General features: G+C 36.9%; 46 protein-coding genes and 1 riboswitch (2 of these 47 cut by a window edge). Of the genes, 21 read left to right on the top strand and 25 right to left on the bottom strand.

Going from position 1 to position 57671, the window contains the following annotated elements; genetic code table 11:
* Positions 1-436 carry the start of a methyl-accepting chemotaxis protein gene (locus tag IE155_RS09290; protein ID WP_189377969.1) on the bottom strand. The gene continues 1502 nt to the left of window position 1, outside the view, so 436 of the gene's 1938 nt are visible here — the first part of the coding sequence; the start codon lies at positions 434-436; its stop codon lies off the left edge, out of view.
* A gap of 910 nt (positions 437-1346) precedes the next feature.
* On the opposite strand from IE155_RS09290, the gene IE155_RS17965 reads away from it, so the two are divergent.
* Both IE155_RS17965 and IE155_RS09285 read left to right on the top strand, forming a co-directional pair.
* Positions 1347-1523 carry a hypothetical protein gene (locus tag IE155_RS17965; protein ID WP_229817182.1) on the top strand — a complete coding sequence of 59 codons (177 nt, stop codon included), beginning with the start codon at positions 1347-1349 and terminating at the stop codon, positions 1521-1523.
* 24 nt (positions 1524-1547) lie between these two features.
* Positions 1548-2219, top strand: coding sequence for a DMT family transporter (locus IE155_RS09285; protein WP_268245248.1), 672 nt, complete (start codon positions 1548-1550; stop codon positions 2217-2219).
* 193 nt (positions 2220-2412) lie between these two features.
* Here IE155_RS09285 and IE155_RS09280 read toward each other — a convergent pair whose 3' ends face one another.
* The 4 genes from IE155_RS09280 to prlC all read right to left on the bottom strand — a co-directional run bounded on the left by IE155_RS09280 (position 2413) and on the right by prlC (position 7301).
* A complete protein-coding gene (locus IE155_RS09280; RefSeq protein ID WP_189377968.1) occupies positions 2413-3213 on the bottom strand; it encodes a class I SAM-dependent methyltransferase in 801 nt (266 codons plus the stop codon).
* 2 nt (positions 3214-3215) lie between these two features.
* Positions 3216-3905 (bottom strand): DNA-3-methyladenine glycosylase I, encoded by a 690-nt coding sequence (locus IE155_RS09275; RefSeq protein WP_189377967.1) that lies wholly within the window; start codon positions 3903-3905, stop codon positions 3216-3218.
* Between the two features lie 41 nt (positions 3906-3946).
* Complete coding sequence (locus tag IE155_RS09270) at positions 3947-5107, bottom strand: GGDEF domain-containing protein (protein ID WP_189377966.1); 1161 nt, start codon at positions 5105-5107, stop codon at positions 3947-3949.
* A 148-nt stretch (positions 5108-5255) separates the two neighbouring features.
* On the bottom strand, positions 5256-7301 hold the full coding sequence (gene prlC / locus IE155_RS09265; RefSeq protein ID WP_189377965.1) for an oligopeptidase A: 2046 nt from the start codon (positions 7299-7301) through the stop codon (positions 5256-5258).
* A 190-nt stretch (positions 7302-7491) separates the two neighbouring features.
* On the opposite strand from prlC, the gene gorA reads away from it, so the two are divergent.
* The 4 genes from gorA (at position 7492) to polA (ending at position 14779) form a co-directional block, all read left to right on the top strand.
* On the top strand, positions 7492-8844 hold the full coding sequence (gene gorA, locus IE155_RS09260; RefSeq protein WP_189377964.1) for a glutathione-disulfide reductase: 1353 nt from the start codon (positions 7492-7494) through the stop codon (positions 8842-8844).
* Between the two features lie 290 nt (positions 8845-9134).
* Positions 9135-10214 carry a GGDEF domain-containing protein gene (locus IE155_RS09255; RefSeq protein WP_189377963.1) on the top strand — a complete coding sequence of 360 codons (1080 nt, stop codon included), beginning with the start codon at positions 9135-9137 and terminating at the stop codon, positions 10212-10214.
* 130 nt (positions 10215-10344) lie between these two features.
* Complete coding sequence (locus IE155_RS09250) at positions 10345-11607, top strand: sensor histidine kinase (protein WP_189377962.1); 1263 nt, start codon at positions 10345-10347, stop codon at positions 11605-11607.
* A 418-nt stretch (positions 11608-12025) separates the two neighbouring features.
* Positions 12026-14779 (top strand): DNA polymerase I, encoded by a 2754-nt coding sequence (polA, locus tag IE155_RS09245; protein WP_189377961.1) that lies wholly within the window; start codon positions 12026-12028, stop codon positions 14777-14779.
* 260 nt (positions 14780-15039) lie between these two features.
* Here polA and IE155_RS09240 read toward each other — a convergent pair whose 3' ends face one another.
* Both IE155_RS09240 and IE155_RS09235 read right to left on the bottom strand, forming a co-directional pair.
* Complete coding sequence (locus IE155_RS09240) at positions 15040-15237, bottom strand: type II toxin-antitoxin system antitoxin (RefSeq protein WP_373295363.1); 198 nt, start codon at positions 15235-15237, stop codon at positions 15040-15042.
* Positions 15238-15319: 82 nt separating this feature from the next.
* Positions 15320-16186, bottom strand: coding sequence for an SPFH domain-containing protein (locus tag IE155_RS09235; protein WP_189377960.1), 867 nt, complete (start codon positions 16184-16186; stop codon positions 15320-15322).
* Between the two features lie 278 nt (positions 16187-16464).
* Here IE155_RS09235 and IE155_RS09230 point away from each other — a divergent pair, with 278 nt between their 5' ends.
* Both IE155_RS09230 and IE155_RS09225 read left to right on the top strand, forming a co-directional pair.
* A complete protein-coding gene (locus IE155_RS09230) occupies positions 16465-17901 on the top strand; it encodes a tetratricopeptide repeat protein (protein ID WP_189377959.1) in 1437 nt (478 codons plus the stop codon).
* A 104-nt stretch (positions 17902-18005) separates the two neighbouring features.
* Positions 18006-19583 (top strand): methyl-accepting chemotaxis protein, encoded by a 1578-nt coding sequence (locus tag IE155_RS09225; protein WP_189377958.1) that lies wholly within the window; start codon positions 18006-18008, stop codon positions 19581-19583.
* On the opposite strand, the gene IE155_RS09220 is transcribed toward IE155_RS09225, so the two are convergent.
* The 3 genes from IE155_RS09220 to IE155_RS17960 form a co-directional block, all read right to left on the bottom strand.
* The gene (locus IE155_RS09220) at positions 19576-20553 is read right to left on the bottom strand and encodes a tetratricopeptide repeat protein (protein WP_189377957.1); all 978 of its coding nucleotides are present in this window, start codon (positions 20551-20553) and stop codon (positions 19576-19578) included. The two genes, IE155_RS09225 and IE155_RS09220, sit on opposite strands and share 8 nt — an antisense overlap.
* 3 nt (positions 20554-20556) lie before the next feature.
* Positions 20557-22221: a M1 family metallopeptidase gene (locus tag IE155_RS09215; protein WP_189377956.1), complete on the bottom strand. Its 1665-nt coding sequence runs from the start codon at positions 22219-22221 to the stop codon at positions 20557-20559.
* A 210-nt stretch (positions 22222-22431) separates the two neighbouring features.
* Positions 22432-23673: a c-type cytochrome gene (locus IE155_RS17960; protein WP_229817178.1), complete on the bottom strand. Its 1242-nt coding sequence runs from the start codon at positions 23671-23673 to the stop codon at positions 22432-22434.
* Positions 23674-23881: 208 nt separating this feature from the next.
* Between IE155_RS17960 and yihA the strand changes: the two genes are divergently transcribed.
* The 9 genes from yihA (at position 23882) to IE155_RS09160 (ending at position 28462) form a co-directional block, all read left to right on the top strand.
* Positions 23882-24517 carry a ribosome biogenesis GTP-binding protein YihA/YsxC gene (yihA, locus tag IE155_RS09200; protein WP_373295362.1) on the top strand — a complete coding sequence of 212 codons (636 nt, stop codon included), beginning with the start codon at positions 23882-23884 and terminating at the stop codon, positions 24515-24517.
* Between the two features lie 232 nt (positions 24518-24749).
* Positions 24750-25118, top strand: coding sequence for a hypothetical protein (locus tag IE155_RS09195; RefSeq protein ID WP_189377954.1), 369 nt, complete (start codon positions 24750-24752; stop codon positions 25116-25118).
* A 59-nt stretch (positions 25119-25177) separates the two neighbouring features.
* Positions 25178-25588, top strand: a complete 411-nt coding sequence (locus tag IE155_RS09190; protein ID WP_189377953.1) for a GNAT family N-acetyltransferase — start codon at positions 25178-25180, stop codon at positions 25586-25588.
* Between the two features lie 51 nt (positions 25589-25639).
* Positions 25640-26002 (top strand): DUF4870 domain-containing protein, encoded by a 363-nt coding sequence (locus IE155_RS09185; protein WP_189377952.1) that lies wholly within the window; start codon positions 25640-25642, stop codon positions 26000-26002.
* A gap of 47 nt (positions 26003-26049) precedes the next feature.
* On the top strand, positions 26050-26343 hold the full coding sequence (locus IE155_RS09180; RefSeq protein ID WP_189377951.1) for a hypothetical protein: 294 nt from the start codon (positions 26050-26052) through the stop codon (positions 26341-26343).
* A gap of 16 nt (positions 26344-26359) precedes the next feature.
* A complete protein-coding gene (locus IE155_RS09175; RefSeq protein ID WP_189377950.1) occupies positions 26360-26794 on the top strand; it encodes an energy transducer TonB in 435 nt (144 codons plus the stop codon).
* 75 nt (positions 26795-26869) lie between these two features.
* Positions 26870-27127: a hypothetical protein gene (locus tag IE155_RS09170; RefSeq protein ID WP_189377949.1), complete on the top strand. Its 258-nt coding sequence runs from the start codon at positions 26870-26872 to the stop codon at positions 27125-27127.
* A 42-nt stretch (positions 27128-27169) separates the two neighbouring features.
* A complete protein-coding gene (locus IE155_RS09165) occupies positions 27170-27775 on the top strand; it encodes a DUF998 domain-containing protein (protein ID WP_189377948.1) in 606 nt (201 codons plus the stop codon).
* Between the two features lie 144 nt (positions 27776-27919).
* On the top strand, positions 27920-28462 hold the full coding sequence (locus IE155_RS09160) for a DUF2780 domain-containing protein (protein ID WP_189377947.1): 543 nt from the start codon (positions 27920-27922) through the stop codon (positions 28460-28462).
* Positions 28463-28581: 119 nt separating this feature from the next.
* Here IE155_RS09160 and cobO read toward each other — a convergent pair whose 3' ends face one another.
* Genes cobO through IE155_RS09145 form a run of 3 tightly spaced genes read right to left on the bottom strand, consistent with a single transcriptional unit; the run spans position 28582 to position 31240 of the window.
* Positions 28582-29214, bottom strand: coding sequence for a cob(I)yrinic acid a,c-diamide adenosyltransferase (gene cobO, locus IE155_RS09155; protein ID WP_189377946.1), 633 nt, complete (start codon positions 29212-29214; stop codon positions 28582-28584).
* 21 nt (positions 29215-29235) lie between these two features.
* Positions 29236-30609 carry a cobyrinic acid a,c-diamide synthase CobB gene (locus tag IE155_RS09150; RefSeq protein ID WP_189377945.1) on the bottom strand — a complete coding sequence of 458 codons (1374 nt, stop codon included), beginning with the start codon at positions 30607-30609 and terminating at the stop codon, positions 29236-29238.
* A gap of 13 nt (positions 30610-30622) precedes the next feature.
* Positions 30623-31240 carry a hypothetical protein gene (locus IE155_RS09145; RefSeq protein ID WP_189377944.1) on the bottom strand — a complete coding sequence of 206 codons (618 nt, stop codon included), beginning with the start codon at positions 31238-31240 and terminating at the stop codon, positions 30623-30625.
* Between the two features lie 211 nt (positions 31241-31451).
* Positions 31452-31689: riboswitch (cobalamin riboswitch) on the bottom strand.
* A gap of 168 nt (positions 31690-31857) precedes the next feature.
* On the opposite strand from IE155_RS09145, the gene IE155_RS09140 reads away from it, so the two are divergent.
* The 3 genes from IE155_RS09140 to cobD are packed head-to-tail and all read left to right on the top strand — an operon-like array spanning position 31858 to position 34545.
* The gene (locus IE155_RS09140) at positions 31858-32439 is read left to right on the top strand and encodes a histidine phosphatase family protein (RefSeq protein ID WP_189377943.1); all 582 of its coding nucleotides are present in this window, start codon (positions 31858-31860) and stop codon (positions 32437-32439) included.
* 20 nt (positions 32440-32459) lie between these two features.
* On the top strand, positions 32460-33473 hold the full coding sequence (locus IE155_RS09135; protein ID WP_189377942.1) for a cobalamin biosynthesis protein CobD/CbiB: 1014 nt from the start codon (positions 32460-32462) through the stop codon (positions 33471-33473).
* Between the two features lie 28 nt (positions 33474-33501).
* Positions 33502-34545 (top strand): threonine-phosphate decarboxylase CobD, encoded by a 1044-nt coding sequence (gene cobD / locus IE155_RS09130; RefSeq protein ID WP_189377941.1) that lies wholly within the window; start codon positions 33502-33504, stop codon positions 34543-34545.
* Positions 34546-34601: 56 nt separating this feature from the next.
* Here cobD and IE155_RS09125 read toward each other — a convergent pair whose 3' ends face one another.
* The 10 genes from IE155_RS09125 to IE155_RS09080 all read right to left on the bottom strand — a co-directional run bounded on the left by IE155_RS09125 (position 34602) and on the right by IE155_RS09080 (position 47872).
* Positions 34602-36470: a TonB-dependent receptor domain-containing protein gene (locus IE155_RS09125; protein WP_189377940.1), complete on the bottom strand. Its 1869-nt coding sequence runs from the start codon at positions 36468-36470 to the stop codon at positions 34602-34604.
* 364 nt (positions 36471-36834) lie between these two features.
* Positions 36835-37014: a hypothetical protein gene (locus IE155_RS09120; protein ID WP_189377939.1), complete on the bottom strand. Its 180-nt coding sequence runs from the start codon at positions 37012-37014 to the stop codon at positions 36835-36837.
* The gene (locus tag IE155_RS09115; protein ID WP_189377938.1) at positions 37007-38149 is read right to left on the bottom strand and encodes a PepSY-associated TM helix domain-containing protein; all 1143 of its coding nucleotides are present in this window, start codon (positions 38147-38149) and stop codon (positions 37007-37009) included. Before IE155_RS09115 ends, IE155_RS09120 begins: the two co-directional genes overlap by 8 nt.
* A gap of 25 nt (positions 38150-38174) precedes the next feature.
* Positions 38175-40367: a TonB-dependent receptor gene (locus IE155_RS09110; RefSeq protein WP_189377937.1), complete on the bottom strand. Its 2193-nt coding sequence runs from the start codon at positions 40365-40367 to the stop codon at positions 38175-38177.
* A 300-nt stretch (positions 40368-40667) separates the two neighbouring features.
* Positions 40668-41858, bottom strand: coding sequence for a multidrug effflux MFS transporter (locus IE155_RS09105; RefSeq protein ID WP_229817175.1), 1191 nt, complete (start codon positions 41856-41858; stop codon positions 40668-40670).
* Between the two features lie 178 nt (positions 41859-42036).
* Positions 42037-43611, bottom strand: coding sequence for a sodium/sugar symporter (locus IE155_RS09100; protein ID WP_189377936.1), 1575 nt, complete (start codon positions 43609-43611; stop codon positions 42037-42039).
* Between the two features lie 27 nt (positions 43612-43638).
* A complete protein-coding gene (locus IE155_RS09095; protein ID WP_189377935.1) occupies positions 43639-44646 on the bottom strand; it encodes an aldose epimerase family protein in 1008 nt (335 codons plus the stop codon).
* Positions 44639-45667 carry a UDP-glucose 4-epimerase GalE gene (gene galE / locus IE155_RS09090; protein ID WP_189377934.1) on the bottom strand — a complete coding sequence of 343 codons (1029 nt, stop codon included), beginning with the start codon at positions 45665-45667 and terminating at the stop codon, positions 44639-44641. The genes IE155_RS09095 and galE overlap by 8 nt, the downstream gene beginning before the upstream one ends.
* A 19-nt stretch (positions 45668-45686) precedes the next feature.
* Complete coding sequence (gene galK, locus IE155_RS09085; RefSeq protein WP_189377933.1) at positions 45687-46829, bottom strand: galactokinase; 1143 nt, start codon at positions 46827-46829, stop codon at positions 45687-45689.
* Positions 46829-47872 carry a UDP-glucose--hexose-1-phosphate uridylyltransferase gene (locus IE155_RS09080; RefSeq protein ID WP_189377932.1) on the bottom strand — a complete coding sequence of 348 codons (1044 nt, stop codon included), beginning with the start codon at positions 47870-47872 and terminating at the stop codon, positions 46829-46831. Before IE155_RS09080 ends, galK begins: the two co-directional genes overlap by 1 nt.
* 166 nt (positions 47873-48038) lie before the next feature.
* Between IE155_RS09080 and IE155_RS09075 the strand changes: the two genes are divergently transcribed.
* Positions 48039-49073 (top strand): LacI family DNA-binding transcriptional regulator, encoded by a 1035-nt coding sequence (locus IE155_RS09075; RefSeq protein ID WP_189377931.1) that lies wholly within the window; start codon positions 48039-48041, stop codon positions 49071-49073.
* Between the two features lie 86 nt (positions 49074-49159).
* Here the strand turns inward: IE155_RS09075 and IE155_RS09070 are convergent, their stop codons facing one another.
* Entirely contained in the window at positions 49160-53278 is a 4119-nt protein-coding gene (locus IE155_RS09070) for an OmpA family protein (RefSeq protein WP_189377930.1), read from the bottom strand.
* Positions 53271-57671 carry the 3' portion of an SdrD B-like domain-containing protein gene (locus IE155_RS09065; RefSeq protein ID WP_189377929.1) on the bottom strand. 4263 nt of this gene lie beyond the right edge of the window, so 4401 of the gene's 8664 nt are visible here — the last part of the coding sequence; the start codon falls outside the window, past its right edge — the gene reads right to left on this strand; its stop codon occupies positions 53271-53273. The genes IE155_RS09070 and IE155_RS09065 overlap by 8 nt, the downstream gene beginning before the upstream one ends.

The following is a 57671-nucleotide window of genomic DNA, read 5'->3' as shown; positions in this document are numbered from 1 at the left end:
TTTTTTCTATTACGTAACGATTTAACGCACTATTATTTGCCAATAAATCCGCTTCAACATTACGTAATAGTGCTAACGGATCTCCGCTTAATTTTCCCATCGCCCGATATTTACTATTAATATTGAGGTTTAATGATGTAATCTCTTCGTCCATCATATTATGTAACGACTCAACACCAATTTTTTGGCTAAGTAGAGCCATTTCACCCAACTCTTCTTCCGCTTGATTTAATAAGTTTGCAGAACCCGTTTGTAAGTATTGACCAATAGTACGATTAAATTTTATCGTCACTAAAGACTTCAATGCTTGGTAATTGGCATTCTGATCTCGACTGTTGCCAAGTGATTGTGCAACTTGATACATCGTTGCGAGGAAAATAATAGTAAACAAACTTATTGCAATAACAGACAAACGGGAAAAGGTAGAAACACGCACTTAATTACACCTAAACATTAAGGACTTAAATTACGCGGATTCTCCTTGATGCAGATGACAAATAAGTTACAAATACATTGCTGTTTTATGACAAACATGCATATTTATATTAACTATTTAAAAGCGTGGATACTAAGGTCAAAATATACTCGAAAGCATAATAATGAAACATAATAAGATTAAGCTTGAAGTTATTATTTATATTGCTATATTGGCCTTATGAAAACACCTATTTCTTTACGATTTTATAAGCAATTTTTAGGGAGCCTAGCCCTAAAATTCCCGTCTTAAGAGGGCACGCTTAGTTGCCCGTCTGTCAATACAGATAACAGTCAAATTATTCTAATACAACTTTATAAATTTAAACTTTTTATGCCTGGTCTTCGAGTCATCTAAGCATCAAAGTTTATTTATACATATATTTATTTTTAATGTTTTATATTAATAACTTAAGGAGGATATGTGATTTGATTTTTTTATAACTTTTAGTTCGATTTGCAAAATGATACACAATTAATCTGTAATTTATTGTTAGGTAAAGATATGTCTAAAAATAATATGAAAAAACCAATGTTAACATTGAAAGAAAAACGTAAATTAAAAAAAGAAGAAAAAAGTAATAAAATAGAAAAACCTAGAAAAAGAAAAGGTTAAACTTATAGGTGCCGTTAATATCGGCACCTATTTTTCATCTGAACGTTAGTAATTAATAATATTCATTTTAAACTTTATGTAATTTCCAGCCTATTTGATCATAAGTTATGCCAAATAACATGATTAAACTCGCCATAAAAAATTTATATTAATTGTATTATGAGTTGTTAATCATTCAGGTTATCTAAATTCATTTTAATGAGTGAATCAATAGAGCGCTTTCACTCAAAAACTATATGTGATTAAAGGAAGATTTATGTGGATTATCTATGCATTATTAGCAGCAGTTTTTTTTGGTGCTAGAGGAATAATGTATCAATGGACTTCTCAAAAAAATGTTAATCGAAATTTGATGTTATTTGGCGTTTTTTTTGTTGGGTTTGTCATAAGTGCTGTATTAATGAAAATATTCAACCAACAGTGGTACGGATAGCAAGATGTTACTGTTGGACTAGCGCTGGGGTTAGGATCTTATGCTGCAAATGCTTTTTTACATAAAGGCTTTTCGGTGGGAAAAGCTTCACTCATCAGTATATTATCAGGCCTTCCTCCATTATTTGTCGTATTACTCGCATTTTTATTTTGGAATGAAACATTAACTCCTGCACAATTAATTGGTTTTATAATTATCTTTGCAGGCCTTTATACCATTCGTTATTCCAATGATATCTCTTTTAAAAATCTACAGGGCGCTCAATGGGGGCTACTTGCCGCAGTATTCTTTTCATTTAATGATTTACTAGGAAAACAATCTACTCGCCTCGACGCAGATATGTTTGCAACATTAACATCAATGTTTGGTTTTGGCAGCTTACTCTTTGCAATAAGTTGGTTAAGTAAACGTAAAAAAACAATTCAAAACACCGATGATTTGCTTCTTCAATGGTCAGATAGAAAAACATTTATTTGTGGATTGTTTATTGGTTTAACTAACTTAATGGGGATGATAGCCATCATCACTGCTTTTGCTATTGGAACAACAGGTTTGGTTTCGGCAATATCGGCTATGAATATTTTAATTATATTATTATATTCACGCATTTTTTTAAAAGAATCTTTCAGTCGTCAAGAGATATTTGGTTTGACAGCAGCTATAGCTGGCATTCTAATTTTACGTTTAAGTCAATAACATTAAAACACTATAGCTCAAGTACTTCAGGGGAGAAATCATTCACTAATGTACTTTTCCCTTGAGTGGACAGAAGCAAAATAATAAAAGATTGTGATAATACTCAATGTGTTTTCCACGTGTATAAGCCGTAATTTTCTATCGTGATTTAGCTTGGATACTAAAGAGTATCCTCCTGAAAGGGTGAATGCTATTAAAGTAATTTAGGGATCGCTTTATTCACATAAACATCGAAACGATTTTTCTTCATGTTGATACTCATAGACGGCTTTTTATTATCAAGCGGCGGTGCATAACTTGGTCGCTTTACTACCACTCGATAATTAGCCAATGTAAGCGCGGGTGCAAGCAAGGCATCAGCATCTAAGTCTTCACCAACTAACGACTGAAACACTCTCATCTCTTTTTTTACAGCGGCAGATTTTTCACGGTGTGGGTACATAGGATCTAAGTAAATCACATCAGGCGATATAGCCTCTTCCATATTATCAATAGATGAAGCAAACACTAATGAGATACGATTCACAATATCACTCACTTCACTGTTAAGTTGCGCTCGCTCGAGGCCGTTTTCAAGCAATGCGGCGACTACCGGCATACGTTCTATCATAGTCACTTGGCAACCTAGTGAAGCTAACACAAAAGCATCGCGTCCTAAGCCTGCAGTTGCATCAAGTACATGAGGGGTAAAACCATGCTTTAAACCGATGGCTTTTGCAATGTCTTGTCCGCGTCCACCACCAAATTTGCGTCGATGAGCCACAGCCCCTTCAACAAAGTCTACTTTAATGGCGCCAAGTTTAGGCTCATCAAGTTTGACAAGCTCTAGTGTTTGACAATTAACTTGCAGCAGAAACTTTAAGTTTGGTTTATTTGCTGCCGCAGCTACATCACCTAGATAAGAGAACTGCCATTTATTCGCAATTTTCTTGGCTAAGTCGCTATCAACTTTATCAACATAACCAACAGCTATTTTCGCTAAATCAATTAACATAGTTACTCTGCTTGAACATGGTTGTCGCCTGTTGAGAATGCAATTAAACGACTGAGTTGGCTAAGTGATAAATCAGATGCTTGTTGCCACTGATTAAAGCATGCTTGTATCGTATTTAAACTGCCTTTAGTTTGAGTGCCTCCAGAAATAAGGTCATGTGCACGAAAATAAGCTTCAACATCGCGACTAATTATAAAGGTATCTTTACCTAATACGCGCAAGGCATAAGGACCGGTATTACCGCCTAAACGTTGTCCGTTTTTTTTCAAATAATCCCATAAACCAATAATATTATTACTCGGCCATTGAGCAACAAATTCAGCAAAACTATGTGAATTTTGCTGTTCTTCAAAGATCATTTGCGCATTAGCTTTTATGGTTTTTACTTTATTAAAGTTGCGTATGATTCTGGGATCTGCAGCTTTTTTCTCAAGCATTTCTTCTGGCATCATCAGAATTTTTTCAATATCAAAATTAAAGAACGTTTCTTCAAAATCCTGCCATTTATTTTCGACAACACGCCAAACAAAACCTGACTGAAATACTTTTTTAGTGAATGCAGAGAGTAGTCGGTCATCCGTTAATTTAGCAAGAGCCCTGTCGTTGCTACCCTCACCTAATAAAAACTGTAATGCTTGCTCACCACCTTTTCGATCAGCAGCGCGCGTATAAATTTTATCTATAGATTCCATAGTATCCGTTAAATTTTTGAATAAGTAATTTAATTAGTTTGCTAACTCTTAAATGCGACAACTTTATTGCGACCACTACGCTTTGCTTCATAAAGCGCCCCATCAGCATTATTTACGCTATGATCAATTGTGTTATTAACATCAACCTCAGCCACGCCAAAACTAGCGGTAATATGTATTGATTCAACACCAACGTTAATGGGTAATAAATCGATTGATAATCTTAGCCTTTCTGCCACAAGTACTGCACTTTCTAAATTGATTTGCGGCAGCATAATAATAAACTCTTCACCACCAATACGAATAAACACATCTTCCACACGTAAGGCTTCTTTTATATTTTTTGAAAAATCTATTAAAACTTTATCACCAGCAGCATGACCATAGGTATCGTTAATTTTCTTGAACCAGTCAATATCACACACGATAAGAGAAAGCGGTGTATTAGCTCGCTTGGCCATCGACATTAATTGCTGAGAAATATCAGTAAAATAGTTTCGATTTTTGACTCCGGTTAAGCGATCTGTGATTAATTCTTTTCTTAACTTTCCAACCAATGAGTAAATAATACTTAAGGCAAAACCAAAAAACAAAATACAAACAAAACTCAATAATATAATGAAAATCAGTGTAATAGGGGCAAAAAATTGATCTCTAAAAAACACACTTAAACAGAATAAATAAGCAAGATAAAGCAATATAGTGACCAGTAATGAGCAATATAGGACCCGATCACCTATGCGATGCTTTTTAAATTGCTGATGACATTGATGTATCGTTAAACAAAATGGTAGGAATATATTCAACAAGACATAAACAGATCGCAAATAAGCTAATTCAGTTATTTGAGATACAAAATATAATCCAGAAACAAAAACGACACTATGCATAGCAATTAACCAATAATGTTTATTCACTATATTCACATCATAACGACTGTAAATTGCACACATTAACGTATATGAAATCCATAAAATAAACAGATTGCCTAGTAAAATAGACACAATTGCAGGGTGCTCATAGCGAAATAAAATCGCTGTTTGAGAAGCAATAACAAACAATAATAATATCCGAAAAAAATATGTCGATTTTGCTTTATTCGCATTTTCAGGTGTGGGTAAAAAATAGGTAAACGAAAATAGCACCAGACAAACAATTGTCAATGCAGATAAATATGCAAGTGCTATTTGGTATTCGGTCAAAATGAAATTCCTGAACGCTGATTATCAATAATATTTTCTACTACATATAAGCGTAGTTCAACTTATCAACTATTGAAGTTTGATATTAGATAAAAGAATGGGCACATACTTTTTCAAGTATGTGCCCATTACAATAACAATGAATTGACTAGCCAATACCACTGTGTGCTAATAATGCATCAATTTTAGGCTTTCGCCCTCTAAACGCTTTAAATAGTTCACTTGGTTCTTCCGAGCCACCTTTTTCTAATATATTAATTAAAAAGTCGTGCCCAACATTTTCGTTGAAAATACCTTCTTCTTCAAATCGAGAAAAAGCATCGGCCGATAAAACTTCAGCCCACTTGTAGCTGTAATAACCAGCAGCGTACCCACCACCAAAAATATGACCAAAACTATGCTGAAAGCGATTAAATTCCGCTGTTTTAACGACCGCATAGTCTGCGCGTACTTGGTCGATTATTTCTTGTATATAAGTTTCATTATTAGCTTTAGGATCAAAATGCTGATGCATTTTGAAATCGAACAAGCTAAATTCTAATTGACGAAGCATTTGCATTGCCGATTGAAAGTTTTTTGCCGCTAACATTTTGTCCAGCATAACTTTAGGTAACGCTTCGCCTGTTTGATAATGGCCTGAAATAAAAGCTAAAGCCTCTGGCTGCCAGCACCAGTTTTCTAAGAATTGGCTAGGTAATTCAACCGCATCCCATGGCACACCGTCAATACCGGAAACACCACAAGCATCTATTTGCGTTAACATATGATGTATGCCATGACCAAATTCATGAAATAATGTGATCACTTCATCATGAGTAAATAGTGCGGGTTTGTTACCAACAGGGCCATTAAAGTTACATGTTAAATAAGCGACAGGGTACTGAATATCTCCATTAGTTAACTTTCTGCGCCCAGCACAATCATCCATCCACGCACCACCACGTTTCTTAGCTCGTGCATATAAGTCTAAATAAAAACTCCCTCGCAGATTATTGCTATTATCGAAAACTTGATAAAATTTAACATCTTTATGCCATGTATCAATGCCTGAAACTTCTTTGATTGATAGGCCAAATAAACGACGAACCACTTCAAATAAACCATTAACTACTTTATTTTCAGGGAAGTAAGGACGTAATTCTTCATCTGATATGGCATAACGACTTTGTTTTAATTTTTCACTATAAAATGGTAAATCCCATGGCTGCAGGTTTGTTTGATTAAATTCACTTTTAGCAAACTCAATCACTTCATCAAGATCTTTCTGTCCTTGTGCCTTAGATTTAGCACCTAGATCTTCTAAAAAGCCAATCACTTCATCGGTAGTGTTGGCCATTTTCGTTGCTAAAGATTTTTCGGCAAAATTATTAAAGCCCAGTAATTGTGATAATTCATGACGTAACTCTAACAACTCGATCATAATTGAACTGTTATCAAATTCACCTGCATTAGGCCCTTGCTCAGACGCTCGAGTTACGTAACCGCGATACAATTTTTCACGTAGTGCTTGATTATCGCAATACATCATGACTGGTAAGTAGCTTGGAATATCTAAAGTGAATAACCAGCCTTCTTTATCCTGTTCTTTTGCTAAAGCTTGTGCCGCTTCTTTCGCACTTTCAGGTAAACCTGACAATTCAGATTCATCGGTTACAGTCACTTGATAAGCTTGAGTAGCATCAAGTAAGTTATTACCAAAAGATGAGCTAAGTTCTGAAAGTCGTGCAGCTATTTCTCCGTAACGTTTTTTATCTTTTTCATTTAGTGCGATACCCGATAACTTAAAATCTCGAAGCGCATTATCAATCACTTTTTTCTGTGCAGTATCCAACGTTTGGTAATGCTCACTATTTGCTAGTTCTTGGTATGCTAAAAACAACCCTTGGTGCTGCCCAACAAACGTACTATATTCAGATAGAATAGGTAAGCAAGACTCGTATGCATCACGAAGTTCCTCGCTATTAACGACTGAATTCATGTGTGAAACTGGCGACCATAATTTACCTAATTTATCATCAGCATCATCCAAAGGCATAATAAGATTATCCCAAGTAAAACCAGTTTCTCGGCTTAATACCTCTTCAATGGTTTGTTTACAATTAGCTATTGCATGCTCAACCGCAGGTTTAATGTGCTCTGGTTTAATTTTCGAAAATTCAGGTAATAAACTATTTGATAAAAGAGGGTTGCTCATAACGTAGGCTCAATTGTGCATAAATAAGGGTAAATATTTGTCTTTTTATATGGTGTCTTATATTGAAAAATTCAAGTGTTGCTAAAAATATGCTGTATTGTTAGTTTATTTAACTTCAATATGAACTTGATCGATGAACAATCCGTTCTTATCATTACTTTCAATCACATTTAATTACTTAAGGTTCCTCATGACACAACACTTTGATTTTCTCGCTATAGGCGCAGGCAGTGGCGGTATTGCTTCGGCTAATAGAGCCGCTAAATTAGGTAAAAAATCAGCGGTAATAGAAGCTAAAGCCATTGGCGGTACTTGTGTTAATGTTGGCTGCGTACCTAAAAAAGCAATGTGGTATGCTGGGCAAATTGCCGATGCACTGCATTACGCACCGGATTATGGCTTTAATTCACCACTTCAGGGATTTGACTGGCAAAAATTAGTCACCAATAGAGAAGCCTATATAGAGCGTATTCATGCTGCCTATAAAAGAGGCTTTTCAGGAAATGGTGTAACTGTAATTGAAGGTTTCGCTAAGTTCATTGATAAAAATACCGTCGAAGTAAATGGCCAACGTTATAGCGCCGATCATATTTGTATCGCAACAGGTGGCAGACCTAGCATACCTCAAATTGAAGGAGCTGAATTGGGTATTACTTCCGACGGTTTCTTTGCACTTAAACAGCAACCCAAAAGTGTTGCGGTTATTGGTGCAGGTTATATTGCCGTTGAGCTTGCCGGTGTGTTACATGCATTAGGGAGTGAAACGCATTTATTGGTACGTAAAGATAAACCCTTAAGATCATTTGATACCATGTTAACTGACACCCTAGTTGAGCAAATGGCTAAACATGGCCCTAAATTACATTGTCATAGTACACCTAAGCGCATCGAAAAAAATAATGACCAATTAACCATACACCTCGAAAATGGACAAACAATCGGACCGGTTGAAACGGTTATATGGGCGATTGGCCGAGAACCGGCTACTGATAATATCAACCTAAATGCTGCCGGTGTTGAAGTTAATGAGCATGGCTATATTCCAACAGATAAATATCAAAATACCAATATTGAAGGAATATATGCCGTAGGTGATAACACGGGACGTGTTCAATTAACACCTGTTGCGGTTGCCGCAGGACGCCGTCTTTGTGAGCGACTTTTTAATAACAAACCTGAAGAGCATTTAGATTACAGTAATATTGCTACTGTAGTATTTAGCCACCCTGTTATAGGCACAGTAGGCCTAACAGAAGCAGAGGCAATTGACACTTACGGTGAAGAAAACGTAAAGGTATATAATTCACAGTTTACCGCTTTATATCAAGCAATGACCGAAGATTATCGTGATCCTACGCGAATGAAATTAATCTGTGTAGGAAAAGAAGAAAAAATAGTCGGAATACATAGTATTGGCTTTGGTAGTGATGAATTATTACAAGGTTTTGCCGTTGCCATGAAAATGGGCGCAACTAAAGCTGATTTTGATAATACTGTGGCTATACACCCTACCTCAGCCGAAGAATTTGTGACATTAACATAATTAACAAATATCTATTTTCAATTATTGAATAATCTAAAAAAGCGACTACTATAACTTAAGTCACTATAAAATTATGTTTTATAGTGACTTTTTCATTATAAATGTTTGAAAAATGAATATTTAATTGCATTTATGCTTTTTACTTTTAAATATAATTGTACAAAAGTACCATATAGTATACTCTTTATTTTTATTCTAAATTGTTTGAACTAAACTATAGTGTACAGGGAGTTTGTCTATCATATATCTAATTAAAATTGTGAAAACAATCAACCATGGTTTAGTTTCACATGAAAGTTGATCACTTGTCTTCAAAGGAAATTTGGCAAAAACATCTTCAATTAGAAGGTTTACATAACGCACACCAAAAACACAGAGTTTTCTCCTTTATTGCTATGGCTGTTACGGCTATTGTTGTTTTTATAATATTAATTACTGCTAACTTTCGCACTTATCCCATTTTGCTGACAGCAACTTTAACCTTTGCTTTAATAGGAATGTCTGTTGCACTTTTCTTATATTTCAAAACCAAAGATCTGACAAAAACAACCTTGATATCAAGTATTGTCATTTTAATCCTCGTGTTTTTATTAACATATACAGGAGGGAATGAAAATACAGCTTTATACTGGTTAATGTTCTCTCCGCTTGCTGCGTATTCAATATTTGGTATTTATTTTGGTTCAATACTTACGCTAAGTTTAGTCAGTTACATTCTCTTTTTGCTTTATGGGCCAGATATTGGACAAACAATATATGGTGCGACCGAAAAAAGCCGTTTTTTTGCTTCATATTGCGTTGTCATTTTATTCGCTTTTATCAATGAATTTTTTCGTGATAAAAGCTTCGCCACCATCAATAGCATTTCTTTGGAGCAACGAAAAAAAGCCAATAGCGATTCTTTATCAGGTCTACCCAATCGACGTTTTATTGATAGCTTTTTGTTGCCCAAAATCACGACTAAACAAGAAAATTTTTTACCCATGTCCTTAATCATGGCTGATATAGATGAATTTAAAATAATTAATGATACCTATGGTCATGACATTGGCGATGCTGCCATTATTCACGTTGCACAACTTTTTAAGAATCAAATACGAAACTCCGATGTAGTTGCTCGTTACGGTGGTGAAGAATTTTTAATTTTTTTACCGAAAGCAACTCATATAAAAGCCCTAGAAGTTGCTGAAAAAATTAGATGTAGCCTAACAAACTCACCATTAACCATTAACAAACAAATCATCTCGTTTACTTGTAGTTTCGGAGTGGCTGAGGTCAATGATATAGTACCTTTCGACCAAGCACTAAAACAAGCAGATGAAAAGTTATATCAGGCCAAGAATTCAGGAAAAAATAAGGTAGTAGGCTAATATTATGCAAGAAGCTAGTAATATCTATCATCAAAAACATAACCAAAGAAAAAGGCGTATTATTCAAATTTTTTGGCTATGTGAAATTTCCTTTCTCTTAGTAAGCTTTCATCCCTTAAGAAACTTGAATTTGCAAAGTTTAGCTTTACTAATAATATTTGCTTCGTTACTTTACTTTGCCTATCAGCAGGTTCAAAAAAATTACTTAAATCGAGCGGCTAATATTATTATTACCGTTATGAGTACGGTAATTCTCTCATTCTCCTGGCTTAATCAAGGCATTAGAGATGAAGTACTTTTAGTTTTTCCAGCTTTAATTACATTTGCAGTGATAATGGGCTCTCGCAAAGGCCTATATATAATGTTTACTGTCATTATTATCAATTTACTATTAATGGGTTACCTTAACGATGCAGAAATAGTATCTCACTCCGTCAATGGCGTAGGAATAAGCTCAGCAATATTAATAATAATCATTTTCGGTGTTGTATTTTATAGCATTAGAATTTTGGGGGCGGATTTAATTGAAGCTAATAATCAGTTAATGCAGCAACAGCAAGTTTTAGAAATTGAAGTGAAAAATAGAACGAGCGCATTAGAACAAACCATCCAACAATTTGTAAAAGCCAAGAGTGATCTCGTTGAAGCCGATAAAATGGCATCGTTAGGACGTCTTGTAGCAGGTGTTGCACATGAAATTAATACGCCGGTAGGGGTCGCTGTTACCGCAGCGAGTTTAATAAAAGATCGAAATGAACAAATACTAAAAAGCTTCGAGCTAGGCACACTTGCACGTAATCAATTATCTGATTACCTCAATGCAACCAACCAAAGTATGGAGATACTCAATACTAATTTATATCGTGCTTCTAATTTAATCGCTGACTTTAAAGAAGTTGCGGTACTAAAAGAAGATGAGCGACGTACGGTATTTGATCTTCAAACTGAAATAATCAACGCACTCACTTGCATACAGCAAGACTCAGAAAAAGAACATTTTAAAATACACATTGACTGTCCAGACAACATTAACGTTTATCAAGATCCTGAAGTGCTTACACGCATTTTAATTAATTTATATACCAACTCGATTAAACATGGCTTTGAAAGTAAGCAAGAAGGCGATATTACAATTAAAGTAACATTAACACGCGATATCATTCACCTTTCTTATCAAGATACTGGTATTGGTCTATCAGAAAGTGCCATTAAAAAAGTATTTGAGCCTTTTTATACCACTAAGCGTGGACAAGGTGGAACAGGTCTTGGCATGCACATTGTTTTTAACTTAGTAACACAATCTCTCGGTGGAGAAATTCAATACGATAACACGTGTCAAACTGGCGCGAAGTTTGACATCATCTTTAGTAATAATTTAGCAAATACGCCCTAACGCTTGTTTATAAACGCTTATGTTTTTTTGTTATTTATTGTCTCTCTTTTATCCGTAAAAAATTTGAAAAATAGACTAGTAATCGTATAGGAATCTGGTAATCTCTTACGTCTTCGGTAAAAAAGTTTGGATGCATATTATCCAACTACCGAGTATAGTGAATATTTTATCCACATATATAAAAATAAAAATAAAATGTGTCTAAAAGGATTTTTTCTTACCTTTTTCCATTTTAAACAACAACTTAAAGAACACTTATCATTTAAATCAATAAATGGATGAGTCGTTTACCTGTGCTTTTCAACAAAGTTATCCACAGTTCATCTTAATTTAGTCCCGATTAAATAACTTTAGTGCTAGAGTGAATATCCTGATTGTGGCATTCTTAGCAGCAAATTACGAAACAGCGTAGCGCATCATGACAACATCTTCATTATCTCCCTTAATTTTAGTCGACGGTTCTTCTTATTTATTCCGTGCATATCATGTCCCTTATCTACAAGCATTATCCACTGCCGATGGCCGACCTACGGGTGCTATTACGGGTGTGCTTAACATGATAAAAAGCCTTAAAAAAGATTACCCCAATGGAAACATCATTGTTGTTTTTGATGCTAAAGGTAAAACTTTTCGTAATGATATGTACCCAGAATACAAAGCTAATCGTCCACCAATGCCAGACGACTTAAGAACTCAAATCGCGCCCTTGCATGAAATTATTGATGCTATGGGGTTGCCGTTACTAGTAGTAGAAGGAGTGGAAGCTGATGATGTTATTGGCACATTAGCACATCAAGCATCGCAAATAGGTATTGAGACAGTTATATCTACTGGCGATAAAGATATGGCTCAACTTGTCACTCCACATGTTCGATTGATTAATACAATGACTAACGTTGAACTAGATGAAGCTGGAGTTATCGAAAAATTTGGAGTGCGTCCTGATCAAATTATCGACTATTTAGCACTAATGGGCGATAAGGTGGATAACATTCCAGGTGTGGAAAAATGTGGCCCTAAAACAGCAGTAAAATGGCTTCTTGAACACGAAACATTAGAAAATGTCATCGCTAATGCCGACTCTGTTAAAGGAAAAATTGGTGAGAACCTGCGAGCCGCTTTAATTCAGTTACCCTTATCTTATCAATTAGCCACCATTAAACTGGATGTTGACTTAGACTTCACCGTTGAACAACTACAACCCTCTTCGCCAAATATTGAAAAATTAACGGAACTTTATACTCAATTTGAGTTACGACGTCTGCTTGCTGAACTCAACCCAAGTGAATCAAATAAGTCTACAGATACTGTTAACAATTCTAATGATACAACAGAGCAAGACATTACACCTCAAGATATAACTGCCGAGTATGAAATTATATTTGATCAAGACTCTCTTTCACTTTGGTTAGACAAACTAAAAAGTGTTGGAACTTTTGCTTTTGATACTGAAACAACAAGTGTTAATTACTCCAAAGCAAAGCTTGTTGGTGTTTCTTTTGCCGTTGAAGCGGGTAAAGCGGCCTATGTTCCTTTAGCACATGATTATGAAGGAGCCCCTACTCAACTTGAATTAGACGATGTGCTATCTCAATTAAAACCACTACTTGAAAGTACAAGTATTATAAAAATAGGCCAAAATTTGAAATACGACGCCAACGTATTATCACAATACGATATTACAATGGCAGGGATTGGCTTTGATACAATGATAGAGTCTTATTGTTTAAACAGTGTAGCTACTCGTCATAATATGGATGCCTTAGCAGAAAAGTATCTTGGTTATAAGACGGTTCATTTTGAAGATATTGCAGGAAAAGGTGCAAAGCAATTAACATTTAATCAAATAGATATTGATAAAGCAGGACATTATGCTGCAGAAGATGCCGATATTACGTTAAGACTTCATCAGACCATTTATTCACTCCTTTCAAAAAGTCCAAAACAGCTTGCCATTTTTACTGATGTTGAAATGCCATTATTACCTGTCTTAGCTAAAATGGAACAATTGGGCGTATTAATTGATAGTGATCTACTTAATCAACAAAGCAATGACATTGCTCCACGTATACAAGCCTTAGAAATAAAAGCTCATGAAGTGGCAGGTCAAGCGTTTAATTTAGGCTCTCCTAAACAGCTACAACACATTTTGTTTGAAGAACTAAAAATTCCAGTACTTAAAAAAACCCCTAAAGGCGCTCCTTCTACGGCTGTTGATGTACTGGAAAAACTTGAAAAAGAAGGTTATGAATTACCAAGAATAATCCTTGAACATCGTGGTTTATCAAAACTTAAATCTACTTATACAGATAAGTTACCACTAATGGTAGATGCTAATGGCCGAGTACATACAACCTATCAACAGGCAGTTGCAGCCACCGGTCGCTTATCTTCTACCGATCCAAATCTACAAAACATTCCTATTCGTAGTGAAGAAGGCAGAAAAATACGCCATGCATTTATTGCTAGTGAAGGTTACAAAATCGTCGCGATCGATTACTCACAAATAGAGCTGCGTATTATGGCGCACCTATCTAATGATAAAGGTTTGGTTACGGCATTCTCAGAAGGAAAAGACGTTCATAAAGCTACAGCGGCTGAAATATTTGATGTTGAACTAGAGCAAGTAACCAGCGATCAACGCCGTAGCGCTAAAGCTGTTAATTTTGGCTTAATTTATGGAATGTCTGCTTTTGGTTTAGCAGAACAGTTATCGATTGAGCGTTATTTGGCTCAAGAATATATGGACAAATATTTTGAGCGTTACCCGAATGTATTAAATTACATGGAAGATACTCGTCAACAAACTAAAGAACTTGGTTATGTTGAAACGGTATTTGGGCGACGCCTATACCTACCTGATATAAAATCAAAAAATGCTATGCGCAGAAAAGCCGCGGAAAGAGAAGCTATTAACGCACCAATGCAAGGTACTGCCGCTGACATTATTAAAAAGGCCATGCTAGCTGTTAATGACTGGATAGAAACACAAGGTGATAACCGTATTAAAATGACGATGCAAGTACACGATGAATTAGTATTTGAAATACATCAGGACATTTTAACTGAAACCAAAGAAAAGCTCATTCATATTATGAATAACGTTGTTAGTTTAAATGTTCCGCTTATTGCTGAAGCTGGAGTAGGGGATAATTGGGAGCAAGCTCACTAATTGAAGGTATACCCCAATCAAAATGAAAATTTAAAACATAAATGAAATTTTGTTACAAAATAACTTTACTTGAATAATAAAAATACTTTATAATACTTTCGTTCTTAACCGAACACTTGTTGTAATAATTTGTATATTCTAGCTTTCCTCATAGCTAACAAGCCGATATTTAGATATCGGCTTTTTTTATCACTCGAAACTTCACCTTCTACAAAGCACAATCTGTAATTAAATTACCATTTTGTTAGTAAATCACTATTTTAATTATTATGCTCTTCATCAATAGGGTCAGTAATTGGAATTATTGGCTTAGCTTTACTACGCCCAGCTTTTCGAAGAGCGTCACGTAATACATATTCTATTTGCGCATTTAAACTTCGCAGTTCATCATCAGACCACTGCTGCATTGCCGACAATATTTCTTCGTTAATTCGCAGTGGATATGCTTTTTTAGCCAAAATTTATCCCAACTCCATCAATTAAAACAATAACTTGCTATAAATGCCTAATAAAAATTTATAGCAAATAAACGTAGCAACTTTAATATAAACTACCAGCGTTAACTACCGGCTGAGCTGCTTCATCACTACATAGTACCACAAGTAAATTGCTCACCATTGCTGCTTTTCGTTCAGTATCAAGCTCAACAATTTCTCTTTCGGCTAATTGTTGTAATGCCATATCAACCATACCAACAGCACCTTCCACAATAGTTCTTCGAGCAGATATTATTGCCATAGCTTGTTGACGTCTTAACATGGCATTTGCTATTTCTGGCGCATAAGCAAGATGACTAATGCGTGATTCGATAACTTTAACTCCAGCTTTTTCTAGGCGATCTTGTACTTCACCTTTTAACGCTTCAGAGATTTCAATTGGATTACTTCGCAAAGATATATCATCATCTTCATGGTGATCATAAGCGTAGCTTGTTGCTAAATTTCGTAAAGCTGATTCACTTTGAATTGATACAAAATCTTCATAATCATCTACTTGAAATACAGCTTCTGCTGTATCAACAACTTCCCATACAATCACTGCCGCAATTTCAATAGGGTTGCCATTTTTGTCATTGACTTTAAGTCTTCCACTTTCAAAATTTCGAACTCTTACCGATACACGCATTTTAGTATAAAAAGGGTTAGACCAACGAAGGCCAGCTTCATGAACGGTACCCACGTATTTGCCAAACAATTGTAATACTCTTGCCTCTTTTGGATTCACCATATAAAAACCAAACCAGCCGATAAAAATTACAACAAAAAACAAAACACCAAGAATGGCAGTTAATCCAGATTTAGCCATAATTGCATTAGTAATCAAGGCAATAGTTCCTGCTTGTAGCATAAATAACAACATAATTATTGTTATACCATTGGGGGCTTTTATTGTTTTTTCTGCAAACATATTAATTTCCTTAAACAATCAATGTGATATCATTATGATATCAAAAATACAAAAGTCAAGTTTTGATTACCGGCAACTAAGGTATCTATTCATTAGATAAATCCATAAAGCTGATAAGTTATCAGTGCTTGATACTTTAAATAAACGTATACTTATGCAATAAAACAGACTTGATGATAATAAACATATTAATTAGAAATATTGTTTGTATTTCACTTAGTTAACTACTACTTTAAAAAAGAAAACAACACCGTATTACACTAAACTTTAAGGTTAAAATGAAGAATCCCCTATTTCATTATTTAATACTATTGGTTTTATATTTTTCTCCCATTAATGAAATAAAAGCTAAAACAATCTCTCAAAAAGTTTTTTCTCTTTCTCAATACCTGCAACAAACCGTTGAAGGTAGACTGTTGTTGGATATTGCTGATAATGCAGATTATGATCCAGCGCTTTCTAAACAACAGCTTGATGTATTGGCAAAAACAGGAATTAAAGCAAAACATATAGAATACGAAGTTGCACAATACTTAGCCTACATCTCTATTCACAACGCTTTATCAGAGTTTGAACCCGTAACTGAATATCTAAATAAACTACATCAAATAGGAATTAAGTTAGGCAATGAGTGGGTGTTAAGTTTGTACTATCATAAAAAAGCACGCTTAGCCTTAAAGCAAGGACAGTTTTTAAAAGGGTTAGATTATTCATCTCAAGCAATAACTATTGCAGGTAAAATTAACTTTCAAGAATTAACGGCAAGAGCAAAATCAGTACGCGCTATTTTTCATAGCAAACGTGGAGACAGTGTCTTAGCACTAAAAGACTATCAAGACGCATTAACCTTTTTTGAATCAAATAATAATAACGATTTATCAATGAAAGTGTATCTAAATTTAGTCACTCTCTATTTAGATAGACAAGAATATGACAAAGCCCTATTAGCATCAGATAAAGTCGTTACTTTACTAGAGCAACTTCCTCGTAAAAACATTCGGGCAATGGCCGCAAATTATATTAACAGGGCAATCGCCTTAAGTTACTTAGGAAAGAAAGAGCAAGAACTAAATGCCTATAATATTGCGCAAGACTACGCTATAAGATCAAACGACATTGAAACATTAGCGACAATTTACGCGAACCTTTCTGATTATTTTTTAAGGAATAAACACTATCAAAAAGCTGAAAAACAAGCGGAGCATTGCATTGAAGCTTCACAGCGTATTAAAAACATTAACTTAGTAGCAATATGCCAACTTAACCAAGGACTCGCCAGCGTTTTTCTTGATAAAACCAAACTCGGGTTTACCTTGCTAAATACGGCAATAAACACCATCAAAACTAAAGAAATGTACAGTAGTTTATCTGACGGCTATTTGGCAATGGTACATGCTTACCAATATTTAAATGATGATAAAACGGCAAATACTTGGTTAGAAAAATATTATCAAGTATTACTCGAACAAGAAAAAGCCGATAAATTTGCATATTTTTCTCAAGTAGAGCACGACTTTCAAGAAACAGTCGCCGACCGAGAAAATACTTTTATTTCTGTCAAAAAAGACATGCTATCGAATATTTTAACGCAGGATGAACTTGTACAACACCTTATCATTGCCGTTATTGTTATGGGGGTTCTATTATTATTATTTATTGGATTAACACTTTATTATCGTAATAAACTCCAAAATAAACACTATAATTATAAGTAACCAAACACAGGTATTTATTTAAACACCTAACAATAGACTAAAGTGGGATTGTTTCTATGCAGTTTTCCCTTACTGTATAACTTTATTTATAAAGGTAATGCAACATGATCCTAACCAACACACCTTTATTCATCAGAGTACTTATTAATAGCGCTATCGTTGCGTTAGTGTATTTTACTTGCCATATGTTAGCTTTTAACACATTGCTAACCTCTGGGGTTATTTTCTTTTGCGCTATAGTGACGAGCTATCTACTCTTTAATGATACAAATATTAAATCTCTATCTCTTGCACAAAATAGCCCCGTTGAAAACATAGCAACCGCTACCATTGGCAAAAGCATTGACGAACAAACGAGTAAGCTTGCCATTAGCGCAGCTGAAATCAGTTTTTTCTTAGAGCAACTAACTCATGCTATCGAGCAGTCTAGCTTAGACGTAAATAATTTAGCTAATTCTGCAGAATTACTTTCGTCAAATACAAAGCAAATTAACGACAACGCGTTACATGCCTCTGAAAAAGCAGCACTAGCAATGCAAGAAACTACGATAGGTTCCAAGCAATTAGCGAATAACGTTAACACGATTGGGGCGTTAAATCAGGGAGTAATGGATGCCTCAGACAAAATCCAATCATTGTCAAATAAAACGGCAAAAATTCAGAGTATTACCAATGTTATTGATGCTATATCTGCCCAAACTAATTTATTAGCATTAAATGCTGCAATTGAGGCAGCAAGAGCAGGAGAACAAGGAAGAGGTTTTGCTGTAGTAGCTGATGAAGTTAGAGCATTAGCATCAAAAACGGCTGAAGCAACTCGTCAAATAGGTTCTATGCTTACAGAGGTTAATGAAGAGACAGAAGCCACTACGGAAGTTATGCAAACGGTTGTTGAACAAACACATACCATTGTTGAAAGTATTAGCGAGCTTTCCCAAGCTCTTCAACAGGTAAGCCAGCTTATAGCTGACACTTCAAACGCCAGCAATTTGATCAGCAACACACTAAAAGAGCATGACTTAACAACAGAAGAAATATCATCCGCGATTGCAAATTTACATCACTTCTTAGTAAGTAAAAGCGAACAAACTCAAGAGATTTCATTAAAAGCTGATCACCTTTCACAAACCACTGAATCAATTTTCATTAACCTTGCTGAATTTAAAACAAACTCTTTAAACGACATTATGTGCCAAAAAGCAATAAAGACAGCACATGAAATTGGGGCTTTATTCGAGAAAAAAATTAATGACAAAGAAATCAGCACACAAAAACTGTTTGACTTTACCTACCATGAAATAGCTAATACTAACCCCAAAAAATACAACACCTCTTTTGATGCTTTCACTGATAAAGTATTACCCGCAATTCAAGAGAAAATATTAACCGATCACAACGCTGTAATATATGCGGGCGCTGTTGATATTAATGGCTATTTTCCCACTCATAATCAATGTTTTTCGCAACCTTTAACGGGAAATTATGATGTAGACGTTGTGAATAACAGAACTAAACGTTTATTTAATGATGCTACCGGGATTCGCTGTGCTAAAAACACTCAAAAGTTTTTATTACAAACTTATAAGCGTGATACAGGAGAAATAATGCACGATGTTTCTGCACCCATTTACGTGAACGGTCAACATTGGGGTGGATTTAGAATGGGCTTTAAAGCTAATTAACGGCTATTGGCAATCCAGATAACGTTTTTTGTAATTTTGTAATTTTTGGTAAATCACTTTTAGGTAAATAATTTACATTAATTTGATCAAATAATATTTTTGCTTGTTGTGTTTGCAACTGCTGTAATTTTATTTCTATTAAGTACAGCTGTATTTGATTTACTTTGACTTCATCTTTCGCTTTTTTTGAAAACTCTTGAGCTTCATGTAACGTCTTTTCAGCTTTATTATAGTGTCCAAAATGAAGATAAGCTTTCGCCAAATTAAAAAGTACCGTGCCTATCTGCTGCTGATTATTATATTTTTTACTCCATGGTATCGTTTTTAAACAATACTCAAGGGATAATTCATGCAATGACAAATTTCGAGTGACGTGCCCTAAATTTCCATACAACTCCATCATAAAGTGTGCATTTTTACTCTTTTCATATTTTTTCTCTAATGCTTGTAGTGTTTCATAAGCTAAGTCGTCTTCATTTAACCTCATTTGTAAATTTGCTAATTGTATTAACCGCATAGGAGATGGAAACACTTGATTCATTTCAATAAGTTTATTTTTAGCTTTCTGACTATACAGATAGGCTCTATCAATATCTTCTTGAATAAAACTTGTTTTGGCGTAATAAATATAAACAGTAATTTTAAATGAATTAGGTAATTTTTCTTGATCAATCCAAGGAGTTACCGCTTTATTTAATTCAGATATTTTCTGTAAATCAAAAAGGGCGTCAAACTTATGCTGAAGTAAGTCATACCAAATATAAGTATTCGGCGTTGTTCTTTTCAACTCTACTTCCACTAATTCAAGACATTCTACTGCTGAACGCGCACACACTTTATTAACTTGAATAATACTATGATTAACATTTTCCGCTTGTGCATGAACAATACTTGAATAAAAAAATGTAATTACGCAGCAAAGTATACTCTGCGCTATAAAATTACATTTATTTTTCAATAATCTATTCAAACTTTAATGTCCCGTTATATTTAATGTACTGATATAAAAATTAGGATCTACCTTAATTTTAGCGCTCATTTTAGGTAGCTCAATGCTAGTCCATTGATTAGTTGGAGATAACCAAGTCGCTTTACCATCAATAAATAATCTCACCGGCATATTAAAACCATCAACAACATTTCCCCAACGAACTTTCATATTTTTATCAATTACCGCATATTCAAGCATAGGAATGTCGGTATTTCTTAAATATTGGTCAAACACTTTGCTTAAATCTTTTTCCGCTTGCTTAATTATATATTCCTCAACCTGCTGAGTAGTGACAGTTTGATGATAAAATACTTTATTTAGTCCTCTCAGTATTTCTCGCCATTGAATATCGTTATCAACTATTTGACGAATGGTATGTAGCATATTGCTACCTTTATAATACATATCACCAGAGCCCGTTTTATTGGCATTATATTGCCCAATAATAGGACTTTTATTATGGATATTTACTCGTAAGCCTCGAATATATTTATATGCAGTTGCTTTATCAAAATGATATTCAAGGAATAAGCTTTCCGAATAGTTAGTGAAAGATTCGTGTATCCACATATCAGCCACATCAACATTGGTAATATTATTAGCAAACCACTCATGGCCAGTTTCATGCACAATAATAAAGTCGAACAACATGCCTGGTCCCATACCACTTAGATCTCGGCCTAAATAACCGTTTTGATAACCATTACCATACGTTACTGAGCTTTGATGCTCCATTCCTAAATAAGGCGCTTCCACTAATTTATAACTGTCTTGATAAAAAGGATAAGGCCCAAACCAGTACTCTAAAGCTTCAATAGTACGCTTAGCTTCTTTAAATTGAGTTTTGGCTTTTGTTAAATTGTCTTTTAATACCCAGTAGTCCATATCAAGCAAACCATTTTCACCCTGATATTGCTCACCAAAATGAACATAGTCACCAATATTTATATTAATGCCGTAGTTATTAATAGGGTTTTTAACTTGCCAGTGATAGGTTTTAGTTTTGCTTGTTTTATTATGATCGACACTAAACAATCGGCCATTCGAAACATTCACTAAATGTTCTGGAACCTCAACAATAATATCAACGCCTAGATCTGGCTCATCGTAGGCATGATCTTTATTAGGCCACCAAATACTAGCACCTATGCCTTGATTAGATGATGCAATAAAGTCAATATTATTATCGTCTTTGCTCCATGTAATACCACCATCCCATGGCGCCTTTTTAGCGACATGTGGTTTGCCAGAAAAATACAAAACAACTTGGTGTTCTGAGCCAATTTCATGTGTTTCATTCAAAGAAATAAAATAGCTATAACCATCTTTTTCTATGGCCAACTCTTGCTTGTTCTGTAAAGCTTTATGCAACACCATAGGAGCTTGAAGCTCTATTTGTAATCTTTTTTTCTCAGATAACACACGGTAAGTAATTGTATTTATTCCTGAAATGGTTTGCTCTTTAGGGTTTACATTAAGCTGTAAAGTGTAATGACTTACATCCCACCATGCTCGCTCTGGGGTTATTGAACCTCGTAGAATATCTTGTCGAGTTACCGACTCTTTTTGATCAAAAACTTCCGTTGTATTGGCAGGAAAAACTGACATACAGAATAATAAAATTAATACACAATAAAAAATTCTCATACCAGAGCGCCTCAATTAATAATGAGCGGATATTAATAACATAAAACAATCATTTGAAATAGTTTATCGGGATAAAGAGACTATATTTATCGGTTATTAGCACGTTAAACCACAATCTTTATTATTGACTCTATTGGTTATTTATTTTTACGGTAACTCAAAATAAAAAAGCAGCGATAAACGCTGCTTTGTTAAAATCTAAAGCTTAAGTTACCTCATTGCAGAGACATACTCTGAAAGTGCAACAATATCCTCGTCAGATAATTTAACAGCGATATTTCGCATCATGCCATTGGTGTCATTACCACGAGTACTTAAACGAAACTTTTCAAGTTGAGATTTGATATAAGTCGCATTCTGCCCAGCAATTGCAGGGAAACTTGCTTGCCCCATTCCTTTACCATCAATACTATGACAAGCTACACACGCTGTTATTCCACGCTTAGCATCACCAATAAGATAAAGTTTTTGACCAACCTCATTACTTTTACTAGCCGCTGGACGTAATGTTTGTGAAGCGTAATATGCTGCTAAATTTTTCATATCATCTTCAGAAAGAGGCGCTACCATTCCAGCCATTACCGGATCAGCTCGTCCTTCATCACTATTAACTGTTGCTGCTTTAAAATCTTTTAATTGTTTAACTAAATAATGCTCACTTTGACCTGCTAATGAAGGATACATTGGCACAGCTGCGTTACCGTCAGCTCCGTGACATGCAACACATGTTGCAGATAAAGCTTTACCTGCTTCAACATCGCCTGAAAAAGTTTTAACCACAGTAACGGTTTGCATTTCGCTCACATCACCCACTGCGCTTGTATCTTTAAAATAAGCGCCTAAATTTATAATATCAGCTTCACTTAAGTTACTTGCTACTTGGTTCATTGATGCGTTACTACGTGAACCATCTTTAAATGCATGTAATTGTTTTTCTAAGTATTCTGGATGTTGTTTAGCTAAATTAGGATTAATAAGAACGTCACTAGCACCATCTTTACCATGACAGTCTATACATGCGGTTATACTTCTCGCTTTATCACCATGTTCATATAATGCTTTTCCTTTTGCGGCATCAGCAACCAATGCAGGGGCCGTTGTAACAGGAGCAACAGCAACTGTTGACTCATCACTAGTAGCTGCAGCTTTCTTAGCACTTTGGAAATATGCAGCTAAATCGCTCATATCTTGCTCTGACAACCCTGCGGCCATCGGCGCCATTACAGGATCACTTCGCGAACCATCTTTAAAAGCTTTTAATTGCTTAACAATGTAATCGGCATGTTGACCAGCTAAGTTTGGATACATATCTACAGCACTGATACCGTTAGCGCCATGACAAGCTGCACAAACGGCTGCTTTTGTTTTACCTGCTTGTACATCGCCTTCAAACGCATTGGCTTGGGTTAGCATACCTAATCCAATAACGAACGAAAATATGACTTTTTTCATGGAGAGCTCTCTGTTCTTAAGGTTGCTTGTTTTTATGATTAATGAAAACAAAAGTAATAAATAGGTTATTAGCCATGTATTTTACACGATATAGCACAATGTTTAATAGGCTGAGATAAAAAATCATTAAAAAATGTAAGGGAATAGCGACTCATTTACTGAAAAAAGGGATATAATGTGGCCATATTTATGTTTTCGGAAATTAATTTTGTCTACTTCTGTTGTTCATCTAAGCAAAGCCACTTTTACAATTAGTGCACCTGACATTCGTCGTTTGCCTGAAGATACAGGTATTGAGGTTGCATTTGCAGGGCGCTCAAATGCAGGTAAATCAAGCGCATTAAACACATTAACAAATCAGAAAAGTTTAGCACGTATCAGTAAAACACCAGGGAGAACACAGCTAATCAATGTGTTTGAAGTTGGCGAAAATCAACGTTTAATTGATTTACCTGGCTATGGATTTGCAAAAGTACCACTAGAAATGAAAAAAAAGTGGCAAAAGGCTCTAGGTGAGTATCTAGAAAAACGCAAAAGTTTAAAAGGGTTAGTTGTATTAATGGATATTCGTCATCCATTAAAAGATTTAGATCGCGATCTTATTGAGTGGGCGGCAGATAGTAAATTACCTGTGTTAGCGTTATTGACAAAGTCAGACAAACTCTCATCAGGTAAAGCCAGCGCTGAAGTATTAAAGGTGAAGAAAAACCTAAGTGCTTTAAATGCTGATATTCGTGTACAAGCATTTTCATCGTTAAAACGTACTGGATGCGATAGCGCAAATCAAATAATTTGCGATTGGTTAGCCCAGGCTAACAAGATAGAAAGTACGCCTGAAAATTAAGCAAAAAAAACCGATAATTATAAAATCATCGGTTACATAGCTTGGGGAAGCTAGAATATAAAATTATTACAACAGGCGTTCGCTAGGAACAATTGCATTATAGAGTAATTACTTTACAAAAGTAAAGTGTTTACTCTAATTATTTTATTGTGTGTGTAAAAATTAAAATTACAGGAGCAAGTGCAGGCTGTTATCTTTGCTTTATTTTCGCAAACTAAATTTTGGGGTGATTATGATAATACACGGAGATGTATCTTTTATATGGAATGGAGATTTGATTGAAATTACCTCAACAGGCCCTTTTAATGAGCTAGGTCTAAGTCATAGTATTTCTAAGGTTAAAAACTCCATTTTAGATAAAAACATAAAAAGTTGGCGTAGAATGGAGATTTGGGATGATGAAACTCTAGGCTCACCCGAATGCATTGTTTTATCTAAAGAGAAAGCTAAATGGTTTATAGATCATGGTTGTTATGCTTCGGCAATTGTAGTTAGTAATAACCTACAAAAGGCCCTTCTTGATAAAGCAGCATCAGGTAATGTTCACTTTTTTGATGATGTAGCAACTGCAAGAAAATGGCTTGATGAACAAAGCCTATAATAAATAGGCAACCACTATTTTTTGTTTAACCAACGTTTGCTTTAGGAATATATAATACGGTGGATGTTTTTATAGAAAATTCACAACCTGCATTAGAGGAGTTTATTACTTTACGCTCTAAAGTAGGCTGGGGAGAAACCCCTAAAAAACTCGCTCAGATAGCTCTAGAAAATTCTCTTTTCCATGTGGTTGCACGTGATAAGAATCGTCTTGTAGGGATGGCTCGCATCGTTGGAGATGGCGCGCTATTTTTTTATATACAAGATTTAGTAGTAGATCCTGACTATCAATGTAATGGGATTGGTAATTTATTAATGCAAAATATAGAATCTTATATATCTAATGCTGCGTTAAAGGGAGCTACAATTGGGTTACTTTCAGCTTTAGGTAAAGAAGCTTTTTATTCCCGTTTTGGATATATAAAGCGATCAGGTTCTGCGCTGGGACTTGGTATGTGTAAATTTATATAGTGACTATTTTATTACTAATTAATTAGGTGTTTGGAAACAAAGGAGAAAAACATGGAGCAAAATAGAGAAGAATATTGGGGAATGCCCTTAAATACTTATTGTATGTTAATCCATTTAAGTCAGTTAAGCAGTATTATCATTCCTGGGTTAGGATTTATATTACCTATCGTAATGTGGGCAACAAATAAAGATAAAAATGATGCGATTGATCAACATGGAAAAGTCACGGTTAATTGGTTAATTAGCCTTTTCATTTACTCTATAGTTTGCGGTATTTTAGTTTTTATTCTTATTGGGGCATTTGGTTTTATTCTATTGGCAATACTTAATTTTGTATTTGCCATTATCGCGGCTCTAAAGGCGAATAATGGTCAATTATGGGTTTATCCATTGAGTATCAAGTTTCTTAAATAATGAACCTACTGCTAGTGAGAGCCGTTTTAATAGGAGTATTAATGTAAATGAGTTCACCAGAGTTATCTGTAATCATTTTAAACTTTTGCATTGTTTTAGTGGCATACTTTTCTATATACCCCAAATTAGCGGGAAGTAGCTTTGAGAAAATTTCATTTTATGATGTTTTTGCATCGGGCTTTGCATTGTTAGTGGTGGGTTTACATTATTGGGAATCTGGGCAAGCGTTTAATGTTTTACTTTTTAGTACAAATTGGTTTTGGTTTACTCTTATTACTTATGCTGCCATCGAGATACCGATTATGATTTGGTATTTTAAAAAACAAAAAGTCAAAATCTAGACTAAGGAAGGTTAACATGCAATTTCGAGTCGTGAAGTTAATGCTAGGTTTGTTTATCGTTTTATCAGGTCATGCAAGTGCAAATTATGCTGAGGTAAAACTTACTCATATCACTCCCGAAAAGTCTGATGCTCAATGGCTTAGAACTAAACAATTTACACCCAAATACCCAATGGAGCTTGCAATAAAAGGTATTGCAGGTTGCGGTGTCTTTAAAGTAATTGTTGATGAAAATGGGCATACAGATAACGTTGAACTTATTAGTTCAGTGCCTAAGAGGGTTATTTATAAACCGGCGAGAAAAGTTATCAAGCAATGGCAGTGGAAAAATGTTTCCAGTCAACCTAATGCCATTGAAGAAAAGCTTATCCGATTAGATTTTTGTATGGGCGGAGCGACCCAAGCTGAGGCTAAAGCAAAGTGTGAAGAGCAAGCAAAATTAGCTTGCTGATCACACATTATTTTTTAATTATAAAAGGTCGATAAATTTAATGAATTATGATTTTTTTCTTGAAAGAGTAGTCGCATGATGAAATGGCTATATACCTGTGCGTTGAGTTTATTATTTATTGGCTGTAGTAATACACCTAATTATCATAATCCCGCACCAGATACCTGTGATGGAGCACCAGGATGTGCAGCATCAGCTATTTTAAGTGGTATACTGCAAACAGAACCTGCACCTAAGAAGTGCTCACAGATGAGTGGTCACCAAAAGGAAAAATGCGACGCTCAAGTTGAAGCAGTTAAAGCATCAATAAAAAAGCACAGCGAAAGTAAGTAATATAAAAATCTTATTTGTTAGTTGAGCTATTAGGAATTTAATTTGTTCAATAGTATTGCCATTTTATCTGGGCTAATAGCAAGTATTTGGCTTGTTATTGGTGTTTATGTTGCAAGTCTATTTTATGATGGTTATTGCCATTCAAAACAGTTTTGTAGCGAATTAGGAGCAACAGGTAGCCCAACAGAAAAGTTATCACCACTCATTAATAATTACCCGCTTGGCCTTTTATTTTGCTTATTTGGTTGGTATGTAGCTCAGCTACAAAATGTTTCAACATTAGTGAATTTTTCGGGTTGGTTTATTATCATTCACGGTATTGGTACTTGGGTTGCTGGCTATTTCCCTATGGATGCTGATCCATTTACAAAGCATCCTACTTTTAGTTGTCAGGTACATTCATGGGCTGGCTTTATTATGCTGCTGTCTCTAATTATTGCGCCAATATTAACTGCGTTAAGTCCTACATCTAGCATGAATCCATTTTCTTTTCGTTTGGTTTCAGTTTTTTCTGTTATTGGTACTGTTTATTATTTATTTCGTATGGCTAAAGCCGTTAAAGCTCAGGAAAATCCGGGAATACATCAACGATTATCTTATGGGTTTCAACTTGTTTGGTTAAGTAGTTTCTCAATTATATTACTGTGATTATTTACGATAAATGCTGACTTGACTAACTATAAATTGACGAGATTAATTTTGAAATTAACTAAGCCTAGAGATTAAAATGAAAGGTGAATAGATATTAATTACGTTATAATGACTAAAAATTAAATGACAATGGATCTTTTTATGAAAAAACTTATCGTATTATTAACTATTTCCACATTAAGTTGTTCTGTTTTGGCTGAAGAATCAAGTTGGTTTGATAGCTTGAAAAGCTTGGTTGGTTTGGGTGACACTCAAGAGCAAACTGTGACAACGCCAACTGCAAGTGGTTTGGTTGATATGCTAACAAGCTCATTAGATGTAAATGCTAGTCAAGCATCTGGTGGTATGGGCGCTATTTTAAACTATGTTAAAAACAATGTTTCTAACGACCAATTTAGTCAGCTTGCTGAATCAGTACCGGGTATTGAAGGTTTAGTAAGTCAAATGCCTGATATTAGTAAGCTAAGTTCTGGAGAAGGTTTAGGTGGTTTACTTGATAAAGCGTCTGAATATAGCGGTTCGTTAAAGTCGATTAATGATGTGAAAAAGCAGTTTGAAGCTTTAGGGTTAAGCCCTGAAATGATCAGCAGCTTTATTTCAAGTGCTCAAGCTTATTTAGACACTGAAGAAGGCAAACAAGCTAAACAAATTTTAACTGAAGGCTTAAGTAAATTATTAGGCTAAAGCTAAATTAATAATTATCGACTAACTAACATGATAAGGTTAACAAATCATGTTAGTTAGCGGTTTATTTATTTGCATTACACGCATAACTTTTGTGCATTCTATCACCTAAGTCCGCATCACCAATCTAAGCCTTTCTGCGCTTTTACACCAATCGTGAATGCGTGTTTAATCGGTTGTACCTCTGATACCGTATCAGCTAATTCAACCAAACGTCGATGGCACGCACGACCTGTAATTAACACGTGTTGCATTTTTGGGCGGTTGTTAAGTGTTTCAATAATTTCATCGAGATCAATATAGCCATATTTCACCATATAGGTCATTTCATCAAGTAATACGATATCAATAGTCGGGTCACTTAACATCAGCTTACTTTTTTCCCATGCCATTTTGGCGGCGGCAATATCCGTGGCCTTGTCTTGAGTTTCCCACGTAAAACCAGTGCCCATGACATAATGCTGAATGGGAAATTGTTTTAAAATGTTGAGTTCACCACATTCCCACTTCGTACCTTTTATAAACTGCACAATACCGGGTTTAAGGCCGTGTCCTAATGCGCGTAAAATCGTACCGAAACCAGAGGTGCTTTTACCTTTGCCATTGCCGGTAATTACCAACAATACCCCTCGTTCTTCTGTTGCTTTGGCAACACGCTGTGCAACCGCTTCTTTTATTTTTTGTTGACGTTCTCGGTGTTTTTTATCTTTAAGACGTTGTTTTTCTTGCTCGTTAGCCAGTTCTTTATTCATAAAACTCTCTTTTTAGGCATATTAAAAACGGCGATTTTTATTGAAAAGCTTTACGGCTAATTCAGGGTTACTGGGTAAATACCAATGCATATAAGAGGCAATGATATTGCCATGTTGATATACAAATTCCCCTAAGCGTTCGCTAGGGTGGTGTATTGTTTGACTAATAGGCGTTAACGCGATATTTGCACTTGAATAGTGAAAACTATGACCACGCATAATAGTGCTTTCGTTTTCATCTAGGTTAAATATGGGAAGTTCAACAGACTGTGAACCAATAGCGGCTAATTTCTTTTGCATGACGGCACTGCCGGGAATTAAGCCCGCCATTTTAAATGATTGATCTTCTAGGTTGGTTAACTCATCAAGTAAATACAACATGCCTCCACATTCCGCAACTATCGGTTTGTTGGCCGCAGCGAAATTTTTAATACTTTGTATAAAAGTAATATTTTCACTTAATGATTGCGCATAGAGTTCTGGGTATCCACCGGGCAAATACAGGACGTCGGCTTCAGGTAAACCAACATCGGTTAATGCAGAGCAATAAATTATTTCGGCTCCCGCTTGCTTAAGAAATGCGATGTTGGCGGCATAAATAAAACTAAAAGCTTTATCTTTAATAATAGCGATGCGTGTGTCAGCGAGTGCGGTATCTGACAACGTTGCTAAAGAAGTATTAATCGTAGGAAAAAATTCAACTTCAGCAGTAAGTTTTGTAAGTGCTGTTTCTGCTATTAGATCGGCGGCATGGTCAAGTTGCTGGTCAATATCAGCAAGTTCTTGTGCTTGCACTAAGCCTAAATGGCGCTCAGGTAAGGTAATTGCGGCTTCTTTAGGTATTCGGCCATAAAACTTAAATTCTGAGGCTAAGCTGGTTACTAACAATTCTTCATGCCTTTGTGAATTAACCCGATTAGCGATAACTCCTGAAAAAGGTAGATTAGGCCGATGCTTGGCTAAACCATAAGTAACCGCTGCAAATGTTTGCGCCATTGCTGAAGCGTCAATTACTGCAAGTACTGGAATATTGAAATACTCGGCGATGTCGGCACTACTTGGTGTACCGTCAAATAGCCCCATAACACCTTCAATTAAAATAAGATCTGAGGTTAAGGCTGCACGATAAAGCAGTTCTTGGCAGCCTTGTTCACCTACTAGCCATAAATCGAGCTGATAAACTAATTCACCACTGGCTTGGCGTAATATCATAGGGTCGATAAAGTCAGGGCCCACTTTAAATACGGTAACTTTACGGCCTCGATTGCGATGGTATCTTGCTAAGGCTGCCGTAATAGTGGTTTTTCCTGATCCCGATGATGGCGCAGAAATAATTAATGCTGGACATAATACGCCAGTACCCGTTTGATTTTTTGGTTTATCTGTAAAAGGCAATATCTTGTTTTCCTTACTGTTCTGACTGAGTAGTTGCTGTTACATTGGTATTTAAAAATTTACTTATCGTCCAATCAATTACGATGGCTGTTACTACATAAAAAATAGGGTTAGAGAAAGAACGGAAGTAATACTTAGCAACACGAGTTGTGTATTCAGCCCATGATAATTCAGGAAAATTGCCAGAAAATGCATAATAGCTACCATTCGAGATGAAAAATGCAAGCGAACTGGCAATCACTAAAGCGAATGAAACTTTAGCAATGTTAAATAACGTTGACTGTTTTGCCCAATCGACACGAGCATAGTAACCTGCCGCAAACATGACCGCATAACTAAAAGCTAATGCAGGGTATGAAACGGTCAAGCAGCTACCGAACTCTCCTCGAATATAAGATGACGTTAAATCAATGGCGATTGATAAAATATAGAAAAACCAGAAGCTTTTAAGGTTGCGTAAATACATGCCAGCAATGAAAAATACGGCGGTTGAGGCACTGGGTAATTGGCTGAATGTTGAAAAATGATGCCCGCGGGTGGCTATCATTAAAAAGGCTAATAATAGAAATACGCTAACAAGTAGGCTCTGTGGTGAGGTGGGCGTTGTTGGTTGTTTAGTTGCAGATTTCATCGCTGTTGATCTCGTATTAAGTCCATTAAATAAATTAACGGTGTTGGAAATCAAAGCGAGTAAATTAGTTAGCTATTAGTAACGGGTTTATCAATTGAAACAACTGAGTTTGCGCTTACTGTAACGTGAATGTTAATAAAACCAAGCAAATTTACTAGTCTCTGAATCACCGCCCACCGCAGTTGTCGAGTAATATCTTTCGGATTTATGCCAAAGAATATTAATTTAGGCCGGTCTCCGGACTTCTGTTCATCGCATTTGCAACACCTTCCCATGTTGTGACTAATACCTAAATAAGAGATTAGTTTAAACACAGTGGTTTTCGTTGCTGCTCACAGTTACCGTTGCGGGGGCAGTACTGGCATTTCACCAGTTTCACGTTTCATCTTCAATATTAACAAGCTTAAGTTATTGTAAATATTGAAGACACCTAAATCTGCGCTAATAGTACGCCAAGTGGAAATAAGTTACAACTGAGAAAGGTCAGCAAGTTACAGGGCTAAAGATTGAGGTAAGAATTAAAACTCAATATTAACAATTGAACCTATGTATTGATTTGGTTATTCTTCGACACCTTATGTAATCGGCCTGTTTAGTGCAATGAGTAATTTTCTTTAATGCAAACAACTTTATATTTAGCTCGTCATGGTGAAACACAGTGGAATAAGTTACATCGATTTCAAGGGCAACTTGACAGTAAGTTAACCGAACTAGGTGAGCAGCAATCACTTCAACTTGGGGTGACTTTAAGTGAAAATGACATTGATTGTATTATTTCATCTCCACTTGGCAGAGCCGTTGCCACAGCTAAAATTTGCCAACAAGAATTGAATGTGGAAACGGAAATAGAGGTAAATTTAAGTGAACGAGATTTAGGCCAGTGGCAAGGAAAGTCTGTAGAGGCACTCTCTTCGAATGCTATCTATAGCGAAGTATTACAACAATTTACGGATATTGCTCCTGCTGGCGGTGAAAGTGCCCAAGCATGTGGCAAACGTATTTACCAAGCACTGGAAACTATTGCACATAATGCAATAAACAAGCGTGTGTTAGTGATTTTTCATGGCGAAGCCTTACGTTGCTTTTTATTATCACTCGGTCAACAACACACAGAAAACGCCTATCAGTTGTTTGGCAATGGCAGTGTTTTTAAGCTACGGTATCAACATAAAAAAGCCGAATTTCAAGCTGTATTATAAAAATGAGTGTAATGGAAAGTATGGATACAGCTACATGGTTTACTGCGATACCTTATTTTGCTTTAACACTTACCCTTTTATTCGCGATACTGCTAGATAATGTTTTAGGGGAAGCGAAAAAATATCATTATTTAGTGGGGTTCGGTTGGCTTTGTGGTTGGCTTGAAAAGCGATTAAATCCTGAATATGATGCTAAAACATCAACTATCTTACCCGATAGCTTTTCTATTAAAAGTGCCATTTTAGGGGGGGTAGCTTGGACATTGCTCGTTTTGCCGCTCCCCATAATTTACTTCTTTTTATTTAACGACTTAGCTTGGTACTGGCAAGTGCTAGTCGATAGTGTCATTTTATATTTAGCTATTGGGCTTAACAGTCTTAAAGCGCATGCTATGCAAGTATATGCACCACTAAAGTCAGGTGATGTTGAAACGGCACGACATTTTACCGGTTATTTAGTGAGTCGTGATACGCAATCGCTAAGCCCTGATGAAATGTCACGCGCAACGGTAGAGTCTATGTTAGAAAACGGTCATGACTCGGTTATTGCTTCAATTATTTATTATCTAATAGGTGGCGCTTCTTTGGTGATATTACATAGACTCGCCAATACGTTAGATGCCATGTGGGGCTATAAAAATTCACGTTTCTACTCGTTCGGTTATGTCAGTGCGCGATTCGATGATTTATTAGGATTTTTTACTGGTAAATGCTGTTCCTTACTTTATGCCCTTCAAGGGAATGTTATCGAGAGTATCAAAAACGCTTACCTGCAAGGTAATCAATATAAAAGTCATAACGGCGGTTGGGTTATGGCCGCGGGCGCTACAGTGATGAATATTCGTTTAGGTGGCTTAGCAAACTATCATGGTGCGCTTGTAAAGTCAGTGACCTTGGGCAATGGCAAAGCTATCGCTATTGATGATATTCCACGAAGCATCACATTGGTACAACGTGCCACAGCACTACTATTGTTGTTTGTTTTTTGTTCTCAAATATACTTTTTTAACATGAGCTTACTCACTGGACGTTAACCGTTCGGATTAATCAATACGGGGTTTTATGGCACTTCTTCATGGCGGACAATTACAGCAGATGGCGACTCGTTATCAAGTACCGGTTGATGAGTGGCTTGATTTATCAACGGGAATTGCGCCATTAAGTTATCCTATTCCAGCAGTGCCACTGCATTATTGGCAACAATTACCGCAACTTGCCCCTCACTTAAATCTAGCGGCTAGGGATTATTATCAGTGTCAAAATATATTGGTTACTAATGGTAGTCAGTCAATAATAAAAGCACTCCCAAATCTTTGGCGGCAATATAATCAACAATCAAATAAGGTGTATTTACCTGCTAAAGGTTATAAAGAGCATGAACATGCGTGGGCGAGTGCAGGTTATAATATTTGTTATTATCATGATGAATTACCCGCTAAAACCGACTTAAGCGAGCACTGTGTATTGGTGGTGATTAATCCAAATAACCCAACAGGAAAGCTCTTTACACAAACTGAAATCTGTCAATACCAAAAGACAATAAAAGAGATTAATGGCTTAATGGTTGTTGATGAAGCGTTTATGGATGTTATAGAGCCAGACCAATCCATTACGTCTTTTGTGAATAATACGGATCACCATACCTTGGTGCTACGTTCATTTGGAAAATTTTTCGGTTTAGCCGGAATTCGTATTGGTTTTTTAATTACAAGTGACTATTGGCAACGTGCTTTTTCTGAGCATTTAGGCCCGTGGCAAGTGAACGGGCCTGCACAATATATAGCCGAACTTGCATTAAAAGATAAGATTTGGCAACAACAACAACGTGAAAATTTACATCAGTTACGTTTGCAACAAGAAGCATTGCTTAGGGACGTTTTAGGATCAGAAATTATTGCCGAGGTGGTTAGCACTAACTTATTTATTACTCTGAGCTTTAATCAATTAGTGATTGCCAAGTTACTACATGAGCTTTTATGTAAATTAGGCATTTATGTTCGGTTAACTGATGAACAGACGAGCTTAAGGTTTGGTATTACCACTAAGGCTAATTTTCCTCGTTTAGTCGATGCATTATTACAGGCTAAAATTCAGTTAAAAAAATAAGCAAAAAAGCATCACGCTTTTTTGCTTATCAAATAATCATACATACCTAAACTTAATTAAAAGTTTTGGTAATTAAGGCCAATATAAAAAGCACGTTCTTGAGTGTTATAGCCTTTGGCTGTTTGGTAATCTTTATCGAACAAGTTGGTAACACGTGAGGTAACACTTAAGTTACTTGTTACTTCGTAGTTCAAGCCTAAATTAACCAATTGAAAAGCAGGTAAATGAACCGGCCCTTCTACCCCATAAACACTGTCTGTTCTCGCGCCTACAAATTGGTATTGAAGATATAAATCTGCACCAGCAGCTGAGGTGGTAAATTTATAATTAAACTTTTCCTTAGCGCGTCGAATAAGTTGTGCATAGGTTAATTCACCCATTCTATCGCCACTTTGGTATGTACTTGATTGATCTTCAGTGTCGGTATAAGACACGTTCATATCATGTGTACCACCCAAACCTTGATAGTTTGCCGCTAGTTCAACCCCTTTTATTTCTACTTTGGCAAAACTCGCCGCTTTACCTTCTTTTCTGCCGATAAGGTCGTCAATTTTAGAATTATAAAAATTAATACTCGCGTCAATATTGTTGAATGTTGTTTCATAAAACACTTCAAACGTATTTGAGTATTCAGCTTTTAACGTAGGGGTACCATAGCCAGGATAATAAAGACTATTAAAGTTAGGCACTTTAAAGCCGGTACCATAATTAGCCACTAAGCGACTATCAGCATCAAGCTGATAACCTAGGCCTAAATTATAGGTATTTTCAGCGTCGATGTTTTCAACATCATCGTGTCTAATGGTTGCTTCGTAAGTCCAAGCGTTATCGGTATAAAGTGTATGCGCGAAAACACCGGTGGTGTCTCTTTTTTGAATATCGTAGGTTGTTGTACCTTTTGACACATCATCTTGATAGTGATCAACACCTACATTAATTTGTAGTTCATCAGAAAACTGCATGTTGTTGGTAAGTGAATACTGCATACGACGCGTTTCAAAGGTACTTTGCCAAATACCATCACTTAAACTGTCGGCACTATCTCTGTTTTGGCCTACAGAAAAGGTGGTAAAGTTCTTAACACCATTCAAAACACTTTGATAGTTTGCGCGTACTAACCATACATGGTTTCTAATATCTGAACCGTTGTAATAGCCATCGTATTCATTGTCACCTTGATCGCTAGAAAGCAACCAGTCAAAAGTTAAATCTTTGGAGATTTTTTGTTGGCCGCGAATAGCTACAGAGGTAAAGTCGTAACCGTCGTCATCAGTTTCACTGCCTTCTTGAACATCAAAGCCGTCACTGGTTTCTTTACTGATTGAAATACTGCTGTGCCCGTCACCATGGCTAATTCCAGCACCCGCTTTGTATTTTTGATAACTGTCACTACCAAAACTTGCTCCAGCAAAAAATTCGCCTGCTTCAAATTGACGGGTAAAAATTTGTATAACACCACCAATGGCATCTGAGCCCCATAATGCTGCACGAGGACCTTGAACTATCTCAATGCGTTCGATCATTTCAGGAGATAAGGTATTTAAGCTTGCGCCGCCAGATGTGGCAGAGCTGATACGAATACCGTCAATTAATACTAAAACGTGATCTGAATTAGTACCACGCATAAAAATTGAAGAACTTTGACCTCGCCCACCATTGGAAGCTACATCAACACTGGTTACTGTGGTGAATATATCTAATACTGATGTTGGGTTCATTATTTCAATATCGGCGCGAGTAATAACAATTTGGTTAGCTAGAGCATCGCCAATACTCATCGAAGAACGGTTAGCGGTTACTGTATATACTTCAACAGATTCTTCGTCTTTTTCATTCGCAGTTGCCATAAAAGATGTAGCAAATGTTGCCGTGATCGCCAATGATAGTAACGATTTCGTTAGTGTGTTTTTTTGTTTGAATTTCATATGACCTCTTAATGATGCCCTCCGCACCATAGTGATTACTGCGTATTGACGCAGTGGATTAAGAAAGTTCAAGTACTCGGACTTACATAGCTCAATATTATTTAAGTTATTCACTTAACAATTGTTGCTATGATCACCGTTGCGGGGGCAGTGAAGAATTCTAATCTTCTTCCCTTGAACGAACTATATTAAACAACACTGAAAGAAGTTGCAGTGTTATCAGCTTTTTGGGTTTTTCATTATTTACCTAGAATGGTAAAAATGCGCGCGAGATCTTATCACGTCAACACGAGAAACTGTCAAGAAAGAGTCTATTTATTTTTTTAAGAATGATGGGAATAAGCTAACCGCGGTACTATTTGTGCTATCTTTTTTGTTTTAATGCATACCAAGCGGTAACGATGAGAGTAGAAGCAAGCGTTAAACTTGCGAATATATCGATTAAGCCGTCAACTAATAAAGCGGTGATGATACCGGTCAGTGAAAGTATAAACATGAAAATTGGCCACTTAAATATCTGCCAAAGTGAAAGTTGCTTAGCCATTTTGAGTGACTCCATTAGCGATATTCTTTGTTGGTGTATTTCTATTCAGTTTTTTATTTTTTTGAACCCATAAATAAAGCCCGCTGCCTAAAATAATAATGGTTAGCACATCAAGTATTGCCCACAATATTTTAAGGAATAGTCCGCCGTAATCGCCAAAATGTAATGGTCTTGATAAAGATAATGCTTTAGCGTACCAAGGCATTTCACTTAACCCGATAACTTCTCCGCTTACTGCGTCAACTAATACTGGCGTAATAAGCTCTTTCGTTAATGGCGTATTGCCATGTAAGAATATGGCGTAATGTTGATTACTTGAAAAGTTGCTGCCCGGGAAAGCCACAAATTGTAAGGTCATATCAGGTGCCGCTAATTTGGCTTGCTTGACTGCTTCACTTAGAGAGGCAACTGGTTGAGCAATAGTTCCCCCTTGATGTTCAGACAATAGCTGTTTTAAATTGTTATCTCGCCATGTATCTAGAATTGGTTTTTCAAGCGTATTAATAACCCCAGTTAAGCCGACAACCAATACCCAAGCGATAGTGACGATACCAAGTAGGTTGTGATAGTCGAGCCATTTATGACGTGTTGATTTTTGCTTGCGGACTGTGCCAAAACGAAGTTTACGCATATATTGACGATAAATAACCACGCCACTTATCGTTGATAAGATAAATAATATGCCCATAGCCCCCAAAAATAACATGCCGGGTAATTCTAAAAACATATCGGTGTGTAATTGTAGAATGAACTCCATTACCGATTCGCCTACATCTGCCGGCGGCACTAAGTCGCCACTGGTGAGATCATAGGAAGCAAAGTGCATTTTAGTGCCCGGTGCGTCTGCTGTTGGGCCACTTGTCACATTCACAACAGGGCGGACGATGTCGAAGCTCATATAAATAGCTTGTTCACCTTCGCGATTATTAAGGGCTATAGTTAATATTTCGTCGAGTGTAAGTGGCGTTGCATCAGGGGATTTTGGCTGCCAAACATCAGGATTAAGGGCATCGTCTATTTCATCATGAAATATCAGTGGTAGACCAGTTATGCATAGCATCAGCAAAAAAGCGGTACAAATTAAGCTAGTCCATTTATGGATAAGCTCCCATACTTTTACTGTTGATGCGCGCATTTAAATTAATCCTGTTCTGAATCAACTAGAAGTCGAAAGAGACAGATATTGCCACAGAACGCGGTTCACTTAAAATTAAATAATTAGCACCTGGATAACCACCAGTTGAAGACCAATAGTTATTATCGGTTAGGTTGTTAATACGTGCCTTCACATTTAACGAGGTATCACCAATATCGAATGCATATCGTGCACCAATATCTAATCGTGTCCAGCTATCTAATTCTTTAGTATTGGCAGTGTCAATATATTGCTCACTGGTGTAAATGACTCGACTGTCTAAGGTTAAGCCGGGTAAACTAGCGATATCCCACTCGATATTGATATTGGTCTGCAATTCAGGAATACCAATAGGCGTATTGCCTTCATCTGCATTGCCTTGAGTTTTTGCTAACTCAGCATCAACATAAGTACCACCACCGATAATTCGTAAGCCTTCTATAGGTTCACCAAATACTGTTATTTCCATGCCGGTACTTTGTTGTTCACCTGATGCCGAAAATACTTGATTAGTAATGACAGCATTAGGACGATTAAGAGAGAAAATATTAGCAGTTGCGCCTATTTTTCCACCATCGTATTTTAAACCAAGCTCTACTTGTTCTCCGGTAAATGGTTCAAGCACTTCGCCCGCATTACTAACGGGTAAACCGTTACTTACATTAGGCGCAGTAGCTCCAGGTTGAAGGCTTTCAGCATAATTACCGTAAACAGAAAATTGCTCTGACACCTTATATAATAAGGCAAAAACGGGTGTGACTTTACTGTCATCATAAATGCCTGTTTGTACACCACTTGTGGCATCAAAGGATTGTGTTTTAATCGATTGGTGTCTTAAGCCTACCGTGGCTAATACCGTTTCATCGACAAACGACATGGTGTTAGCAATAGCGATACTTTTGTTATTCACTTTTTCAGTAACCGTTGGGTTTTCCATATCGCCACCAAGAAATACATCAGTAACCGGTGGCGTTATTTGTACTGGGTTGTATATGTCTACAGCAAAACCGCCAAAATCAGCAAATGCAAACGCATTTTTAGATTCGGAATCAACGATTGCGCCAGAAAGTACAAGACGGTTAGGGATCCCTGCCAAGGTAAATTCTGTTTTAACACCACCATCTATTGAATAAACCGAGTCATCTCGTACATTGGCAAAATGAATAGCAGTACCGCTACCATCAGCATTTACTTTAGGGTTTGCTAAATCATTGTTTTCATCGCCACTTCTAAAGCCAGCACCTAGCCAAACACTTGAATTGTTGTCGAGGTCATATTCACCACGAACTACACCAAATAACTGTTGCTCATCTGAAAACGTCCAACGTTGGGCGAAATTTGTATCTGCATCAGGCGCTTCAGGAACATCACCAAGAGGGGTAACTTGTGGGCGAGGAGCATCAATATGATTGTCTTGATAACCAATATCCGCTGAAAATCTGGCATTGTCACTGGCATAGTCAATCCCTAAAGACAGCACACTTAGGTTTTGTTTTTGATCGGTAATAGCACCTTCACCATCTCTTAATACGCCATTAACGCGTATGCCCCATTCATTAGCGTCACCAAAGCGAGTACCAACATCTACAGCACCAGAAAGTTGGTTGCTAGCATCATAACCAATAGTGGCGTTTTTTATACCACCGATAGGTGCGCGTTTAGGCACTAAGTTTATTGAACCGCCAACACCACTTCCGCCTGGAGCTGCGCCATTAACAAACGAGTTGGCACCACGTAAAACTTCAACGCGCTCCAATAGTTCAGCTGCGATAAATTGACGGGGTAATATACCGAAAGCACCATTAAGTGTTATATCGTCAGAAAAAACAGGAAAGCCACGTAACATGTAAACTTCTTGGAAATTACCAAAACCTTTAGTAACTCTAACAGTAGGATCATTTTGTAGTATATCGCCAATATTTTGAGCTTGTTGTTCACTAATTAAATTCGAGGTATAGGCGGTACCTGAAAAAGGCGTATCTAAGAAATCAATATTACCGAAAATACCGACACGCCCACCACGAGCAACTTGGCCGCCAGCAAAACGCTTAGTAAGGTCTACTTGCGATGCTTGACCAACAACCTCGATGACTTCGGTCGTTTCCTTGTCTTTTGTGGTTTCTGCATTCTCTGCAAAGGCAGTATTAATGCTAAGCGATAATAATGACATCGGAAAAATTAATTTAAGGGTATTTGATAAAGACATTAACGTGTTCAAGGCTTTTCCTAACTGTATATGAGAATGATTGCTATCATCATTTAGATTGGTGTATTTTACACGTTGCAGTTATATTTTCAAAAAGAAAAGTGTAATTTTCGTCAATTAAAATAAATTCAAGATGTTAAATAAAAATATTAGCGGCAGGGTTTATTTTGTTAAATGGCGGCATTTTTATCGATTTTAGCTACAATAATAACGATTTTATTGGTATTTACATTTTCAATAAAAATCTGTTTACATATTTTTTGGTTGTTCAAAAGTACTATAAAAGTCCGTTTTAACTCTTTGATATTATGATTAATTATTGTCGCTTACTTTACGTATTTTACCACTCCAAATTAATGTTATACATATTAATGAGCAAACGGCTTGCGACAAAATGATAGAAATTAAGCTTTCAGGCATGAGCGTAGACAATGTTGCAATGATTCCCGCAATCGAAAACTGTGTGGCTCCTAATAATGCCGCCGCAGTGCCGCCATTTTTACTAAAAAATTCCATGTAACAGGCTTGAACATTGGGGAAAACGGCCCCCATTGAACCAATAGTTAATACCATCGCCATAACAAATAATGAGAGATCAGCATTGATTAAGGTGAACAAGATTAGCAATAGAATACCTATACCTTGAAGTAATACAAACCAACGTAGTATTTGTTCTGAAGCATAATGCTCCAACAATCGACGATTAGCCAAGTTGAAAATTAACATCAATACGACATTGGCCGAAAAAAATAAGGAGAATACTGTTGGTGTTACGCCAAAGTGGTTTTGATAAATAAAAGAAGCATGGGTGATAAACAGTAACATAACACTAAAAGCAAATGTGCCTGTTAACATAAACCTCATGGCTGGGCGTATTGATAATACGATTTTATAGCGCTGCCATACCGAAATATTTTCTTTGGTTGGTCTTACAGAGCTTTCTTTAAAAATTAATGTTTTTAATAAGATAAGAGCAACTACACTATAAATAGCTAAAAATACAAAGATAGCTTCCCAATGGAAAATGGTAAGTAATAAACTACCAATGTTAGGTGCAACAGCTGGCGCTAATATCATTAATAAACCAATTAAACTAAAAAATTTAGCGGCTTCAACACCTGAAAGCCTATCTCGAACTAATGCAGGTATAGTGACGGTAGCCCAACCGCCACCAAATGCTTGTAATATTCTAAGTATTAAAAATTCAGGTAATGACGTGGAAAAGGCCAGCAAGATACTGGCAATGCCAAAAATAGTAATGCCAGTAAGCATTACCTTGCTTCGCCCTAAATAATCCGATAAAGGGCCGCCACTTAATTGGCCTATGGCAAGTACAAATACATATAAGGAAATACTTAACGAAACCTGATGAACAGACGTGTTCATAGTTTCAGCAATAAAAGGGAAGGCTGGTAGGTAGGTATCTAAAGCAAAAGGTCCTAACGCCATAACAAAAGCTAAAACAGCGGCAATGCCGACATGGCTTTTCTGATTATCTTCCACTTATCACCTGTATATAAATTAACTTTAGGGAGTTAAATAATCTGACTAAATCGTGCTGAACGACTTTGTCGATTTATTCAATTATGCATTTTATAACAGTATACAGTGATTAAGCTTCAGCTGAAAACGAAAGCTCATCCTTGAGCTTCATCTGTAAGACTTTTTAATGGTGTATTTATTACCACCAAGTTGCATAAAGTGCAGCTAAAATAAGTATTACCCCAATAGCTGCAATATTAAATGGCTTGCTAGTGTCAAAACTTACTTCAGTTAAGCTAACGCTACTATCTTCCTTCGGAGCTTGACCTATTATTGAAACTAAATAACACAAGGCTAAACACAATAAGAATACGATACCGACACGGTCCATAAACGGGAGTTCTGGCCATAAAAATTTAAGCAGTAGTGAAAATACCGCCGAGCCTAGTGCCGCTGATAAAGCACCCGCAGAGGTTGCTCGTTTCCAAAACATTCCCATCACAAATATAACCACAATACCAGGGGTGAAAAATCCAGTGAATTCTTGTATGTATTGAAATGCTTGATCAAACTTGCCTAGAAGAGGTTCTGCAACAAATAAAGCGATACATAGCGCAACAAAAGCAGCAATACGACCAATGAATACATAATGCTTTTGGCTCTTGTTGGGTTTTAATTGGCTGTATATATCCATGGTAAAGATAGTCGAAATACTATTGGTCATTGAGGCTAACGAAGAGACAATAGCTGCAACTAAGGCAGCAAATACTAAGCCTTTGATACCGCTTGGCATTAATGCCATCATTGATGGATAGGCTTGATCGGGTGATGTTAAATTAGGGTGTAAAATTACGGCGGCAATACCAGGGAGCACGACAATAACAGGCATTAATAATTTCAGGTAGGCAGCAAAAGCGATACCTTTTTGTGCTTCTTTTAAGTCTTTCGCGGCAAGTGCACGTTGAATAATATATTGATTGAATCCCCAGTAACTTAAGTTCATGATCCACATACCGCCAATGAGTACAGAAATTCCAGGTAAACTCATGTAATGTTCATTTTCTGGTGATAAAATCATATCGAAATGGCTTGGCATTTGTTCGGTTAATACACTAAAGCCGGCAAGAACACCTTGACCATCTGAAACCGCGTCTAACGCTAAGTAACTTAACAATAAGCCGCCTAATACTAATAAAACGACTTGTAATATATCGGTATATGCAACCGCTTTTAAACCGCCGTATAATGAATAAGCCACTGAAAATGTAGCTAGAAACATCATACCAAACATCCAGTCGATACCAGCAACCGTTTCAATGGCAAGTCCTCCTAGCCAAAGCACTGCGGTTAAGTTTACAAAAACATATACCGCTAACCAAAATAAAGCGAGTGTAGTTTTTACTTTATTATCAAAGCGTTGCTCTAAATATTGCGGCATAGTAAATATTTCATTTTTCAGAAATATGGGCAGCATATATTTACCAACAATAATTAAGGTAATAGCCGCCATCCATTCGTAAGAAGCTATGGCAAGCCCCAGCGCATACCCAGAACCTGACATGCCAATAATTTGTTCGGCGGAAATGTTTGAAGCAATTAACGATGCACCAATTGCCCACCACGGTAGGGCTTTACTGGCGAGAAAATAGTCCTCTGTATTTGCCCCCTCTTTTTTCTCACTTCTCGATATCCATAAAGCAAGACATAACAGACCTATAACATAGACAATAAAAACGCCACTATCTAAATTACTCAGCTTATTTGTGAAATCCATACTTCTTTTTACCTTTTTTAGTTATATTTATTGAGTGTTTTCGAATGCATAAATGATATTTTTTTTATACTGTTCATTGGGTTGTAATACACAGTTTGGAAAATGCGAAATATTTACGGCATCTGTATAGTTTTGTGCCTCTAAACATACCCCCTGATATGGATAAAAAGGCTTAGTTAAATAATAGGCGCTATAGAGTTGCAGAGATGGTTGGTCGGTATATAACCGCATTCGCACATTATTTTGTTTGGATATTAACTCTGCTTTTGTCTCTTGAATCGCGGTGCTGTCTAAAACATAGCAATGGTCATAGCAATTAAGACTTTTTAATTCTTGATTGTTACTTGCTAATTGTCTTGGCCCAATTGCTTGCGAACTTCTAAAGTCAAAATCGGTATTAGCAACGGATAAAAAATCACCCGTTGGCATAGCATTTTCATTTCTTTGTAAGTACGCACTAGCGTTGATTTGCAGCAAAAGTGTTTGGCAACTCGCTTCACCTAAATGAAAATATGCGTGGTTTGTTAGGTTTATTGGCGTTGCTTTAGTGGTATTAGCGTTATAGTGAATTTTCAGCTTATTGTCGTCTGTTAGTTCATAAATAACACTCGCTGAAACTTCTCCAGGAAAACCTTGATCACCATCTTCTGATACTAAATGTAAACACACAGACGAATCAGAAAGTTGTTGCTCGTTTATTTGCCAATAACGCATGGAAAAGTTATCAATGCCACCATGTAAACAGTTTTCATCACTGTTAATAGGTAATTGGTAGTCGATGTTATTAAGCGTAAATTTACCTTTGGAAATGCGATTACAAACGCGACCACAAGTTGCACCTAAATAAAAAGGCTCATTTATATAATTTTCAGCGTCATCATAGCCGACAACCATTTCTGTTGGTTGTCCATTTACTGGAAATTTAATGGATTTAATACGGGCGCCATAATTAATTATTTCAACACTCATGCCAAAGCTATTGTGTAAAACAATACTTTTAACTTCATGCGTTGTTAGGTTTTTGGCGTTAGTCATGTGCATAACCATTTGGGTATTTAGATTGCCAGCGAAAAGTGTCTATCATCATCTCTTCCAATGTTTTTTCAGCCTGCCATTGTAATTTTTCACTCGCTTTATCTGCATTAGCCCAAAAAGCGGGCAAATCACCTGCTCGACGTGCTGCAATTTCAAAAGGTATATTCACTGCACTTGCCAACTCAAAAGCCTTAACAATGGAAAAAACGGAAACCGCAACTCCTGTACCTAAATTAAAAGCTTCTATCCCTTTGAATGATTGATTTTTTTCTAGCCACTTTACCGCCGCCACATGCCCTTTGGCTAAATCAACCACATGTAAGTAATCGCGTTCGCAACTACCATCAGCTGTAGGATAGTCACCTCCAAAGATGCTAAGCTTTTCTCTTTTTCCTACCGCAACTTGGGCTACATAGGGAAGTAAGTTGTTAGGGATGCCCTTTGGATCTTCACCTATCTCCCCACTTTCATGGGCACCTATAGGATTAAAGTATCGTAAAGACACACCTCGAAAGCTATTGTTTGCAAAAGCTTGATCTTGCAAGACACGTTCGATCATAACTTTACTTGCCCCGTATGGACTGGCGGGTGTTCCTAGAGACATGGTTTCAACATAAGGAACATTATTTTCTTCACCATAAACGGTTGCAGAAGAGCTAAAAATAAACTCATTTACGTTATATTCTTCCATAACTTCAAGTAAGCAGATGGTGCCATGAATATTACTTTGGTAATAGCTCAACGGCTTGTGCATTGATTCGCCAACTGCCTTTAATGCGGCAAAATGAATAACTGCGTCAATCTTATGCTCAGAAAATATTTGGCGTAATTTTGCTTTATCTTTTATGTCACCCTCAATAAAGTCGACTTCTTTATTTGTGAGGGCTTGAACGCGGGCAATAGATTCTATACTCGAATTTGATAAGTTGTCATAAACGACTACTTGATAACTATTTTCTAAAAGCGATAACACAGTATGAGAGCCTATATAACCTGCCCCACCGGTAACTAATATTTTCATCGTTATGCTCCTTAATGTCTTACCTGAATGCACCTTGGGTGGCATGGCAAATATATATATTAGGTTGAAGTGAATATTGCTGTGGGTACTTTTCGTTGACAACCTGCGTAAGCTTGTCAACCATATCATTAGGTACTAAGGCGATAACACAGCCACCAAAACCACCTCCAGTCATGCGAACACCACCATTTAAGCCAAGCTCTGTATCAATAATCTCGACTAAACCATCTATTTCTTTTGTCGATACCTCAAAGTCATCGCGTAGTGAAGCATGTGACGCTTTCATCAGTTTACTGAGTAATTCAATATCATTGGACTTTAGTGCAGATAAGGCTTCAATCGTTCTTTGATTTTCAGTTATCACATGGCGAGCACGTTTATAAAGTATCTCAGGTAAGTCGTGTTTTGCTGTCGTTAACATTTCTATTGAAACATCTCTGAGTGCGTCTTTATTAAAATGTCTAGCAACCGCTTCACACTGTTCGCGTCTATGGTTGTATTCACTGTCTACTAGACCACGTTTTACATTTGAATTAACAATAAATAAAGAGAGGCTATCTGGAATAGGGGCATCTTCAAACGTTAGTTGTCGGCAGTCGAGCAGCATTGCGTGCTTTTCTTGTCCCATTGCAGATATTAGCTGGTCCATAATGCCGCAATTACAACCGACAAAATCATTTTCCGCGGCTTGACCTAATTTCGCTGCTAAAATGCCGTTGAGATCCAATTCATAAAGCTCCGTAAACGCTTTTAAAATAGCAACTTCAAAACTTGCAGAAGAGCTTAATCCCGCGCCTTGTGGCACATTGCCTGTAACGGCTAAATTGGCTCCGCGAATTGCCGGAAAATGTTTCATTAATGCTTGAACAGAACCTATCACATAGTTACACCACATTTTATCTTCATTGAAGACAAATTCATCTAACGAAAACACGGCACTTTGTTGCTCACAGTCATGGGCATACACTTTTATCAGATGATCATCACGCCTTTTAGCGGCGATCGTGGTGCCATAATTAATGGCTGCAGGTAAAACAAAACCATCGTTATAATCGGTGTGATCGCCAATAATATTAACGCGACCAGGTGCATGACAAACAATGGCAGGCGTTTCATTAAATTCCTGTTCAAACAAGGTGATAACTAGTTTATTTTGGTCCATTACTTGTTCTCCTTGTAATGCACAGAAGGCAGATTTCTTAAGCGTTCAGCCGCTTGTTCAGGGGTGAGATCTCGCTGAGCCTCAGCCATCATTTCATAGCCCACCATAAATTTTCGTACCGTGGCTGAGCGTAATAAGGGCGGAAAGAAACTGGCATGTAATGTCCATTCTTTATGTTCTTGTCCATCATAAGGCGCACCATGCCATCCCATTGAATAGGGAAAAGAACAATTAAAGAGGTTGTCATATTTAATGGTAATTTGTTTGATAATATCGGCGAGTGATAATTTCTGGGCTGTGGTTAAATCTGTCATTCTTGTGACAGTAAATTTTGGTAGGACTAAGGTTTCAAAGGGCCAAGCAGCCCAATAAGGCACGACAACTAGCCAGTCAGTATTTTCAACAACAAGACGTTCTTTATTAGTAAGTTCCTTTGTTCCGTAATCACCAAGTAGATTAGTACCATATTTTTCAGCATAGGCAGATTGCGTAATTTGCTTTTTATTGACTAACGTTGGTAGCTGTTGTTGTGCCCAAATTTGTCCGTGTGGATGCGGGTTAGAGCAGCCCATGACACTGCCTTTATTTTCAAAAACCTGTACCCATTGATAATTTTTACTTAACTCAATGCATTGACTTTGCCAGGTATTAACAACTTGGCTAATTTCTTCTACGGATAATTCGGGTAATGATTTACTGTGGTCTGGTGAAAAACAAATAACTCTGCTTTCCCCTTGTTCCGTTGCCACTTTAAATAAAGGGTCTTCATTTTGATAGTGGGGCGTATCTTGTTTTAACGCAGCAAAATCGTTGGTAAACACATAGGTTTCAGTATAATTGGAATTGATTTCTCCATTAATCCGCGTATTGCCCGCACAGAGAAAGCACTCTGGATCATAAGCTGGTTTGTTATCACTTTCTTCTGTTTCAATTTGCCCTTGCCATGGTCTTTTTGCACGATGAGGGGAGACTAAAACCCATTCATCTAGTAGCGGATTAAATCGTCTATGTGGGTGCTCGCTCGGATCAAAAACTGCTTTCATGGCTATATTATTTAATTGGGTTAATTGTATGATAATATCAAATGTAAACGTTTACCCTTAATTGTGCAACCCTTAAGTTGAATTTTATTAACTTGCTATATAACTACTGTTTTGCTTAAATAATACCTAGCTTAAAATCACACTAAAAAGTGTAAACGTATACCTTATGTCAACAATTAAAGATGTCGCCCGCATTGCTGGAGTTTCTGTTGCTACTGTATCTAGAGTCGCTAACAATGGCCCTAAAGTGAGTAGTAAAACAAAAGAGAAAGTGCAAAAAATTATGGCTGAACTTGGCTATACCCCCAATGCCAATGCCAGAGCACTTGTTACCCAGAAAAATACCACTATAGGCGTGGTTATACCTGAATTGAATGATCCCTTTTTTGCCTCACTTGCAAATGGCGTGGAGCAAATTTCCCGTCAACATAACATGCAACTATTACTAAGTACTGGGCAACTAAGTGCAGAGTCTGAGATGCAAGCGATTGATTTATTAGTTGGACGTCGTTGTGATGTAATGGTTATCCATAGTAAAAAATTAAGTGATGAACAACTAATAGCGTTAAGCCAACGCATTAAAGGTTTAGTGATTATCGATCGTTATGTAGCTGCTATTGCTGAACGTTGTATTTGGCTTGATAACTTTGAGGGCGGGAAAATAGCGGCGCGACATTTACTTGCCTTAGGTCATAAAAATTTGGCGTGTATTACCAGTAAATATCAAATTGATGACCCTGAGTTAAGGCTTAATGGCTTTACTAATGAGCTTAATGCGTCAGGTATACCACTTGATGAACAACTCATAGCCTGCGCAGAACCAAGTTTGCAAGGTGGAGAGGTGGCAGCTCAGAACTTACTCGCATCAGGTAAGCCTTTTTCCGCAATATTTGTTTATAACGACGCAATGGCAATTGGCGCTATTTCAACGCTAGAAGATAATGGCTATCGCGTACCTGCTGATATTTCAGTGATAGGCTTTGATGATGTATTACTGTCACGTTATTCAAGGCCAAAATTAACCACATTGAATTATCCGATTGAAGTAATGGCTAAACAAGCAACAAGCTTGGCTTTAGCTTTAGTTAATAGCCAAGAAGTTGCTTCTCAAAGTAGCACTCTTAAACATATCCCTCGATTAGTAAAAAGAGAATCGACAAATATTTGTAATGTTAAGGCAACTGAGATTAACTTACGTTAATCTCTTGTTTAGCTAAACGTTATGTATTCATACTCACGTAGTGAATTCACATTCGCTAATATTGGTAATTATTGCTCTGTTAGATGTTAAAATTTACCTACCAAATTAATAAACCAACCTTTTGAGTCGTAATTTAAGTCAGTTAAGTCATCACTAAAATCAGTAAAGTTATAACCTACGCCAATTTTAAAGTTTTCACCAATATGACGATGTAAAGCAATCAACATACCGCTACGTTTATCGTCAGCTTCACTAACATCAAGCATACGACCTTCGACAAGAAAATCCCAATGTCTGATCAAATGCCAATCAAGTTTCACTACATATAAGCTAGAGGTGCTATCAAACCATTCGCCGGCTTCTCTACCTGCACGTATTTCACCTTTACGATGAGCAAGTTTAGCACCAATAGTCCAACGAGCACTTAAATCATAATTAATATCAACTGCTACAACATGGCTGCGTTGTTGGTAATCATTTTGCTGATAGCTCGCAGTAAATTGCTCAGCTGGTGCCAAATCATATAAATAATTGTAAGTTAGTAAAGCGTTAAATTTATCGTTATCAACTGGGCGATAAGCAAAACCTAATAAAGCTTCGCTATAGTCACTGTTTAAGCTGTCTTTAATGTTAGAATCGCTGATTGCAATGTCAATTCTAAGTTGTGCGCGCCAATCAGGGTTTACTTTATAAGAGAGATTATTTCTGACTAAATAAGAGTCTCGCTCATCTTGCTCTTGCTTATCATTACGAAACTCTAACGCACCACCGTATTTGAAGTCTGTTGTCGCATAATTTACATTTATTGCAACCGTATTTCGCTCTAACGATGGCAGACCTGGCTCTTCTTGCGTACCATTTTCTAAGCTAAGGCTCAATAACCAACGTTCGCTTGGCAAATACTCAATACCGTAGGCATGTGTTAAACCAACACGGCTATCACCATGTTGATAACGCTCTTCACCATAAACATTAATCGTATCGCTATAACGATGGCGAACACCACTTACTAATTGGCCATTACGTCCACCTAAACCGTTATCTGTGCGATCGGGGTCTAATGCATAATTTAAATAAATATTACTAGCATCATCATACTGATATTCACTACCAATTAAGGCACCAAAGCCTTGATTACCATCAGAAACTTCGCCATTTAGTTTGATGTTTTTGGTTATTTGATAGTTACCGCCAATACCCGTGCGGTTATTCGCCAATTTACTATCATCATGATTTAACGTACCTTGAACAAAAGCGAGTAATCCCCACTTTTCGTTATGTTGATAGTCAACTTGCACCGCTAAATCAGTACGTTTCCCTACATTCTGTTGTTGCGCCACAGTTGCCGCTTCACTATCTTCAGCACGTAAACCAGCACTCACTGCCCAGTATTCATTCAAAGCATGGTTTAGATTAAATTCAGCACTGAGTTTATCAATACCACCTTTTTCTTCACGGGAGTCTACTTTTAGAAGAGCCTCTGTATCTTTGCCCATAGGCAAGCTGATTTGAGCGCCAACTTGCTCGGTTTCATATTGACTAAACTGACCAACACCTGAAAAATCAGCATCGCGATATTGCCAATAAACATTACCTCTACCGTTATTATTTATGCCTAAATCTTTAAACACAAAAGCGGATTCAACCCGTAAAGCTTTTGCTTTATCATCTGTTGTTACCGCTGTGGTTAATTGATCAAAATAATAACCACCATTATTAGAACTGGTGCCTGCTACACCTTGTCCCTGTGTTTGAGCACCTTCTAATTTAATATAACTTTGCGCTGAGTAGCGATAGGTTAAATCAACCCCTTGTAATTTATGCTCTTCAAGCCCCATGTCTTGCTTGCTGCCGCTAAAGCCAATCTTCCAACTATCATTAATCCAATGGCTTACTCGTCCACCAAACGCTAATTCGTCAAGCTCATCAAAACCTGGTGTATATTCATAGTTAACGACTAAATATGCAGCATGACCTGATAATCCTCCCGTTCGTATAGTTTGATTATCTTGACTAATAGATGATAACGGTCTAGTTAATAATACCCTGCCTTGAATAGCGTTTACGTCGTAATCAACACCAGCAACTAAAGGCTGAGAACTTAATATTAAACCAGAGTCTTTATCACGTATTTCAATGGATAAGCGTTCAGAACCTTGGCTAATATCCTGATTGCTTAAGTAGTACAATGAACCGCCGGTACCACGAAATTCTTCATATGCAGCATTAGTACCAGCTTCAGCGGCGAATAAGTCAACCTGGGTAGTTCGTTCTCCAAAGTTTGTTAATTTCTCGCTATTCCAATCAATATTAGCACCGTAAAGCCCACGTTCAATACGTGCAAATTCAGTATCATTGATATCGGAAATAAAATTTCCCCACATCAAATGTGATTTATGATCATTTATCTTAGCGTAAAATCGGCCTTGTGTAGGAGCATCATCAACAAGCGTTGAATCATCTCCATAAACGGCATAATGATTTTCTTGCTCTAATCTTCGTAATAAACTTGCTGGATCTTTTTTATCAAAATTAGAAAGTAAATCTTCGATAGGTTCTTCAGTAGAATCAATACTGGTGGTAATGGTGTATTTATCCTGCCATTTACCTTTTGCATAAAACGCTAACCTTCCATCAATAAAGAGATCATCATCAAAGGCTTCATTTTGAGTGACAAGCTCCGCGGCGCCAATAGTAGAGTTTTTGCCAACGGTAATATCGGCTAAACCGACATAAAACCAATCATCACTTTTTAATTCAAGATGACGTTGAAATAGTTGTCCATTTCCTTGCTCATCAAGCACAGCAACTTCAGCGTTAAATTGCCCTGAGGGGATAATTTGTTGGTTTACAAACTCGCCTTGTTCGTTAACAGGTATTTGCTGCCCTAAAAAATAAACCTGATGATCTGTAGGTACTTTTTGACCATTAACCGTTAACGTTCCACCATTTAAAGGAATATTTTGTAATACCAGTCGACTCTCGCCATAACCACTCAACGTTGCTTGCGATAACGGTAACTCTGGACGTATTGGCGCTCCTGTCGTGATTGTTGTTAGCTGCGTTTCATCAAAATTTCCGGCGCTGTCATAGACTCTCAATAAATAATAATACTCAGCTGCAGGTGTATCAGGGAGCGCCCACTGCGCTTGAAGTTGCGTATTCAGAGGGATAACAGTATGAGGATCTGCTTGAGAAGATTGCTTAGTACTAAACAGACGTATTTCAGCTTTATCAATAAAATCTAAATAATTACTATAGCCTTGCCATTGGATTTGCCAGCTTTTATTGCTTTCATTAACGTTACTATCTTCATTCACTTCAGAAAGTACGGGGGTAATATTTAATGCGGGTTTTATCGACAAATTATCGTATTGCAATTTAATATCGGCATTATCTAATGCAACATCAGTACAACGTTGATTATCAGCATCACTACTTTGATCAGCATCATTTAATAATTGTCCGTCAATTGTGATCACGAATGGCAGTTCTTTAACGCCACTAAAGTCACAAATATTATTTCGGGCCATTGCCATCAATGGCTCTGGTACGACAACATCATCAAACCAAGCTTGTAATTCCACACGTCGGTTTTTAGCCATTCCTTCTGCTGTTAGGTTTGATGCTAAAGGTTCAGCACTGCCTTTACCATCTATCGTGATTGCGATATCCGATAATTGTAGCTTTTTCTTAAAATACTCAGACACAGCTCTAGCCCGCGATTTAGATAAATCAACATTATCCTTATAAATTTTAAGGGCTCGAGCGCTTAACGCTTGATTGTCTGCATGACCAACAAATGATAATCGAACATTTTTTTTATCTTTTAAAACATCAATCGCTTTATCCATCATCACAATTAATTCTTTGGCTAATGTATGTTTTCCTGAAGAAAAATTAATTTTGGGTAAGTTTTCTACCTCTAAAGTATTAGTCTCAACCAGAGTGTTATCCTGATGCTTACTTGATACATCAGGTAATCCCAGAAATATCCAAGAAGCTGTGGCTAAATTTCTCTCTGCGTTTTCCTGTGTTTCAACAAGTACTAAGTTATTGTTTTCACTAACACGACCTGCTAAATCTCGCGAAGTACAAACGGTTGATTCATCACAAAACTGATCAGCAAATACAGGGTATGTAGTGAAAATAGCAAGTGCTATTGAGCTTGCGAGTAAACTCGGACGAACCTTTAATTTATTCATTACCAGCCCCCCTTGCATTAACAACGTCTTTCATACTTCTTTCATCCTGATAAATCTCTTGTTCAAAAATCAATTCATACTTACATTCACACTCCTGCCATAATTTCTCACTGTTTTCACGTAGCAATTCTAAACGGCGTTCAATGACATCAATGTCTTCATCACGCTGGCCATAAGCTAAGCGTAAAACGGATGGTTGAAGGCGCATGGCTTTCATTGCTGTTTGTAATTGTTGTTGAGATTTATCATTGAGGTTATCCCCCTCGAAGGCATCTGCATTAACTTGGATACGGACAACACGATGAATGGTAGCGCCAAAGTTGGCTTTTACCATTTTACCGCGTGTTAAACGAACAACTCTTGGGTTTTCAGTTGTGACTCTAAAACCTGATGGCAAGGTACGTTCATCTATTTTAATAATAAAATTAGAACCACGCATTTCATTAGGAACACCTGCACAAGCAATATGATATCGCCCATGTTCATCTGTAGTAACAAGCAAACCTCTAGCTGTTGCTAAACGTACTGCTGGTAGACCGGATTCATCGGCATCTTGATAACCATTAGCATTTAAATCGTTAAATACTTTTCCGCTGACATCCGAACAATCGAACAACGGGTCTGGCACAATACGTACTGTTGCATCAGCAATATTAGTCAAAATTAATTGACTGTTTTGGTATCCGCCCCACGCCTGATTAACATATTCGCCTTCACCAACTCCTGCACCAATGATAGTAATGAGATCAATTTCATATTGTTGGTTGGCTGCGAAATTTAAATCAGACCAGATAAGTTGACGGTCATTAATTAATGGCTCTACTTTCATGCCATTAATAGTCGCTGAGCCTACAACGTATTTGAAGCCTGGAGGTAATTGGTCAATAACATTTAACTGGCTCAAACTAAATTCTTGATTATTGGTGACCACAATAGAATAAGGAACAAAATCACCGCGAGAAGCATTTTTCACATTGGTGGTTTTAATTACGCTAAGCATTTCATCGTCGATAGGATCAACCGGAATGTGATTATTAATCACATTGCCTGAGGGTAGTAGCGGATCAATATTAAAGCTTAAATAATATTGTGTGCCTTCGTCTCCGTCTGAAAAATCTGCCGAGGTAGTACCACAATTTTCAGGATCTTGAACGCTTGCGCTCAAAGGTGGAGGAGAATCTTGTCGTTGAACCAGTGCTGGAGTTGGAGAAGCAAGTATATCAACCGTATTTGTACACACCTGAAGTACTTTAGAGACACCCGGTAAATAACCATTTGGCTCAGTTACAACAAGGGTATAAACTCCTTTAGGTGCAGAATTAAAGATTAAAAATTGGTAAACACCATCATTTCCTGTGATTTGTTCAACATTGGCCAGCCCCCCTACTAAATCACGTTCTGGATCAAAGCCAACAGGCCCTTCGAAACGAACTGTAGCGCCGGCAACAGGTTCACGGGTTTTACTATCGTAAACAACACCTGAAGGATCGATAGGCAGATTTTGATCTTCGATATCTTCACCAACATCTAAAGTGATGTTACGAATAGTACCAAAAGATAAGTCAACGCCTGGTTCATCTGAAACACCATAGCCATAAATTGCGCCATTTTGTTCATGTATAAAGCGAACTTCATAAATGCCTGGTGATAGTCCTTCAAACAAATAACGACCATTAATGTCAGTTTTTACAACAGCAATAGGCGTAATATCTTCATTATTTTTAGGATTATCTCGAGTGTCTATAAGTTGAACGGTCCAGCCTTCAAGGCCATTGCCTTCATCTTCATCACGATTATGGTTACTGTCTAACCATACTAAACCACTAATACTCGATGGATTTTTAAGTAATTCACCAAAGTCATAATCGATAAGATGGCTAATATGATCGGTAAAGATAATCTTGCTGAACGAGTCATTGCTTAATTCACCACCATGACTGCCTAGACTATCTAGACCGTCGTCCATTTCACTTGGTTGTGTTTCAGTTACAAGGTACCCTTGACTATTCGGTAATGGTAAGTGGCTAAACATGTACTTACCATCAACGCCAGTTAGTACGCTTCGCTCTACAGATTGACCATTAATATCTGTGCCTGCTAACGTAATAGTAACATTGGGGATTCCCGGTTCGTTCTCAGTACGGATACCATCTCGATTTTGATCATTAAACACGCGCCCGCTCAAAGAACTACCTCGTTCGCCAAAATTGTAATCTATGCCATTTTCACCCGCGGCAATCACAACTTTACTGAATTGATCATTGGCTAAAATACCATCAAGACTACCAAGGTGATCTTGACCGTCATGCCAAGCTGTTGGCTGTGTTTGACTGATAACATAGTTGCCTGCGCGTAATCCACTGAAGTTATACTGACCATTAATATCTGTTATTTGAGTATATTGAACCGTTGCATCTTCTTTCCATGACTCAATGCCTGTTAAGGTAATTGTGACACCTTCTATACTTAATGTTTCGCTTTCGTCTCGTTCACCATTGTCATTTTCATCAACCCAAACTTCACCATGTAGCGAGGCGCCCTCTAATTCGGCAAAATTATAGTTTTCAAGTTGGGTGTTTGCTGGAAGTTGTACGTCAATAATTTTATCGGTTTTATAACTATCGGCGATAATCTGCTGACCAATGCTTTCTGCACCATCCAGATATTCTGCTGGTTGCACTTCACTAATTTGATATCCGTTTGTATCGCTCGGGTCTAGTAAGTCAAATAAATATTGACCATTTTTATCGGTAGTAATAGTACGTGTAACGGCAGCACCTAAATGGTCTGTACCTGTTAATGTAAGACTAACATTCTCTATACCCGTCTCATCATTTGAGTAAAGGCCATCTGCATTAGCATCAATAAAAACAACACCTGAAATTGACCCTATAGCCCATTCGGCAAAATCATAATGCTTAAGTTCACTATTTAACGTGATTTGAATACCAGATATCGTATCGCTAACTGCACTATTAGCGATGATCACGCCAGCAATACTTTCTTGACCATCAAGATAGTCAACGGGGTGAGTTTCTGTCAGGGTATAACCTGCACTATTACTAGGTGGTAATTGGGTAAATAGGTATTGGCCATTTGCGTCAGTTAGTTGCGTTAAGTTAATTTGCTTACCATTTTGACTGATCCCTGCTAATACCATTTCTACATTAGCGATACCATTTTCATTATTGTCTTTAAGGCCATTTTTGTTGTTATCTACAAAAACAAAACCGCTTAATCGCCCTTTATATAATTCGCCAAAGTTGTTGTTTATTAAGGCCTCTTGGTCTTTTAATACCAACCCCGTTAAGCTATCCGAACCTTGGCTATTAGCAAGAACAACACCCGCAATACTGTCTAAACCGTCATCATAATTAACAGGCTGAACCTCATTAATTTGATAGCCGTTTGCATCACTTGGTTGTAATAGGTCAAATAAATACTGACCATTAATATCAGTCGTTGTATGGCGCTGTACTAATGCACCTGAATTGTCAGTACCAGTTAGCGTTAATCTAACATTTGCTATACCGGCTTCATCTTTTGAAGTCGGTAAATAAACACCATCTGCATTAGCATCAATAAAAACAACACCTGAAATTGACCCTATAGCCCATTCGGCAAAATCATAATGCTTAAGTTCACTATTTAACGTGATTTGAATACCAGATATCGTATCGCTAACTTCACTATTAGCGATAATCACGCCAGCAATACTTTCTTGACCATCAAGATAGTCAACGGGGTGAGTTTCTGTCAGGGTATAACCTGCACTATTACTAGGTGGTAATTGGGTAAATAGGTATTGGCCATTTGCGTCAGTTAGTTGCGTTAAGTTAATTTGCTTACCATTTTGACTGATCCCTGTTAATACCATTTCTACATTAGCGATACCACTTTCATTATTGTCTTTAAGGCCATTTTTGTTGTTATCTACAAAAACAAAACCGCTTAACCGCCCTTTATATAATTCGCCAAAGTTGTTGTTTATTAGGGCTTTATTAGCTAAAACTACTAAGCCCGTTAAACTATCGCTATTACGGCTATTAGGTATAATAGAGCCTCCAATACTGTCTAAACCATCATCAAAATCAGTTGGTTGCTTCTCAGTAACCTGATAGCCCATGGCATTACTAGCCGATAAATTGTCAAATGAGTATTCACCTTGACTATTGGTTAACTGAGTTAGGTTAACTGTTTGGCCGGTGGAGGTTTCGCCACTCAGTTGTAATTCAACCCCTGCTATACCTTGCTCACCTGCGTTGAATTGACCGTCGTCATTAGCATCAATAAATACAACCCCTTGAAGTAGTGTAACATCTGGAATGTCTGCTCCTTCACCAAAGTTATAGCCTGTCCCTACGCTATTGGCGGCCACCACAATACCCGATAT

Origin of the sequence: Thalassotalea profundi (assembly GCF_014653195.1) — a bacterium.
GTDB classification, from domain to species: domain Bacteria; phylum Pseudomonadota; class Gammaproteobacteria; order Enterobacterales; family Alteromonadaceae; genus Thalassotalea_B; species Thalassotalea_B profundi.
Note: the sequence above shows the minus strand (reverse complement) of the source record. Positions and strands in the feature narration are given on the sequence as shown.

Coding starts and splice junctions, on each gene's coding strand:
- IE155_RS17965 (WP_229817182.1), top strand. CDS start 1,347: ATGTGGATTATCTATGCATTATTAGCAGCAGTTTTTTTTGGTGCTAGA.
- IE155_RS09280 (WP_189377968.1), bottom strand. CDS start 3,213: ATGTTAATTGATTTAGCGAAAATAGCTGTTGGTTATGTTGATAAAGTT.
- IE155_RS09275 (WP_189377967.1), bottom strand. CDS start 3,905: ATGGAATCTATAGATAAAATTTATACGCGCGCTGCTGATCGAAAAGGT.
- prlC (WP_189377965.1), bottom strand. CDS start 7,301: ATGAGCAACCCTCTTTTATCAAATAGTTTATTACCTGAATTTTCGAAA.
- gorA (WP_189377964.1), top strand. CDS start 7,492: ATGACACAACACTTTGATTTTCTCGCTATAGGCGCAGGCAGTGGCGGT.
- IE155_RS09255 (WP_189377963.1), top strand. CDS start 9,135: ATGAAAGTTGATCACTTGTCTTCAAAGGAAATTTGGCAAAAACATCTT.
- polA (WP_189377961.1), top strand. CDS start 12,026: ATGACAACATCTTCATTATCTCCCTTAATTTTAGTCGACGGTTCTTCT.
- IE155_RS09235 (WP_189377960.1), bottom strand. CDS start 16,186: ATGTTTGCAGAAAAAACAATAAAAGCCCCCAATGGTATAACAATAATT.
- IE155_RS09230 (WP_189377959.1), top strand. CDS start 16,465: ATGAAGAATCCCCTATTTCATTATTTAATACTATTGGTTTTATATTTT.
- IE155_RS09225 (WP_189377958.1), top strand. CDS start 18,006: ATGATCCTAACCAACACACCTTTATTCATCAGAGTACTTATTAATAGC.
- IE155_RS09215 (WP_189377956.1), bottom strand. CDS start 22,221: ATGAGAATTTTTTATTGTGTATTAATTTTATTATTCTGTATGTCAGTT.
- IE155_RS17960 (WP_229817178.1), bottom strand. CDS start 23,673: ATGAAAAAAGTCATATTTTCGTTCGTTATTGGATTAGGTATGCTAACC.
- IE155_RS09195 (WP_189377954.1), top strand. CDS start 24,750: ATGATAATACACGGAGATGTATCTTTTATATGGAATGGAGATTTGATT.
- IE155_RS09185 (WP_189377952.1), top strand. CDS start 25,640: ATGGAGCAAAATAGAGAAGAATATTGGGGAATGCCCTTAAATACTTAT.
- IE155_RS09180 (WP_189377951.1), top strand. CDS start 26,050: ATGAGTTCACCAGAGTTATCTGTAATCATTTTAAACTTTTGCATTGTT.
- IE155_RS09175 (WP_189377950.1), top strand. CDS start 26,360: ATGCAATTTCGAGTCGTGAAGTTAATGCTAGGTTTGTTTATCGTTTTA.
- IE155_RS09170 (WP_189377949.1), top strand. CDS start 26,870: ATGATGAAATGGCTATATACCTGTGCGTTGAGTTTATTATTTATTGGC.
- IE155_RS09160 (WP_189377947.1), top strand. CDS start 27,920: ATGAAAAAACTTATCGTATTATTAACTATTTCCACATTAAGTTGTTCT.
- cobO (WP_189377946.1), bottom strand. CDS start 29,214: ATGAATAAAGAACTGGCTAACGAGCAAGAAAAACAACGTCTTAAAGAT.
- IE155_RS09145 (WP_189377944.1), bottom strand. CDS start 31,240: ATGAAATCTGCAACTAAACAACCAACAACGCCCACCTCACCACAGAGC.
- IE155_RS09140 (WP_189377943.1), top strand. CDS start 31,858: ATGCAAACAACTTTATATTTAGCTCGTCATGGTGAAACACAGTGGAAT.
- IE155_RS09135 (WP_189377942.1), top strand. CDS start 32,460: ATGGATACAGCTACATGGTTTACTGCGATACCTTATTTTGCTTTAACA.
- cobD (WP_189377941.1), top strand. CDS start 33,502: ATGGCACTTCTTCATGGCGGACAATTACAGCAGATGGCGACTCGTTAT.
- IE155_RS09125 (WP_189377940.1), bottom strand. CDS start 36,470: ATGAAATTCAAACAAAAAAACACACTAACGAAATCGTTACTATCATTG.
- IE155_RS09120 (WP_189377939.1), bottom strand. CDS start 37,014: ATGGCTAAGCAACTTTCACTTTGGCAGATATTTAAGTGGCCAATTTTC.
- IE155_RS09115 (WP_189377938.1), bottom strand. CDS start 38,149: ATGCGCGCATCAACAGTAAAAGTATGGGAGCTTATCCATAAATGGACT.
- IE155_RS09100 (WP_189377936.1), bottom strand. CDS start 43,611: ATGGATTTCACAAATAAGCTGAGTAATTTAGATAGTGGCGTTTTTATT.
- IE155_RS09095 (WP_189377935.1), bottom strand. CDS start 44,646: ATGACTAACGCCAAAAACCTAACAACGCATGAAGTTAAAAGTATTGTT.
- galE (WP_189377934.1), bottom strand. CDS start 45,667: ATGAAAATATTAGTTACCGGTGGGGCAGGTTATATAGGCTCTCATACT.
- galK (WP_189377933.1), bottom strand. CDS start 46,829: ATGGACCAAAATAAACTAGTTATCACCTTGTTTGAACAGGAATTTAAT.
- IE155_RS09080 (WP_189377932.1), bottom strand. CDS start 47,872: ATGAAAGCAGTTTTTGATCCGAGCGAGCACCCACATAGACGATTTAAT.
- IE155_RS09075 (WP_189377931.1), top strand. CDS start 48,039: ATGTCAACAATTAAAGATGTCGCCCGCATTGCTGGAGTTTCTGTTGCT.
- IE155_RS09070 (WP_189377930.1), bottom strand. CDS start 53,278: ATGAATAAATTAAAGGTTCGTCCGAGTTTACTCGCAAGCTCAATAGCA.